Source organism: Paenibacillus sp. FSL H7-0737, assembly GCF_000758545.1.
Classification (GTDB): domain Bacteria; phylum Bacillota; class Bacilli; order Paenibacillales; family Paenibacillaceae; genus Paenibacillus_AQ.
Genome location: NZ_CP009279.1, coordinates 1,903,159 through 1,960,829 on the forward strand (window position 1 = coordinate 1,903,159; position 57,671 = coordinate 1,960,829).

Below are 57,671 nucleotides of genomic sequence, written 5' to 3' on the forward strand. Positions count from 1 at the left end.
ATTTCGATCATTATCTTATGTGTTCTAATTTTCCTGATCGTCGCTTATCCCTTGTACTTTGTTATTATTGCTTCTGTCAGTGACCAGACATTGGTCTCCACAGGCAAGGTTACTCTATTTCCCAGAGGAATCAGTTTCTTTGGCTACGAGCAAATTTTTCAGGATATGCGTATTTGGATAGGCTACAAGAATACCATTATTTATACAGTTTTAGGAACATTGTTTAATTTGCTTCTTACGATCCCTGCAGCGTATACACTATCCAGACCAGAGTTCCGTGCACGCCGGTTTCTAATGTTTTTCTTCGTTTTTACATTATTTTTTAATGGCGGACTAATTCCAACGTATATCCTGATGAAGGATCTATCCTTGACTAATTCGATGTGGGTCTTCATTCTTCCCTTTGCAGTGAATGTGTTTAATCTCATTATTGCACGTACGTTCTTTGAAGCTTCACTACCTAAAGAAATTTATGAATCCGCTGCATTGGATGGATGTACTCATTTTAAATTTTTCTTCTATATTGCGATCCCTTTATCTAAGTCCGTAATATCGGTCATTGCGCTGTATTATCTGGTAGCACATTGGAATGATTTTTTTACTGGGCTTATCTACATTCATTCGAATGACTTGCAGCCGTTACAAATCATTTTGCGTGATATTCTGTTATCCAACCAGGTTTTCTCTCAAGGCGGAGGCTCGGGCGGCAGTGCAGGCGGATATGCTCAGCAATTTGCTGACCAGGTTAAGTATGGAGTTATTATTGTATCTACTTTACCGATTCTCATCGTATATCCGTTTATTCAGAAGTATTTTGAAAAAGGTGTTATGATCGGTTCGATAAAGGGCTAGGAGAACAAACAAACACAATCAGCCGGCGAGATATATTCTCGGCCGGTTATTTTTGTTCTTCAAAACTAAGCACTGCATCGCATGTTTCCGTCTTTATTGAAAACAGTAAATATACTTTCTGAAATTTCCATTGACGCACATTAAGTTTTCAAGGTATATTAAACATTGTTTTAAACAGTGTTTAATTGCATGACGAGTTAAGGAGAGTTCTATGACGAAGGAGAAGATTTTAGACGCAACGCTGCATTTAATTAAGTCCGAAGGGATTGATAGTGTTACCATTCGGAAGATTGCTAGTGAAGCTGGTACTAATGTAGCGCTAATTAATTATTATTTCGGGTCGAAAGAAAAACTTATGCATGAAGCAATGAAGATGATCCTGGAAACATTCCGCTCGGCATTTGATATATTCGATGCTCTGGAATATCAGCCAATCGAACGACTGAAACAATTTATTTTAACGTACGCCTTATTTCTTAAAGATTATCCTGATCTGCTCAAGCGGATTCTTGGTCATGATCCAATGTTTGAATCGGTAGCCGAATATGTACATTTTATGAAGCAACAAGGGTTCGAGAAATTAAGCACAGTCATGACAGAAGTGACGGGTGTAACCGATCGAAAGACCATATTGTTGATGACACAGCATATGTTTGCTGCCATTATGTCACTGTTCACCAAAGTGAATCCTGTTACTAAATGTCAGCCGAACAACTGCATTCAATCGTCTTTACTCGATATTCCTATATCGATTGAGGAAAGTATTGATTTGTTTTTCGAGCATTATTTTCACAAATATTCAGTCAAAATTTAGAAAGCAGAGGTATCACAATGACTTCAAATACTGCAACAAAACCCCTTACGCAGGAAGGGGACACGTTCTCCCTGAAAGCTATTCTGCCACCTTTGCTTGCGATAATCGTCGGTATGATTATGGTTATTCTGGACAGTACAGTTGTTAACAATGCAGTTCCTAAACTAGTGGAATATTTCCATACTGATCTAAAGACAATTCAATGGGCAATAACGGGGTACACATTAGCACTATCCGCAGTAATTCCACTTGCTGGTTGGATGACCGATAAATTTGGATCAAAGCGTATTTTCCTTGTAACGATTGTGCTGTTTACATTAGGGTCTGTTCTATGCGGCTTAGCGCAATCACCTGAACAACTAATTTTATTCCGTATTATTCAAGGTCTAGGCGGAGGTATGGTTGCACCGATCGGGATGGCAATGGTATTCAAATTAGCTCCACCCGAACGTCGAGGCTCAATTATGGGTGTTCTTGGAATCCCAATGTTGATGGCGCCAGCTTTTGGTCCTGTAATATCCGGTTATCTTGTCGATTATGTGAGTTGGCACTGGATCTTTATTATCAATTTGCCTATTGGTGTTGTGGCCTTCATTTTGGGTAAGAAATACTTACCGAAGACTGAACCGCAGAAGTCAACACATCTTGATATTCTCGGGATGTGTCTTGCACCGATTGCGTTCGCTATGCTTGCTTATGGTGTAAGCGAAGGTGGAACAGATTGGTCTTCAACGGGTGCTATTACAGGCTTAACAATCGGTGGTATCGCATTAATACTGTTCATTGTGGTGGAGCTTAGACAGAAGTATCCTTTGCTTGAACTGAAGGTATTTAAATCATCTGATTTCACTCGCGGTATTATTCTTACTTGGATCGTACAGATGGCATTATTCGGAGCTACACTGATGATTCCTTTGTATCTACAGAATATTAAAGGTTATACCGCACTTCATACCGGTTGGATCGTGATGCCGCAAGCGTTATGCGCCGGTCTTATGATGCCGATTAGTGGTAGGTTGTTTGATAAAATTGGAGCTCGTCCATTAGCGTTCTGTGGGTTGAGTGTTATCGCCACCGCGATGTTTATTCTCTCGACGGTAACCGTGGATACACCGATTTGGATGGTTATTGTTGCGGTTTGTGTGATGGGGTTAGGTATGGGGTCAACCATGATGCCTCTTAATACACATGTATTAAATTCAGCACCACGTCATTTGGTTAGCCGTGTGACACCGTTGACTTCAGCGGCTCAACAGGTTGTCGTATCCTTCGCAGTAACAGGTCTTACAGCTTATCTGACTTCTCATACAAATACTCATATGGCAACAATCGGAAAGACAGGAAACCCGCAGACTGCCTTAGTAGCCGGCTTTGGAGATACGTTTCTCCTGACCGCTTGTATCGTATGTGTTGGTATTGTTATGTCCCTCATCCTTCGCAAGCCGAAGCTGCAACAAGCTGAAAATATCGGTGAAGAGGTAGATCCAGCGATGATGATGGGTCACTAGTCTTATATAAGCCCCCAAGAAGGTCACTTTATCTAAAGTGTCTCTCTTGGGGGCTTTTCTTTACAGTGACTTTCTATTTCCTCCAAAGATCCAATTGCTTCTGGATCTCCTTACGTACCTTATCAATACCTGCTTCATGAAGTTCATGGTTGAATTTGGGGAGAATGGCATCAACATCGACACTGCCTGTCATAAGACTTGGATAAAATTTGCGCCAGACAATCTCAATGTTGTCAATTTGCTCATTTAGCTCTGACAGATCGGGAGTAAAGCCCAGTACTTGGGACTCCACAACCTTGGAGTTGTAGATGCGGAATTGCTCCCACTTGTTTAGTGGGTCAGGGTAGATTCCACCTAATGTACTTAAGATAAACCAGTTTCCCTGAGTGTATTGTATGCCAGTGTAGCCACCGTTCGCCTTGGGAAGAGGATTTCCTTGACTGTCTTTTATCGAACTTAGGACAACCTGGTCATTCTGATCCAGTGTATAATGAACGCCTTCAATGCCGTATTGAAATAAGTTACGCAGGTCAGGATCGGTATTCAATAAGTTTAGAAATTTGATGCTCTCCACAGGATGCTTCGTATGTGCATTCACAACCATCATCCCTCCGCGCACAGCTTCAGTAGTTGCCACCTCGGGTGTTACTGGATTGGTTACAATTTTATACCCCAGATCGTTACTCCAGACGCTCTCAGAGAGTGGACCGCCACTACCAGATTCCCAAAATACCTTTACACCATGTTTCAAACTTCCTGGTTCTCGCAAAGCGGCGTCTTGATTAATGAACCCTAATTGATAGTAACGTCTTAACGTATCCAATATATGTTTGGCTTCACGGGTTTCGAAGATATTGACCACAGGAGCAGTAGGATCCAGAGATTGGATCATTAATGGGAGTCTGTTGTCCCCAATATATTCGTAGCCGTACATAGCAAAAAAATTGTGTGAGTCTCGATCAAGCTCCATGGGCAAATAATCGGGTTCATTTTTTTGTATCATGCGAAGCAGCGGTTCGAGCGATTCCAGTGTGTTATATTGGTTAACTTTAATATTGTATTTTTCTACCAGAGAATCAGGATACATCCAATTCTCGCGTACAGCCAATTCTTTGTTGGTGGGGACGCCGTAGATGAACCCGTCATCCATCTCAGCACCCTTCCAAAAGATGGGGTCTATTGCAAGGTACATTTCTTTGGCTAGATTCATCAAATAGTCATCTAACTTCAGCCATACCCCACGTTTGGCATATTTAGCATAATCCGGAGCAAAAGCAATATCAAAAGGGCTGTCAGAGGAGATCATTGTATTCATGCGATCAGCATATTCCTGCCAACCAATTTTATTATAGGTTATGGTAATTCCAATTTTTTTCATCAATATGTCGTTAATTTTGTTGTTAACAAGGGCCAGATCCTTATCAGGATCACCGATTGTATAATAAATCAGATTTACCGTGGGTTCTGCATTAAAGTTCGCAGCGTTCAAGTTCTGCTTGGTGCAGCCAGTTAACAATGTAATGAACAGCAGAATAATGCCACAGATGAAGCAGCTATATCTATTCATGACACGGCCCCCTAAATCACTTTGCAATATACATCCAGCCTTAACTTTTCATCCGTAAACTTGAGGGAGAGGTACCAAAATGATTTTGAAATTGTGTATAAAAATAGTTCAGGTTGTTATAACCAACAGAAAGGGCAATCCAGTGTATTTTCTCATTAGTCGTTTGGATAAGCTCTTGTGCACGATACATCCGATAGCTCATTAGATACTCTGAGAACTTCATACTTGTTTCTTTAATGAAGATTTGTCCAAGATAGGTACTGTTCATTTGAAATCGATCAGCAACGGATTTTAATGAAATATTATGAGCGAATTCTGTTTTAATCATAATTAATATACGATTGACCAGCTTTGAGAAGGCATCGTAATGTATTCCAAGTACAGGATCAATACTCATGGAGTCAGCATTCACATCTCTAATCGTGCCATGTAAGTCTTCGATAATTATTTTTTCAATGACCTCCTGCAGCTTGATTCGATCCACAGGCTTTAATAGGTAATCCTTTACTCCGCAACGAATAGCTTGCTGGGCATATTGAAAGTCACTATAGCCGCTTATAATAATATATTTGGTTGGAAGGCTCACTTCATTTAGCTTTTGGATAGCATCATACCCTAGATTCTTGCCAATACACACATCGATAATAGCAATGTCAGGTATTAAATCTACAGCTTTAAATACAGCATCTTCAGTGGATTCACTTGTTTCTATTTGTTTGAATCCGTAATGCTCCCAATCCAGAATACGTTTCATACCTTCCAAAATCTGAGGTTCATCATCCACAATCAAAAGTTTGTACATATCTAATCACCTCTTTTAGAAATCTGTACAGAGATTTTGACACCAGCTTCGTCATTATTCTCAATGGTAATCGAGAAATCCTCTTGATAGAAAAATTGTAGCCGGGCATAGACATTATATAGTCCGATGCTATTGGTGGCATGGTCATTATTACTTGAAAGGACCCGTCTGATGGCTGTTAGCTGTTCTTCATCAATTCGTACTCCATTGTCAATGAAATCCAGTCTATAGTAGTCTTCATCTTCCCAGCCTGACACGATAAATAAATTAAATTCTTTATTTATATTAAACCCATGGACGAAGAAATTTTCTGCCAAGGGTTGCATCCAGAATTTAACAGTAGAAAGAGCAAGAATAGTATCTTCAACATCAATTTGGTAAAAAAAGTGCTCAGGATATTTAAACTCCATAATTTGCAGGTATTTTCGTAACAGTTCCAGCTCACTACCTATTGAAATAATATTTTCTTTCTTAACAATTTCTCGATACAACGCTCCTAAGGTTGCAATCGCATCTGCGGTAGGCTCATTCTGATGAACCAATGCAGTAGATCGAATAACCTCCAAGGTATTATAAAGAAAATGTGGATTGATTTGATGTTGAAGCGCTTTCATTTCTGCTTCCTGCTGTTTTAATTTAAGCAAGTATTCGTTTCGAATATATTTGTCTAATTGGTGTATCATATCGTCGACTTCTCGAGCAATCATACCATATTCATTCATACGATAACGTGCAGGCTTATTGGGAGTGAAGTCAGCAGTTTTCGCACGTTTGATTGACTGTATAATACGGTGCAGAAACCGCGAATCATCACGAAGGTTGTAGACTACGAGCAGGAGTACACAGATCATAGCGGTAAAGACGATCATAAATATATTGAGCAATACCGTGCTATGCTGACTTATTAGTGCAGCCAAGTCTACTGTACTAATAAATCGATAATTGTATTTGGTAGATGTAAAGGTAACAAAGAAAATGGGAATATATCCTTTATATACGATAAAGCCATGATTTTTATTATTCGCAACCGCTTGTTGGGTGATTTCTTTCATTATGGATTTATTGTTACCAATAATGAATGTCTCCCCGGTAGAAGGGTTGATTACAGCCGCATTACCGAGTTGATAATTATTTACGATACTGAATATTCGCTTGCTACTGATCTGAAAGTGGATTTCCCCTGGTTCTGTAGCACTTTGATTTAGTTTTTTGCGAGAGACGAAGCCCTTCTGTATACTTTCATCGAAGATTTCGTCAGAATTTGGAACGCCAAACTGGAAGCTAGGAATACCAAAACTATTAAAATAGATAATATTTCCGTAGTCCTTGGTATGAACGCTGATTTGAGTAATATCTCCCTGGGCCCAGCTGTAAAGATATGTTTTAGTATCCTCAGGAAAAGAGAGCAGTGATTGTGATGAATAAGGGCTATTCTCCAATCGTTTAGTCAGATATCCTTCAACGGAAGGGCTCATAAAATAACGGACGTCTTTCATCAGATCCTGATTGGAATACAATCTTTGCATGTAAGCTTCAATCCGATCGGCATCATTCTGAAAGTTGTTCTCAATACGGGAAAAGGCATTCGCAGCTTCAATCCGTGTGTTCCCGATCCATTGATTAATAAGAATAACGCTGGTCATAGTGCCCAGTGTTAACCCGATGGTTACAATGAAGATCAGGTAAGCCCAAAATTTATTGCGATATATTTTAATATGAAAAAAAGAACTCCTCCAAAACCTCATTTGTAATGCCCCCTAAGGTCAGACACATAATATAGAGGAATAAGTCTCTCGCTGCTATGGTTGTGAGAGCATGTAATTCACTGTAAATATATATGAAGCGTAGCTTTAGTTCAAATAAATTTTAAAGTACGAAAGGAAAACACATGGTATATCAGCGCTGATATACCATGTGAGTTCGATAAGCTTTACTTAAAGTAATTGTTGATTTGTTCTTGAGCAACTTGCATGATTTTGTCCATTCCAGCATTTTTCAGCTCAGACAGCAATTTAGGGATTACCTTCTCAGGATCAGAAGCGCCTGTAAGCAATTCATATCTATATTTATCATATACAGCTTGGCAGTTAGCAACTTCAGTCTGCAACTCGCCAATATCAAGTGCGAAGCCTAATACGCTAGATGATGCCGCTTGTTCGTTCAATTTTTTCACTTGTTCCCACTGATCTAGAGGAGCTCCCTTCGTAACCGCAAGATTGAAGAAGGTACCTTGGGAGTATGCTGCCAAAGGCCATGTATCACTGATCCGCTCGATTGATTTCTCTCCGTCAATGCTCTTATAGTCGACGCCTAATTCACCAAATGCAAGCATATTTCGTAATTTTGGATCTGTATTCACTAATTGCAAATATTTCATAGCTTCCACTTTGTATTTGGAATTTGCCGAGATTACATTCATCGAGCCTTGAATTGTACTAGTTGTATACAAAGGCCCAAAAATTTGAGTCATGACGTATTTGTCAATACCTGCGGTGATTTGCCAGCCAGCTTCTGCACCAGGGAAGGCTTGTGCGGAGAAGAATGCTCTGTATTTGTCGCCTTCAGTTTTAGTTGGTGCATCCGGGTTAACAATACCATCTTTATACCACTGATGTAGCAGCTTTAAGTTAGTCATAACTTCCGGTTGTTCAAACACGGACACGACTTTCCGGGAAGCATCCTCAACGTTTACTCCAATAGGATTGAAACCTAAAGTCATATCATCATAATTGTTTAAAATGCCTGGGAAGCCTTCGCCTTGGATCAACTGCAACGGGTAGAAGCTTTTGCCTTCACCAGCTTTCATATCATGGAATGGTTTGTCTAAATCTTGCATCGTTTTAATGTTTTGGTAATCGATATTATATTTTTGTACAAGCTTGTCATCGAATACCCAATATTGAGTTAATGAAGAATCCTTATACGTCGGTACAGCGAAAGTTTTTCCACCAATTTTCACACCATCCCATACTTTGGTAGGGATAGACTTGTAAAGTTCAGGGGCCTCACTTTGTACCAGATCCGTAATGTCCGCGAACGCTCCCATAGCGACCTGCTTACTGTACTTTGTGTTGTTGGTAAACATCATATCAAAGGGTTCACCTGTATTCACAATGGTGTTGATTTTTGTGTCCCATTCTCCCCAGCTAGCCACTTTGATGTCCACTTTGACACCGATTTTCTCAGCGGTGTATTCGTTCATTTGCTCAACGGCTTTACTAAAATTCTCAGGAACCTGTCCGCCGATCAGCCACCATACCAATGTAGGGATTTCCTTGGTGGTTGGTGCATCAGTAGCAGTTGTGCCACTCTCGTTTTCATTGGTTGCTGTGGGCGCCGCTGGCTTCGAGCTGCCACATGCAGCAAGCAGGGACAGCATTAATGCGAGAATACACAATGTTGAGGCGAACTTTAGGGTGTTCTTCACTTTAACTCCTCCTAGTGTTGAATGATGAATAGTACCGTAGTAAAAGTACGGTTATATATCATAAACCAAGCTTGGCTTGGCTTATTTCGGGACTAGCCTTTGACTGCGCCAATGGTAAGGCCGGTAATGAAGTATCTCTGGAAGAAGGGATACGCGCAGGCAACAGGCAACACGATGAGAATAGCAACAGCCATACGGGCAGATTCTTTAGGCATTGTTGCGACAAGCTCAGCAAAGCTGATACCCATGCTTATTGAGTTTCGGGCGAGCGCATCGGCATTGGACATTAAGCTGTTAAGTAACGCTTGTAGCGAATAGAGATTCTGATTATCGATATACAGCATCGATTGAAACCAGTCGTTCCAGTAACCGAAGCAGAGGAACAGTCCAATCGTAGCTAGTACAGGCAAGGAGATTGGGAGAATGATTGAGAAGAAGGTGCGAAACTGACTAGCCCCGTCAATTTCAGCAGATTCGATTAAGCCATCAGGGATCGTGCTCCTGAAAAAGGTTTTACAAATAATAACGTTAAAGGAGGATACTGCGAGCGGCAGGATGAGTGCCCAAACGCTGTTCTTTAATCCCAAGAAATTTGTGTTGATAAAGTAACTGGAGACTAGCCCCCCGTTAAATACCATCGGGATGAATACAACCCAGGTGAGGAAGTTCTTGAGCTTGTAAGCCGGACGTGAAATGACATATCCCATTGTTGTGGTGAGCAGCACGCCAAGTACAGTACCTACGATAGTTACAAGTAGGGATACACCTAACGCACGCAGAATCATCGTTCCTTGCTTGGCGATATAAGAGTAAGCATCTCCGGATAGAACGGTTGGGAAAATGCTGTATCCTGTTTCACGAATATAGGATTCATCGGTAAGCGATATGGATAACACGACGATCACAGGCACGACGCAGGCAATTGCCAGCAGAATAAAAATTAGGGTGAACAAAGCATTGATGCCGTTACTTGTGCGGTTGAATTTCTCCAAGCCAGATTGATAGGTGGGTGTCTTTGCCATTGTCTCTCCTCCTAGATCATTGCACTGTCGGAATCGATTTTTTTAACGATCCAGTTAGCACTCAGGATTGTAATACAGCCCAGCATCGATTGGACGAAAGCGGCAGCGGATGCCATTCCTACGGTGGCGGTTTTTAGCTGTTTATAAACTAGGACATCAACTGTTGTGGCCACATTGTAGAGGGAGTTGGAGTCGCGTGTGACCTGATAGAACAGTCCGAAATCCGTGTAGAAAATACGACCTACTGACAGGATGAACATCATGACAATGACCAGCTTTAGCATGGGTAAGGTAATGAAGCGTGTCTGCTGCCAGATTGAAGCTCCATCAATAACTGCAGCCTCATAATAGGTGCTGTCGATTCCCGTGATGGTTGCCAGATAAATAATCATGCCATAACCTATGCTCTTCCAGATGTTTAAAAAGATAAGAATGTAGGGCCAATATTGCGGTTCCATATACCAATTCACAGCATCATGCCCAATACCCACAAGAAATTGATTGAGGATGCCTTTATCAAAGCTGAAGAAGGCCCAGCCTACAGCAGATACGACTACCCATGACAGAAAGTAGGGCAGAAACATCATGGTCTGATAAACCTTGCTTGCTTTGCGGCTATGCAGCAGGCTGATCATAATGGCGAACATTACCGGCAACACGATGCCAAGAATAATGAAAATGATGTTATACCCTATCGTGTTACGAAGAATGATCCAGGCATCATTTGATTTGAATAAGAATTCAAAGTTTTTGAAGCCGACCCAAGAACTATTTATTACGTTGCTAATAAAGTTGCCGCTGATTTTGAAATTTTTAAAAGCAATAATCATACCGAACATCGGTAAGAAAGAAAATAAGATATACCAGATGAATGTCGGCAAGGCGAGCAGGGTTAACTCGGAATCTTGCTTTCGCCAGTGTATGCGCTTTCTAATTTTGCTACGTTCAATTTTAGTGCTCATATCATCCGCTCCTTCATGTGTTTCATACATGCTGCTATTTGTAACCGCTTTCCCTGAATTAATTTTATAAAGTACAGTGAGATGCTTCCAGTTAAGAAACATGATACTTCAGTCAACAAACGTTAGATTCAGGATGAATTCCCTTTAAATGCGCAAAAAAAACATGTGCTATGGAGATTTATACACATTGCCTCTGTGAGGAGCTTTGGTATTGTATTACAACGCAATTATGGGCGAAAAGCGCAAGAATGACACACTTATAGAACATCAACATAGCGGTGAAACGTATATCATCCCGCAGTACAACACGAAATTCTTGATAAGCGAGAATGACATATTTACGATTTGCTCGATTCTATATAGTGTAAATGTAAGCGCTAGCATTAATGCGATTGATAACAATTCGATAGATAATGATGCTCACTCGATGATCAGAATGTTCTCATCATTACCTATAAGGAGGGGATGTCGCGATGCATGAAACAGGAAGCGTACATATGCGAACTGTGAATTCAGCACCGAAAGAAAAGCGTAAGGGCAGAAACGAGACATGGAAGAAGATTTGTCAGAATTGGGAGCTTTACATTTTTATCGCACCCGCATTCTTTTACTTCCTCATTTTCAGCTATGGACCGATGTATGGGATTCAGATTGCTTTTAAGAACTACATTCCGTCAAAAGGCTATTTTGGCAGTGAATGGGTAGGCTTTGATCATTTCATTCGATTTTTTAACTCGTACTATTTCTGGGATTTGCTGTGGAACACGCTCAGTATTAGCTTGTATGAATTAGCCATTGGATTCCCAATCCCAATTATTCTGGCGCTTGCGTTTAACGAAGTGAAGGATGGCTTCTTCAAGCGACTTGTTCAGACCGTTACGTATGCACCTCATTTCATTTCTGTCGTTGTTATGGCGGGGATGATTATTACCTTCTTGTCTCCATCGAACGGAATGATTATTCATGCCATTGAAAGCTTAGGCTTTAGTGCACCGCAGTTTCTGACAAGCCCTGGTTGGTTTAAGACGATGTATGTATTCACAGGCGTGTGGCAGAGTGCGGGGTGGGGGACGATTATTTATTTGGCGGCACTCTCGGGAGTAGACCCAGGCTTGCATGAAGCGGCAATTATTGACGGAGCCTCTCGCTTCCAGCGTGTTCGCCACATCAATATTCCAACGCTTATACCGACCATGACCATTCTATTAATTCTAAATATGGGTGGCTTGTTAAGTGTAGGTTTTGAGAAAATATTACTTCTGCAAAATTCATTGAATATGTCAAGCTCTGACGTGATTTCAACCTTTGTCTATCGATCTGGTCTTGTCGATGCGCAATATAGCTTCTCAACAGCTGTTGGTTTATTTAACTCCATTGTGAATTGCATCCTGCTTATTACGGTGAATCAAATTGTCCGCCGTACGAGCGAGAACAGTCTATGGTAGAAGGAGGTTGGAATTTATGGTATCAGGTATAAAGCTATCTAAGCGAGATCGAATATTTCTAATTTGCACCTATACGTATGTGACAATTGCATTGTTGTTAGTCGCATATCCCATCTTATATATTATTAGCGCATCGATCAGTGATCCGAAGATGGTTGCTTCCGGTGAAATGTGGCTTCTTCCAAAAGGTATTACCTTTAAGGGGTATGAAATTGTATTTCAGAACTCGAAGATTTGGACGGGGTATGGAAATACGATTTTGTATACATTGCTAGGCACAACGATTAACTTGGTCGTTACGATGCCAGCGGCATATGCACTCAGTCGTAAGGACTTTGTAGGCCGTGGGTTTTTCATGGGGATGTTCATGGTAACGATGTTCATTGGAGGGGGTCTCGTCCCTACATACATGTTGGTAAAAGGGCTAGGCATGGTCAACACGATGTGGGCACTAGTACTTCCTGGCGCAGCGTCAATCTGGAATATTATTGTCTCTCGTACCTTCTTCGCGAACTCCATTCCAGCTGAGCTTCAAGATGCGGCTCAAATCGATGGCGCGACGAATATTCGCTTATTCCTGCGGATTGTTCTCCCGTTATCGATGCCAATTATCGCAGTTATGGCCTTATTCTACGGGGTAGGGCATTGGAACAGCTATTTCGGCGCCATGATCTACCTGAATGATGATGCGAAGTATCCATTGCAGCTTGTGCTTCGTCAGATTCTCGTGCTTCAGGAAATGCAATCTCAAGTAGGTGGCATTATCGATGCGACAGCTGCAGCAGCCCAGAACAACAAGGCAGAAATTGCTTCACTTGTGAAGTATGGAGTCATTATCGTATCTACGCTTCCGATTATTGCTGTCTATCCATTCTTGCAACGTTATTTCGTGCAAGGTGTCATGATTGGCTCTGTTAAGGGTTGATCTTAAGATACAAGTAAAAAAGGGGAGGTTTTTGTATGACGAATTATCGTAAAACTGGACTCATGTTGTTATGTCTTTCCATGTCAATTTCTATTATTACTGCATGTGGATCGAGTAACGATAAGGGGACGGCAAGCACAGAAAGCTCAGACACAGCCACAGAGGTTCATAAGACGGGCTTTCCTATCGTGGATAATCCGATTGAGCTTTCTATTATGGCACCGGATGTAGGGCGTCAGGATTGGAACAAGATGCCTGTTATTCAGGAATACGAGAAGATGACGAATATTAAGTTAAAGATTCAAAACGCCCCACAAGACAGCTTTGAGACGAAAAAGAATTTGGTATTTGCAAGCGGTACGCTTCCCGATATTTTCTATGCGGCGGATTTAAAAGGATCGGATCAAGTTACCTACGGAAGTCAAGGATTGTTGCTGCCTTTAGAAAAATACATTGATGAGGGCTACGCACCTAATTTAAAAAAAATTCTCGATGAAAATCCGGATATTCGCAAATCAATGACAACACCAGATGGACATATCTATGCACTACGCAATATTCAGCCATCTGCGGTTTGGTATCGTGGACCGATGTGGTATAACGGGAAGTTCTTGAAGAAGTTCGGCATGGAAAACAAATTACCGCAGACAACAGAAGAGCTATACAACTATTTGAAGAAGGTTAAAGAGGAAGACGCGAACGGAAACGGTAAAGACGATGAGGTTCCTCTATCCTCTGTGAAATTAGATGATTTACGGATGTTCTTCCTCGGATTCTGGGGGATGTATAACGAGGATATCTACGTAGATAAGGAGAACAAAGTACACTTTCCACAAGCTGAACCAGCCTACAAAGAATATTTAACCTTCTTGAATCGCTTATGGAACGAGAATTTGCTGGATCATGAAACATTCTCTCAAACTGATGAGCAGAAGAAAGCAAAAGGGAAAAACAATCAAGTGGCCTTATTCTCCGATTATTTCCCATACTTCACGCTTGGTGGTGAACCGAGTGAAGATAACCCGATGATGCAGCCTGTATCTAGTGATATTGCTGGAACACCTGTATACGGCAAGCATCCTGGTATTAACACCATTGGCGGTTTCGCGATTTCAAACACGAACCCGAACCCGGAAGCAAGTATGCGCTGGATTGATTACCAATTTAGCGAAGAAGGGTATTCCTTCTGGGCGTATGGACCTGAAGGTACGTTATTTAAATACAAAGATAAAGCAACAGGCGAGAAAGAATGGCTGCCAGTTCCAGATGGTACGGATCGTGAAGAATACCGCGGTACAATCACGCCAAACTACGGGATTAATACACCAGGTTCCTATGAGAACAGCTATGTTTTAGGTCTTCGTACTAGCTTTGATGACTGGATTGACAAAGAAACAGCTACAAAGCTTACACCTATTGCAAAGACTCCCTTCCCATCGGTATTCCTGACGGTAGACCAACAGACGGAAATCAAAACACTCCGTTCCGATTTGGATAAATACGTGAAGGAAATGGAAGCGAAATTCGTTACAGGCGCAGAGCCAATATCCAATTGGGACAAATATATCGCTCAAATGAAAAAAATGGGGTATGAGAAGCTCGAATCAACGTATCAACAAGCATACGATACATGGGCTGCTAGTAAATAATTTGTGAAGCTTATACATTCTCATATTTTGAAAAACTTCCCGGTCATCCTAGGCATGACCGGGAAGTTATGATGAACCCTAAGCGAGGAAGGATTATACGGTATCGTTAGGCTCAGTATTGGGATGATTACTATTCATCTGTCGATACTGGCCCGGGGTATAACCGGTTTCCTTTTTGAATTTTCGAATAAAGTTTGGTGTGTCGAGGTAGCCGACGCGCTGGATAATATCTTTTAACGGATCACTTGTTATTACGAGCTGTTCCTTGACCTTATCTAATCGTTTTTGCCAAATATATTGGACGAAGTTGATGCCGACCTTATCCTTGAATGAACGACTGAGATGGGAAGGTGAAATCGTAAACGCAGCAGAAACAGATTCAAGGCTAAGTGAATGATCAACATAGTGCTGGTCGATAAAAGCAACGATATGATCCATGAGTGAATGTTCTTCTTTTTTATGCGTCTGCTCTACCTGTGTACAAATCTGAGTGGCTAAACGGTAGAAATTCTGCTCTATAAGATGGACGGGACCATTCATGAAATGGGGAGAAGCAGACTGCATCATGTTATCCATCTTTAGCTCAACTGCAGTTTTGAGCATGGTATTCAGCAGGTCGAACAATACGCATCGCATCAGCAGGGTAGATCGTTGTTTATTATCAAGGCCATGGATGGCTGTGTGAATAATTTGTTTGGCGACTTCGTAGTTGCCCTGCTTCAAGCTTTGTGCAAGCTTTAATAGCTCGTTACTAGGGAGTAACACCGTTTGATCATGGGCACTGGATAGCTTTTCAAAATACACGGTGGTTCCATGCTCGGTCGATTTACGCAATTCGAAGGCGGAGCAAGCCTCAACAAAGGATTGATTAAGCTGCTGAGGGCTCTCATAACATTTGCCTACACCGATCATCGGGTGGATATCCATTATGCCTAACGTATATTCACGGATCGCATCCACGATGTGAACGATTTGTGCAGCGAGTGCCTCATCATCTTCGAGCTGTAAGCTCACAATGAGTGCGAGCTGATCCAATTGCGGGAGCTCTACACCGTATACTTGTGTAGCAAGCGCTGGAAATTCAATAAACGCAAGCTTGCGATGTACTTCTTGTCGCGCATGAAGATGCTGCTGTTCTAATTCATCCCAGCCCATCATCATGACAAAATGATGACTTTGGTCGAAGTGCAGATGAAAGGTATCGAATATTCCATGCGTCATCATTTGTGCATGTCCATGCTTTAATAGCATGGACAGAACATGGTTGCGTGCATAGGGCTCTTGGAGATCAACCTTGGAGCTATACTGCTGTAATGTTGTTCGTATATACTCGAGCTCATTTCCAGAGGCCGGTGTATCTGTTTTTTTGTTCGTGAAGCGAACGAGCTCAGCAATCGGAAGATATTGCATCCGAGCGAATAATAGAGCGATGGCCGTTCCTACAATGGCGATCACAATGAATAAAATAATGATGAAGCTCCGAACATTAAGTACGCTACTGAAAAACTGATTACTCGCCATTAAAGTCACATATGACCAGCCATTGACATCCGATGTGACGGAAATAACCGAATGATCTTCGTTGTTCATCGATAGATTATGTATGCCGGGTGGAAGCTCTGATAACCGTTGGATATCCTGTTGGCTAGCTGTATCTCCATGGCCACTATAGGATAAAACACGTCCATGATTATCAAAAATATACGTTAATCCTCGATAGTTACCGAGAACGGAATCGATCAGATATGCCAACTCTTTCTCTTTAATGAGGTACATGACAGAAGCATATGGATCTGAGGTGTTGGGAATGATCGGCAGGATATAGGTTAATACAGATTGCTCGAGTGGTGAATTTTGATTCAGCATGTTCGTAAGTCGAATGGATGGAAATTTGGACGAGTTTAAAGCAGTCACAAGTTCATCATTCTTCCAGCTTCCAAACTGATAGGAGCTACGAAATACATCCAGGCTATACATGCCATGGTTGGAATAAATATTAGGGTCATGATGATAGTACAGAAATATATCCTCCACAATGGAATTGGAAGATTTGTAGCTATCTAGTGCCGCTATGGCGTCACGACTTTCATAAGGATCCAGTATGCGATAATGAGCGAGACGAGCGTCGTATGACATCCGTGACGCCATATCTCTTAAATCATTCATGCGTCCATCCACCACCGTTTTAATTTGGGTGAGCTGATTAAAGTGAGCATTTTCAATCTCCTTTTGTAAATTATCGGTAGCATTTCGGTAAATGAAAACGATTACAAATATAAGCGGAATAAGAAGGATAAGTAGATACGAACCGGTGAATTTCAGAAACAATTTCGATTTGAAATAGTTATAGTTCAAATTGTTTTCCCCCTTTTTGTGGAGCATACATGGAGATGTTCCTATCAAGCTATGAATACAGCATGATATAGATCGGCGCTTGAATACTTATTTATATTCAATAATAGGATGTTTATAGCGGATATTTATTTTTATGTCAAATGTTTTTTGAAAATATATCATACTAAATCAATAGAATCGCAGCCTCAGAAGAGCTGCATGGAGGTCGTGCAAATGAATGACGCTAATGTTGTCGAGGAGCAAATTGTTGTTGAAGGAGTTCATAATTACAGCACAGAGGAGGATTACGTTAAGCCGGAGGATTCGCAGCTATTAGATCAGCTGGAATGGTTCAAGGATCAGAAGCTGGGCTTGATGATGCACTGGGGACCTTATTCGCAGCTTGGACTTGTTGAATCGTGGGCGCTTAGTGATAAAGATGGAGATTGGTCACGGGACGATATTGATTGGGGGGTTGATTCGACGGAGCTGAAGCGGCAATACTTCGGGCTGAATAAAACCTTTAATCCGCTCCGTTTTGAGCCTGAGAAGTGGGCAGAGGTTGCTGCAGAAGGTGGCTTCAAATATTTAAATTTCACAACGAAGCATCACGATGGCTTCTGTATGTGGGATACGCAGACAACAGATTATCGCATCACGGGTAAGGATTGTCCTTTCCATGCACATAAGTACGCGGATATTTGTAAGAACGTATTTGATGCTTTTCGGGCCAAGGGACTTGGGATCTCTGCCTACTTCTCCAAAGCGGATTGGCACACACCAACATACTGGGCTCCAGGTATGGAGACGGGGACGTTCATGAATCGAGGTCCTTCGTATCCAACACAAGATTATCCTTGGCTATGGGAGCAATTCGTACAGTACACACATGATCAGATCATGGAATTGATGACGAAATATGGACGGATTGAAATGCTCTGGTTGGATGCGGGGTGGGTGTGTCCACAGAATAAGAATAATCCACAGGATATTCGGTTGGGTGAAGTGGTGGAGAAGGCACGTCAGCATCAGCCATGGCTACTAAGTGCAGACCGTACCGTTGGCGGACCTTATGAGAATGTCGTTACACCAGAGCAAACGTTGCCCGCGCGTCCCCTGCATATCCCATGGGAAAGCTGTATTACGATGGGGACTGCGTTCTCTTATCGGTATGAGGATCATTACAAGACGACACGTCAATTAATTCATTTGCTCGTTGAAGTTGTAGCCAAAGGTGGTAACCTGGCACTTAATGTCGCACCACAACCAGATGGCCGCTTGTCACCAACAGCGATGGATCGGATGAAAGGAATGGGCAGTTGGCTCAAAGTCCATGGTGAGGCGATTTATGGAACACGCATATGTGCGCCATACTCCGTTGGAAATACACATTTCACGAAAAAAGGCGATGTCATCTACGCTATTCATCTGTACTCAAAAGTGCAGGAACTCGTGATTAGTGAGATTTGTATTTCACTCGAGCAGGCTGTGACGCAAATAGATCTTGTTGGCGGACAAGAGAATCTAACATTCGAACGAACAACAACGGGATTGATCGTTCATTTACCAGAGAGCGAGCTTACGGGAATTGCCCCAATTGCACATGTATTTCGCATAAAATAACGAGTTGAACTATGGGAGGAAGAGCAGATGCAACAATGGTTCACTGATGCAAAGCTAGGAATTTTCATTCACTATGGAATTTATGCGGTACAAGGAGTTGCAGAATCATGGTCTTTCTATAACGGGAGAATGTCTTATGAGGACTATATGAAGCAATTGAATGGTTTTACGGCCTCTAAATTTGATGCGAAGTATTGGGCAGATCTGATTGCGAAGTCAGGAGCTAAGTATTCTGTTCTTACAACGAAACATCATGACGGAGTTGCATTATTTGATACGAAATTCAGTGATTTGAGCGTTATGAAGGCGACACCTGCCAAGAGAGATATTATTAAGGAGTGGTCTGAGGCGATTCGAGATCAGGGTCTTCGCGTAGGGATGTATTACTCCCTCATTGACTGGTCTCATCCTGATTATCCTTCAGTCTATGAGAATGGTGTCGTACCAGATGACTTGAGACAGATAAATCGTTATTCAAGTCCGATGGATGGTGTCCAAGATCCAGAGCGATGGGAAAGATTTCTGGCATTTAACCGTAATCAATTAGGAGAAGTGTTAACGGATTATGGTCAGGTTGATCTGTTATGGTTCGATGGAGATTGGGAACGAAGCGCAGAGCAGTGGGGATTACCAGCATTCAAAGATTATTTAAAATCATTTAATCCTGATCTTATTATAAACTCACGTTTGCAAGGGTATGGGGATTATAAGACTCCTGAGCAAGGTCTTCCCATTACGCGTCCGGAAGGTCCGTGGGAATTCTGTACGACGATAAATACGTCATGGGGTTATGTGCATACAGACCACAATTATAAATCATTGAATCAAATGATCCGAATGTTCTGTGACTGTATCAGCATGGGCGGTAATATGCTGTTAGATATTGGGCCCATAGAGGATGGAACGATTGATCCTAGGCAGGAAGCGATCTTGCTCGGATTAGGTGATTGGATACGTACACATGAAGAAGCCATCTATGGAACACAAGAGGGTATTATGACACGCTACTATCTGGGTGGCAGTACATTGTCTCCCGATAAGAAGAACTTGTATCTCTTCGTTTACGATACGCCGAAGGAGAACATTTGCCTCAAAGGGCTGTGTAATCCCATTACCAAGATTACGGTGCTTCACTCAGGCAAGGAGCTCAACCATGAAATTCACGGTGGTGTGCCCTGGTTCCACATACCAGGTACAACTTGGATTCAGATAACACCTGAAGATATGCATGAACAAGTGACAGTACTTAAATTGGAATTCGATGAAGAAATTGAGATGTACGGCGGCTCAGGTGCAGTTGTAACGCACAACTAAAGTACATTAACGGATAAAGGAGCATTCGCATGGTAAATCGAAGTGGAGTAGCAGAGCCACACATTGTTTCATACGCCCCCAAGCATTATCTGTGCAGACGAGCGACGGAGTCGCTTGTCTTGGATGGGAAGCTAGATAAGCCCTTTTGGCAGCATGCAGCATGGACAGAAAAGTTTGTTGATATTGAAGGGGATTTGCGTCCGATGCCAGGAAAGGATACGAGGGTAAAAATGCTATGGGATGATGAGTATTTTTACTTTGGTGCAGAGCTGATGGAAGATCAGATCTGGGGAACGCTGACAGAACGTGATTCCGTTATTTTTTACGATAATGATTTTGAGATTTTTATAGATCCAACAGGAGATTCCCATCAATATTACGAGTTTGAGATTAACGCCTTGAACACGGTATGGGACTTACTCCTTGTGAAACCTTATCGTGACGGAGGTCCTCCAATTAACGGTTGGGATATCCAAGGCTTGAAGACGGCTGTTCATATCGAAGGTGAGTTAAATAACCCGCACGCTGACAATCGGAAATGGACGGTTGAAATTGCAATACCTTGGAATAGTTTAAAAGAATGTGCTACGGATCAACGATTACCTTATGCTGGGGAGTTTTGGCGTGTTAATTTTTCACGTGTTGAATGGCGGACCGAGGTTGTCGATGGCAAGTATCGTAAGCTTCTCAACCCCGACACAGGGAAACCTTATCCTGAGGATAATTGGGTGTGGTCACCACAAGGAGTCATTAATATGCATTATCCAGAACTGTGGGGCTATGTTGTATTCGTGAATGAAGCGGGTCCATATCACTTCGACATCCCTCGCGATGAACATATCAAATGGGAATTACGGAAGCTCTATTATCGTGAGCGGAACTATTACGAAACACATGGCATGTTCACAGCCGATTTTAATGCATTGTGTGAAGAAGATACATGGACCATAGAACCAAACATTGAAACGACGACTAAAGCTTTTATTATATCTGCATCAACATCAGATGAGACGTCCCGTCTTTACATTCGCGAGGACGGGTTTCTCTGGAAGGAGTAATCAGATATGGAACAGATTGAACGTAAGTTTCAGGAGAAAAAGAGTTTGGCCAAGGCACGTGCAACGCAGTTATTTCAAATCTTTGAACAGGACTTGACAGAAGAAGAAATAATTGCACTTAAGTATCTCTATGCGTATATGCCAGTGAATGATTTGGCGGATTACAATGGTGAGCTTTTCTTGAATCATGTGAGAACGACACTAAAGATTCGCCGAAATATGCCATGGCAAGTCCCGGATCATATATTTTTACATTTCGTACTGCCCTACCGTGTTAATACTGAAAATATTGAAGAACACCGCCAAATTCTTCATGAACAATTAGCAGAGCGAACTAGCAAGTTGTCCATGACGGAAGCCATTCTGGAGACAAATTACTGGTGTCATGAGGTGGCAACGTATATTGGGAGTGATTTGCGGACGATTTCACCATTATCGATGATTCGAAATGCACGTGGTCGTTGCGGTGAAGAATCCACACTAGCTGTGGCAGCCCTTCGCAGTATAGGTATACCTGCACGTCAAGTGTATACGCCACGTTGGGCGCATTGTGATGATAACCACGCATGGGTGGAGGCATGGGCAGACGGTGAATGGTATTTTATTGGGGCTTGTGAGCCGGAAGCCCGTCCTAATCAAGGATGGTTTGGACCTCCAGCGCGTAGAGCAATGTTAATTAACACGCGTATTCTCGCTAATTATCAAGGTCCAGAAGATATTACGCTTGCAGATGAGTGGTTCACTGAAATTAATGTGTTGGAAAATTACGCATCCACGCGGACAATTACGATTCATGTGAAAGATGAATTCGGACAGTCTGTGCAGGATGCAGAAGTACAGTTCCAAGTGTATAACATGGCGGAATTTTTCCCGATTGCCATCCTTCCTACCAATGCTCAAGGAGAAGCAACTTTCAAAACAGGTCTCGGTGACCTCATGATTCGTGCGGCAAAGGGTGGTACTTGGGGGGAAGTGAAAATTTCAGTGGCGGACAGTGAATGCGTTGAGCTTGTACTGAATCAAGAAAATCAGCCTGCTGCAGGAACGATGGCCGATTATGATATGGTTCCACCTCCAGCGTGTGAAGGTGAGGTAATAGAGGAACTGTCTGAAATTCGTATCCAGCGACATAATGAACGTTTGGAGGAAGGGATCTCAATCCGTTCGAAATATGAAGCGACATTTGTGACAGAAGAAGCAGCGAGGAAGCTCGGGGAAACACTGGGTCTCCCGGAAGATCGTGTATGGACAGTGCTTCAGAAGGCACGTGGTAACAGTGTAGAGATAGCCGCATTTCTGGAGGCAGCCACATCCGCGTATGGAGAATGGGCTTTACGGTTATTGGAATGTATTAATGAAAAGGATTTAATTGACACATTTATTCCTACCCTTACAGATCATGTAGCTGGTGCGCTTGCTGTACGTGGTGAGCTCACAGAGGAAGTGTTCGTGCCCTACATTTTGCGTCCTCGTGTTCACTACGAGATGATTACACCGTATCGTACATTTTTCCAACAAGCTTTCACTTCGGATGAAGTGGCATTGTTCCGCAAGGACCCAACGAAGCTGGTTCAATTCATAGAAGAAACGTGGGATATATGGACAGACCTTCCGAATCTGAAAGGGAAGGGAACGGCAGTGGGTACCTTTGAATTGCGCGTAGGCGATCGCAGTTCCCTGGATATCATGTTCGTATCCATTTGTCGTAGTTTAGGAATCCCAGCGCGAATTCATCCCATTGAATCCAAGCCGCAATTTATAGTGGATAATATTTTCGTGGATGCTCAATTTACCAAAGGCGTTGTTGGAGGCGGGATAGAATTAGCGAACGGCACGCTCATACTTCATCGTGATCAGGGTGTAGGGACAGTCCAACCAACGGCTTCATACTATGAGAATTTCACATTAGCTCGGCTGGAGAACGGTTTTTATAAAACCTTATGTTATCCGAATGGCGCAAATGACCTATATGATACACCACTTGAGGTTGAGCAGGGAGCATACCGTCTGACGACAGGCGTAAGATTAAAAGATGGCACCGTGCTTATAAAGTTCACTTATTTCCATATTGCAGAAGGGGAAGAGACGAAGTTGGTCATGAAATATCGTCAATCTACATTGGAAATTCCAGTGTACGGCAAGGTGGAACGACTCAAGCAGCTGACCTCATGGGCAGGAGTAGAACAGACTTTCGCAGATCTTATTGGTGGAAAGGGCGCCTATGTCGCTTGGCTGGAGCCGGAACGAGAGCCTTCAAAGCATTTACTTCGTGAACTCGCTGAGTTGAAGCATGAGTTCAATGCGCTAGGTGCTCCCATCATTCTTATTATTGGTGACAAGCAATGTGCAGCTTCGTTTCATCCCGAGGACTATCCAGATCTTCCTGCAAATGCAGTGTTTGTACGTGATTCAACGAATAATCTATTGCCCGAATTATTTGCATCGTCCCAAGCGAGTGAAGCGGGCTTCCCGCATCTTATCATTGTGGACCGTGAAGATCAGATTCGTTACATGTCATCAGGATATAAGATTGCAGCGAGCAAGGAAGCGATTCAAATCTTAAGAAGGTTGTGAAAGGATGGATCAACAGATGATTGTAGCAGGCTACGTGAGTGATTCCAAACTATCTGAGTTATCGGGTGACCACTTGATGAAGTTAACGCATCTCAACGTTGCATTTGGTTATGTGAAAGAAGATCAGATTACAACAGCACATTTGAAATGCACGAACCAGCTACAAGAGATGAAAGCGATGTATCCGAATCTGACACTGCTACTCTCCGTAGGCGGATGGGGGAATGGGGGCTTCTCTGAGGCTGCCTCTACCGAAGAAGGACGTCAGAAATTTGCAGCGTCGGCTGTGCAAGTGGTAACAGATTTCCCGTTCGATGGAATCGATTTGGATTGGGAATATCCTTGTTACAGTGAAGCGGATATTAAATCGTCGCCGGATGATAAATGCAATTTCACACTGCTATTAAAGGCGATTCGAGATGCACTGGATGTGAAAGGTACAGCGGATAGCAGGCATTACCTGCTTACAATTGCGGCAGGTGCTGATCAGTATTACATTGATGGCACCGAGATGGATCAAGTACAGCAATATTTGGATTTTATACAGCTGATGACCTACGATATGCGTGGCGGTTTCCAGATTCTAACGGGACATCATACGAATTTATTTCATACGACAGGAGATTTGTATCGTATCAGTACAGAGGCATCGGTGAATATGTTCATTCAGGCAGGCGTTCCCCGAGAGAAAATCGTCATTGGCGTGGCGTTCTATTCCCGAATGTGGAAGCAGGTGCCGAATAAGACCCATGGATTTCTACAAATGGCGGGCACAACGGGTGGCTATGGTCCAGAATATACAGAGCTGTTTGCTAATTACATCAATCAGAATGGCTACACACGGCATTGGGACGATGAGGCCAAAGCACCATATTTATTTAATGGAGACACGTTTATTTCCTATGATGACGTAGATTCGATCGCACATAAATGTGAGTATGTCAAACGTGAAAAACTTGCGGGTGCCATGTTCTGGGAATATAGCTGTGATAGGACACACACGTTGCTTGATGCACTGTATGCAGGCTTATATGAGAGCGTGAAGTGAGCTACCTGTTCAATTAGTTAAGAAACATGATACTTCAGTCAACAAACGTTAGATTCAGGATAAATTCCCTTTTAATGCGCTTTATTATGATTTAAAGTAGGGGTGCAAGTAGGGTTAGACATACTGAAAACGTAGTTGCAGATCACAATTGTATACATGGAAGGAGTTTATGAAATGAGCAAAATTATTGGTGAAGCACTATCAAATATTCCTTGGCAGGATAAGCCGAGTGGCTATAACGCTCCAGTGTGGCGATATACCCATAATCCGATTATTCAGCGAGATGCACAGTTAAACTCGAACAGTATTTTTAATTCCGCGGTTATTCCTTTTGAAGAGGGATATGCAGGGGTATTCCGTTGTGACTCCAGATCTGTAAGTATGGACATATTCGCTGGCTTCAGTCAGGACGGGCTTCAATGGGAGATTAATGAGAATCCGATCCAATTTGAAGGCGACGAATATGTAACAAAGCGGGAGTATCGTTACGATCCACGCGTCTGCAAAATCGAGGATAAATATTATGTTTCTTGGTGTAATGGATACCATGGTCCTACAATTGGTCTCGCATATACGTATGATTTCAAAACCTTTCACCAATTAGAAAACGCTTTCCTGCCATACAACCGGAATGGTGTATTATTCCCGCGCAAAATAAATGGCAAATATGCGATGTTAAGCCGTCCAAGTGATACGGGGCATACACCATTTGGAGATATCTTTTTTAGTGAGAGCCCTGACCTGACGTATTGGGGAAAGCATCGTTACGTGATGGGTACGATCAATTCGGACGCTTCTGCATGGCAATCGAAGAAAATTGGTCCAGGGCCGATTCCAATTGAAACAGATCGCGGATGGTTGTTGATCTATCATGGCGTAATAAATACGTGTAACGGGTTCGTATATCGGATGGGTGTTGCTTTATTAGATTTGAATGAGCCATGGAAGGTGTTAGCACGTTCACGAAATTATATTCTCGGACCAGAGACATTGTATGAGTGTGTAGGAGATGTGCCAAATGTCACCTTCCCTTGCGCAGCACTTTCGGATGGCGATACAGGCCGAATTGCAATTTACTATGGCTGTGCTGATACCGTAACAGGCGTTGCCTTCACAACTGTGGATGAGTTGTTCGACTATATGGATAAGTATCCGCTCGAGAATTAGTAGAGTAAGCGAAGTGTCATAGCAAGTTAAAATAACTATAGGGAGAGATTGAGATGTCCAGCAAACGACCTTGGAAAATATACGCAATCCATCATTCTCATACAGATATCGGATATACAGAGCGTCAAGAGAAAATTCAGCAGTATCATGTTAATTTCATTCGCCAGGTCTTGCATATTTTACGTGAAAGCAAATCGGGACGTCGTCCGGAATGGCAAGGCTTTAAGTGGGTCTGTGAGACATTTTGGCCGATTGAAACCTTTCTGAAGCAGGCGACAGAGCAAGAGAAGATAGAGTTCGCTGAGGGCGTGAGACAGGGAGCTATCGGGTTGTCGGGGACTTATCTAAATATGACAGAATTAATTGGTAAAGAGCTATTCCAATCGATGATTGCGCGGGTGTGTGATTACGGACAGTCCATTGAAATTCCTGTAACATCGGCAATGACAGCAGATATTAACGGTTTCAGCTGGGGGTATGGTCAGGTATTGCTGGATGCTGGGATCCAGAATCTGTCCACCTGTATTCATACGCATCATGGAATGTTTCCTTGCTGGAAGAAGCAGCAGCCGTTCTGGTGGGAGATGCCTTCAGGGGATCGCCTGTTGACGTGGAGCGGAGAGCATTATGTGTTCGGAAATGATCTGGGGCTTGTACCTGGCATGGGTGGAAAATATACGATTAAAGATGAATTCGATATGAGTAAGGGCGCGGATTTTGAAATAGCTGAACAACGGATCGGGCGTTATATCGATCGTCTGACAGAGGATGGCTATGCATTTGATTTCTTTCCGGCGATGTTCTCAGGCTTGCCTACGGATAATAACCCGCCAAATGCGGCGGCAATAGAGTTTATCCAACAATGGAACACCAAGCATGGGGACCGGATTTTAATTCAAATGGCAACGCTAGATGACTTCTTTGCAGAAGTCCGTGCCCATGCAGCACAGCATCCGGAAGATATTCCTGTTTATCGAGGAGATTGGCCAGATTGGTGGACGGATGGGGTTGGCTCGACACCAAAGCATGTACAAGTATTCCGTGAGGCGCAGCGGGTGTACCAGAAGGTAAGAAGACTAGATCCTAATTATGACATCATTTCCCCGGAAGCTATTAAGGACATGGAATATCAATTAACGATGTTCGCTGAGCACACATGGGGCTATCATTCTTCCATTTCGGAGCCTTGGAACCCGTTTGTTCAGGAGTTGGGCTTGCGTAAGGAGGCATTTGCAGCAAATGCGAGCACCGCTGCACATCGCGCATTGTACGAAATCCTTGAAGCCAAGGGAGATGCACTGCTTGCACCGGGTCGGCCGATGAAGTTCAAAATTTGCAATCCTTACAGCTATGTTCAGGAGGATCATGCTCATCTTATTCTTGAGGGTTGGTATTACGAGCAGATTAAAGAAGGGTTTGAGGTGCGTGATTTCAATACAGGTGAGGTGCTCCCATCTCAACTGCGTCTTGCGCATCGCGGGGTTATTGTAACCATTCCGGTCATGCTGGAGCCTCAGGAAGAAAAAGTGCTTCATATCGTAGCGGTTAAGCCAACAATTAAAACCGCATATATGAACGATTATGTGGCATCGGATCGTGTATTGGATTTGGATGTTACCCATGAAGTAAAGGACTTCCATGTGACATCCACATACGCTGAAACACCATTTGTACGTATTGAATGGAAGAAGGGTGAAGGAATCACCTCTTGGAAGGATAAGGAGACTGGACAGGAGCTGCTACGTGCAGACCGGAATCATCATGCATTCACACCGGTATATGATGTTACGCCAGCCACAAAGGTGGTCGAAATGACGGAGGTTCGTCGTCTTATGGGCCGTAATCGGAAAGGTCCGAATGCGATTGTATCTACAGGTGTGTTGACAAGTGCAGAAATTGTTGGACAGGGAGAGCTTTATAGCATGATTCAATTGACCTATGAAGTCTCCGGTTGTGAGCATTATTCCTTATTCTTAACCGTGTATGCGGATCGTCCTCGTGTCGATGTGTCGGTACGGATGCATAAGGAAAGTGTATGGAAGCCTGAGAATTTGTATATTTCACTTCCGTTTGGCGGCGCATTGACAACCTCTACGCAGGAGCTGTGGGTAGATAAGATGGATGCACTAACTCGTCTGCGCAAGGATCAATTACCAGGCAGCTTGGCCGATTATACGGCTGTTGGCGAAGGTGCTGCATACATTTCAAAGGAACAAGGTATTGTGATTGCGATGCCAGACACTCCGTTGATTCAAGTGGGTGCTTTAGAGCATAAATATCGTCTACTTAATGGCGATGCAAGACTAGAACAGGACCCTGCGCACTTGTACGCCTGGGTGATGAATAACTATTGGGAAACCAACTTTGCAGCTACGCTTGGCGGCTTCTATGAATTCCGCTATTACATTACATGGGGTGAGAAGTTTAACAACCCTGAAGTATCGTTCGACATGTGTCGGGGGATGAATGCAGGAATCCTGGCGTGGAGACAATTCTAGTTCATGTGAACGGGAGGAATTGTAAGCTATGAGATATAAAGATTCATCTTTGCCGATTCATGAGCGTGCTATAGATTTATTGGCTCAAATGACGCTGGAGGAGAAGATCGGGCAGCTCCTCCAGCCCTTCGGCTGGAAGGCGTATGAGAAATCAGAAGGCAAGATTCAATTGACAGAAGTATTTAAGGAAGCAATTGCAAGCGGTGGCGTGGGCTCTTTGTATGGTGTGCTGCGTGCAGATCCTTGGACAGAGGTATCATTGGAAACTGGGTTGTCACCTTTGGAAGGCGCAGAAGTAACGAATCTGATCCAGCAATATGCGATTGAGCATACACGTCTGGGTATTCCGATTCTGCTGGGCGAGGAATGCTCTCATGGTCATATGGCGATTGGCAACACCGTCTTTCCCGTACCGCTTGCTATCGGAAGCACATGGAATAGGGAATTATTCCGGCAGATCTGTCAAGCAGTGGCTGCAGAGACTCGCGCTCAAGGAGGGGCAGCAACCTACTCCCCAGTACTAGATATTGTACGTGATCCGCGCTGGGGGCGAACAGAAGAATGCTTTGGGGAAGATCCATATTTAAATAGTGAAATGGCAGTAGCTGCGGTAATGGGCTTACAAGGTGATTCATTAAATACAGACCATACGATCCTGGCAACATTAAAGCATTTCGTCGCGTATGGCAGCTCGGATGGTGGTCGTAATGCGGACACCGTACGGATGGGAAAACGCGAGTTAATGGAGAAGGATTTGCTGCCATTCCAGAAGGCAATTGAAGCTGGGGCTAAATCTGTTATGACCGCTTACAATGAAATTGACGGTGTTCCGTGTACTTCGAGTAAGGAGTTATTAACAGAGGTACTTCGTGAGCAATGGGGCTTTGATGGCTTCGTCATTACGGATTGTGGTGCGATCAGCCAGCTTAAACACGGTCACCAGATTTGTGAGACCGAAGAAGAGGCGGCGACTCTTGCACTTAAAGCTGGTGTGGATATGGAGATGTCTGGTGAAACATTTGGCAGATATCTAATAAACGCATTACAGCTGCAGTTGATTGACATTTCCGATATTGATCTCGCAGTCGAACGAATTCTGCGTGCGAAGTTTGAATTGGGATTGTTTGAACGTCCCTTTGTTGATCCGACTACAGCACAGCGTGTCGTTGGACAACAGTTGCATTTAGAGATGGCGCGACAAGCTGCACGTGAAGGCATCATTCTTTTGAAGAATCATGATGAGGCTCTGCCGCTTTCTCCGTCACTTGGTAAGATTGCCGTTATTGGGCCGAATGCCAACAATATTTATAATCAATTGGGTGACTATACTTCACCACAGGAGCGTCATCACATCATTACCGTTTTGGACGGGATTCGCGCTAAATGTGCAGGACTCAGCGAAGTGCTGTATGCTCCGGGCTGCCGCGTGAAAGATCCATCGAAAGCAGGCTTTGAGAAGGCAATGGAGGTGGCGTCAGCAGCGGATACCATTATTGCAGTTGTCGGGGGATCAAGTGCACGTGATTTCGGTGAAGGTACGATTGATTTGAAGACAGGGGCTGCCGTCATTACGGATCAATTTAGTCTTAGTGATATGGAATGTGGAGAAGGCTTCGATCGTGCAGAGCTGAACTTATGCGGTGTGCAACTTGATCTGCTGCAGGAGCTGCACAGATTGAACAAAAAACTGATTGTTGTCTATATCAATGGTCGTCCCATTGTCGAGCCTTGGGTAGATGAGCATGCGGATGCCATTCTGGAGGCTTGGTACCCGGGACAGCAGGGCGGGCATGCGATTGCTGATATTTTGTTCGGAGACTATAATCCATCCGGCCGGCTTACACTATCCATTCCAAAGCATCCAGGGCAATTACCGATTTATTACAATAAGAAACGCTCCAGAGGTCATCGCTATCTCGAGGTGGACTTTCATCCGCAATATGTGTTTGGTTATGGCCTAAGCTATACAAGCTATCAATACGAGCATATTCGCTTGGATCAGATACAAATAGAGTTGGATGATTCTTGTACTGTATCCGTGGAGGTCAAGAATATTGGCGATGTAGCTGGACATGAGGTTGTTCAGCTATATATAAAAGATTGCACTAGCACAATCACACGCCCGGAACAAGAATTAAAAGGATTTCAGAAGATTTATATTGAGCCTGGTGAGATGCGTACCGTTCAATTTCATATTACTCCGCGGGAGCTGCAGTTTGTCGGTTCTGATTTGCAGTGGACGGTTGAGCCCGGCAAATTTGAGATCATGATTGGATCGAACGTAGGCAATACCATTTCAACAAGCTTAGAGGTTGTTCAACGTAACTTGAGATCGTAATCACGGGAGGGTTACCAAATTATGAAAGAGCATCGTTTACCTACTATTGAAATTAATAAGTTCCCTCTGCCTCAGGCGGTTCAGCAAGTTATGAAGGACGCTAGTGAACGTCTGGCTCATCGTCCGAAGCTGCGTCAATTATTCCAGAATTGTTTTCCAAATACATTAGAAACAACTACTAAGCTGTTGGATGACGGAACAACATTTGTGTTAACTGGCGATATTCCGGCGATGTGGCTGCGTGACTCTGTTGAGCAGGTTATTCATTATGTTCCTTTTGCCAAGGAAGATGCTGAACTTGGGCGGATTCTAGAAGGCTTAATACGCCGTCATATGTTTTATATTCAAATCGATCCTTATGCGAATGCCTTTAACGAGTCTGCAAATGATTGGCATTGGAATGCAACGGATGAGACAGACAGCTCGCCTTGGGTATGGGAGCGTAAATTTGAGCTGGATTCCATGTGCTTCTCATTCCGCTTGGCATATCTATATTGGAAAGAAACCGGACGCACCGGGATCTTTGATGAAGTTTTCCGAACTTCACTACTGAAGATGTTGAACGTATGGCAGATTGAGCAGGAGCACAAGGAGCAGTCAACCTACCGCTTTCAACGTCACAACGGCATCATGATAGATACATTACGTAAGAACGGTTTGGGGATGCCGGTAAATAATGTTGGACTGATCTGGTCAGGCTTCCGCCCCAGCGACGATGCGTGTGACTTTCACTTCAATATTCCATCGAATATGTTCGCCGCTGTAACGCTTCACCAATTGCAGGAAATTGCTCAATATGTATATAGAGATTCAAATCTCGTAGCCCGAATGTCGGCAATGGAAGAAGAAATCCGGCATGCAATTGAGCTTTATGGAATCATTGACCATTCCAAATACGGCAAGATGTATGCGTTCGAAACGGATGGTTTCGGTAACCATTTATTGATGGACGATGCAGGTACTCCGAGCTTAATGTCAGCACCCTATCTAGGTTACTGTGCGCCAGACGATCCAATATATTTGAATACCCGCAAATTTGCTCTGAGTGAGGATAATCCCTATTTCTTCAAAGGCGAGAAGCTCAGCGGCATTGGCAGTCCGCATACTAGCATGGGATTCGTATGGCATCTTGCTTATACGATGCAGGGCTTAACCGCAGTTGATCCTCAAGAGATGCTCGAGATGATTGAAATCTGTGAGTCGACAGATGCTGGTACTGGATTTATGCATGAGGGATTTAATGTCAATGATTCAACCCAATTTACACGTGAGTGGTTCGCTTGGTCGAATAGCCAGTTTGCGCAGCTTGTGTGGAAGGCATTGGAATCAGGCATATTGCCCTAAAATATATCACTATGAGCGGGATAGAGCTCACTAACTGTATAGGAGTGACAACTATGTTCGAGAAAAGACCTATTAACCCTATTCGGTACACTCAACAAATGAAGCCAGATACAGTTACGCCAAATGCAAAAGCCGGAGTCCAGCGAGGTTTTGAAGCAATACTGTCCCCGCTACAACAAGCTGCAATGAATTCCACTAGTATTATTAATGTAGCTATTGACGGAACGCATGGTGCCCAATATCAGCACGTCCTGGCAAGGATCATAGATGTATTGGAGCAAGAAGGGCATAAGACGGTTCTCATCGGTACCAATAGTTTTGTGAAGACAAGCGAAGAACTTCGTACGTTCTTTGAAGCGAATATTACAGATAATCGTGCATTTGGTTATTTTTCGGATGCTACGATTGCAGATTATTTCGTCCTAGAAGCACAAGACAAGATAGACAACTACAAAAAAAAGATTCAATTACCTGCCCACCAAACAACCTTCATCATCACGTTTGGACCAGGGGCCTATTGGCTCGGGAACGGCAACTACGATATAACCTACTTCTTGGATGTATCTCGTGAGTATCAGCAATTGGAACATAAAGCACATTTATTGAATTTCGGCTTTAGCTGGAACCGAGATGTGGTGGAGAAGTATAAAATCTGTCTATTTGTGGAATGGCCAGTACTGGAAACTTACCGAAAAGAAGTATTGGATTCGATCCACTATTACGTGGATATGAATGAGCCCGAGTGTCCCAAGCTAACGACGGTCTTCACCCTACGCCAGATGATTGCAGATATCGCCAAGTCCCCTATGCGTGTGAAGCCGTTCTTCGCGCCAGGGATATGGGGCGGTCAATATTTGAAGAAATTCGCGGAGCTTCCGAAGGAGTGGGCCAACTGCGCATGGAGCTTTGAACCGATTGCACCGGAGAACTCCATTTTGCTGAAATACAACGACGAAATAATCGAGGTCCCCTTCCTCATAGTCATGCATTATGAGCATCCGGCCATTCTTGGGAATCGTATTGTCGGGCTGTTTGGTGATTATTTTCCGATTCGCTTCGACTACCTTGATACCATCGACGGAGATAGCTTGTCGTGCCAGGTACATCCGAAGCAGGAGTATATTCGTGAGACATTTAATGAATTTATGGCACAGCAAGAATCGTACTATATCATGGAGAATTTAGAGAATACATCTGTGTTCTTGGGACTGACTGAACAATGTACGAAGGAGGAATTCTTTAACGCGGTACACCATGCACAAGAAACTGGTGAACCCATTCAAATCACTGACTTCGTTAATCAATATGAAGCGAATAAGGGGGATTTATTCCTAATTCCTACAGGGACTGTTCATGCCTCTGGAAAGAACAACTTAGTACTCGAAATATCCTCTACGACATGGTGGTTTACGTTCAAAATCTACGATTTCCTTCGTAAAGGAATGGATGGCAAGCCACGTCCTATTAATATTGATCATGCCTTTGACAATATTGATTTCGATAAAAGAACGGCATGGGTAGAGGACAATTTGATTCCTAAGCCAAGCTTGCTGCAAAAGCAGGGGATTAACGAGGAGTATGTTCTTGGACAGCGTGAAGATCTACTGTTTTATGTTCATCGTGTGCACTTACATGATACATGGGTGGACCATACAAATAACGAAATGGTAATGTATAACTTGGTTGAGGGAGAAAAGGTTCGTATAGTATCCTGTGCAGATGAATCTATATATGTGGAGTTACAATACGCGGAATCATATATCCTTCCAGCCGTGTTCAGTGCCTATAAAATTATAAATATCGGAAACAAGCCATGTAAGCTTGTGAAAGCAGGCGTATCCAAGGCATGGGATGTGAGTCTCCTTTGAAGCCTAAAGTCGTGATCGCTTTAGACGTGGGAGGAACCTTTATTAAATCTGGTTTAGTCGTGGATGGAGAATTGCAACAGGCTAGCTGCAAGCAGCATCCTGCACTTGCTGATCAAGATGCCGAAGTGATTATAGAGCAATTTATTTCTATATTCGAAGATCAATATCAGTTTTATACCGTTACACTAGGGAAATCGGCAAACTGTACTTGGAATATCGGTCTCGCCTTTCCTGGGCCCTTTGATTATCAGCAAGGTATCTGTTATATTCAGGGGCTTAGTAAATATGAAGCATTGTATGGTAAGAATGTACGAGAAGTATTATATACCCGGTTTAATACCTTACAACATAAGGAATGGGCGAAGCACCTGCTGCAGGCAGATATTCGCTTTGAGAATGATGCGAAGCTGTTTGCCTTAGGCGTAAGCAGGTTATTTCCAAATGAACGATATATTTCGTTAACTTTAGGGACAGGGTTAGGCTCCGCATTTATTGATCGTGCATCGATTCTGAACGAAGGACCAGGTGTTCCCGAGGACGGTTGGCTTTTTGATAAACCTTTCCTGGAGAGCACCATAGATAACGCCTTCTCACGTCGCGGAATTCTTCGCCTGGCTGAGCAGATGGGAGCTCTAGAAAAAGGAATGGACGTGAAGGAACTCGCAGAACAAGCAAGAAACGGGAATAGCTTGTGCTGCAAGGTGTTTGAAGAATTCGGTGCACGATTGGCTAGGATGCTAAAGTCCTATGTTATAGACTATCAGCCAAACCGCATCGTTATTGGCGGACAGATTGCCAAGAGCATCGATTTATTTAGCCCCGCCCTCCAGAAGGGATTGGCTGATTCATCTATTGGTATATTTACTTCAGAAAATGTGTTCGAACACACGCTTATCGGAATATCGAGATTATTTGACGATTCCTTAGGATTCAATTGATAATTCAAAGATAACCAGTTACCGATCGATGTCGGTGACTGGTTATTTTTATGCTCCATCTTCGGCCAGAAATTGAGCATTTCATTAGGGATTATAAATGAACTTGTCGGTTCATTTATAGTTCATATTCCAGTGATAGGATTCACAGTATAATAATAAGCGTTGGAAGGTCGTGCAACATGACAAAAGTAAAACAAACCGTAGATTATCCTTTGTATAATGGACAGCCGTATTTCATGCCTATTGGCAAATGGGTAGTGATCCTTGCAAGTATCGTTGTAGGCTATTTAACAATGACAGTAGAGATTCCTTTTCTGCCTAATGAAGTGCAGAGCAAGATTGCTCCTTTTCTATTCACGCTGTTTCCGTTAATCGCATTAGTGTGGGCAACCAAAGGGAAGTTGGGAATTCTCTTCAAAAAGCCTGAAGTAAGTCATGTATTATACGGGATTTTATTCTTTATTATTAATTTCATCGTAACGTTGGGGGTAGCTGCGCTGCTTTCATCGATGGGAGCTGTAACAGTAAATGCGGTGCTAGGTCATGGGGATACCCTTTCAACAGGTGAGAAGCTCTGGACATTGTTCTTCTCAGGATTTCAATTAATTGGCGAGGAATTGTTAACGATCTTGCCATTCCTGGCGATTATGCAGCTTTGCTTTATTGGCTTTAAAATGTCACGCAAGGCGTCCGTGTTTATTGCATTAATCGTAACAGCGCTCATTTTTGGTGCACTACACTTAAAAACGTACAATTTTAATTTTGCTCAGGCCATTCTGGGAATCGGAATCGCTCGAATTATTCTAACGCTTGCTTACATGAAAACAAAGAATATCTGGACGTCGATCATTGCACATATTTTAAATGACTGGGCAATATTTGGGACTAGTATGTTAGGTGGCGCAGTAGCAGCACCGTTCCTGATGCATTTCTTGCATTAAGAGCCGGAAATTTCCGTAGACTCACAAAGAGGTTAAGCATATAGTGCGATAGATATTGAGGAGATTTCTGAGGTACAGAAGCACAGCTGATTGGATATCCAATCGGCTTTTTTTGCTATCTAGTTTAAATTCCTATCAATCTCTCTATCATCAGATATCCCTCTGGAGGGATACCCAGCCCCCGTTATTATTGGTATACTTTAACAAATGATTCTACTTATGGAGTGTTTAAGGAGGTTATGATCGATGAGATCGAGCGGTATTCTTCTGATTTTTATAGCGCTTATAGTAACCGGTTGCTTTAACCAGCCATCCAATGGAGAAGACAAATTCACAACTACCATTAATGAACAAGAAGATGTGATAAACAGCCATGGAATGATTGTTAAGAATCTTAAGAAGCTGGATGCTTTTATCAAAAATAAAGCGGGTAAGCAGCGTGTGGTTCATTACACAATTGAGGGTGATCCGATCTTTAATGACTTGAAATATACTGACCAAGGGATTGAAATGCGGCATGATAATTCCGAAGATACGTTTGGTAGTCCCCAAGTAACCACATACACTTGTCAGAACCTTGTTAGAAACGAAACGGATAAACTTCTGTCGTATACCTTAACGGGCTGCGAGGGCGAACAAGCAAAGATCGAGCTGCTACAGATTCCTTTTGACGTAACGAAACAAGATAAGTTTGAGTTTGTTTTAAAGTATGGTGTGAACCAAAAGAACGAAATTAATACGATAGAGAAGAAGTTGGTCAAAGATCTCCAGAATGGGGAAGTAGTCGAGGTTAGTGATTTTGAGTTTTCTGAACAGGAACGTGGACAAATCTATAAAGAAATGGTACTAGCGAATTACTTAGGTGAAAAAGAGTTATCTACCGAGTGTAATCGAAAACCTGCTGTAAGTTACGATTTATCGATTCAGATTAATAGTGGAGAGCGTCATTATCAGTGGACAGAATGCCAGAATACTGTGGATGATGGTCAGATGACTGAACTAGCTCAAGCGATCATTAAGATCGTGCAGGACGGAAGCATTTATAAGCAACTGCCTGAGGTTAAGGGGTATTACGAATAATTACACTATATAAATTGAATTTTGAAACTTTGGAAAAGGGAACGGAGTGACGGAGGGGGATTTTGGAACTGTAGGAGTGATAGCGTCCGCCTGAAAGCTTTCCGTAGGAAAGCTCGCTCCGGAAGCATAGGCTCACCGGATTTCAACCGTGAAACACGGTATATAATCAAGAAATCTGGGGACAACAGCGACCGGAAGTCCAAACATTCACCGCAGTTGCGACTGATCTTTAACTATATCTAGCATTCATATTTATTCTCAGATCATTGGAGGCAGCACTCATGCACCGAATATTGTTAATTGAAGATGACGAAGCAATTAGTGAAATGGTTAGGTCCTATTTAGTAAAAGAGGGCTATGAAGTGGAAACGGCGTTTGATGGTGAAGTAGCGGAAAGGACATTCCGTACTAGTAATCCTTTTGATCTTGTATTATTAGATCTCATGCTGCCCAAGCGCAGCGGTACTGATATTCTCCAGACGATCCGTGCGACAAGTCTAGTTCCGGTGTTGATCATGTCAGCCAAGGACAGCGATGTGGATAAAGCGCTTGGACTTGGCTTTGGGGCGGATGATTATATTACCAAGCCATTTTCAATGATCGAATTAGCTGCAAGAGTGAAGGCTGCGATTCGAAGAGCGGGTTATGCTACCCCCACCATCCAACCGGAAGCTCCAATTCCTGCGAAGCAAAAGATTTCCATTGGTGGCCTGACTGTGGATTTGGATAATTTCTCTGCGCTAAAGAACGGGGAAGAAGTGAAGTTAACGTCTAAGGAATTTCATATTCTTAAGCTGTTCGTTACACATCCGGGCAGGGTCTTCACCAAAGCGCAGATTTATGCTAGCGTATGGGCAGATGATTATTTCGGAGATGAGAACGTTATTAATGTACATATGAGAAGATTACGCGAAAAAATAGAAGATGATCCCTCCCATCCAGAGTTCATCAAGACGTTGTGGGGGATCGGGTATAAGTTGGGAGAGCAGCTATAATGAGCATGGCGCTTAGTGTGGTCATTGTACTCCTGCTCGTCGTCATTGTATGGCAATATCAGCATTCGCGTAAAGCTTCCAGAGACCTGAAATATATTCATGACAAGCTAAGTAGCATCATGGCTGAAGGTTCACACGAAAGACTGCTGTTATTCAGTAGTAATGTGGAGCTGCAAAGTGTGCTGATTGATCTAAATCGGCTGCTCGACATTAATCATAAAGGAAGCATTGAGCGCGTGAAGCTGGAAAAGTCCATGCGTAATATGCTGTCGAACATTTCCCACGATCTTAAGACTCCGCTAACGGTAGTACTCGGTTATATTGAAACGATTCTTCAGGATGAACATATGCCAGCCGAGGAACGGGAACGTATAATGAATACGATTCACCAAAAAGCAAATGAAGTGATCCATCTGATGAACAAGTTCTTTGACTTGGCTAAGCTGGAATCAGGGGATCGGGAAATCAATCTTTCACGTGTTGAGGCAGGCGAGGTGTGCAGACGTAATATTCTCTCTTTCTATGATATCCTTAGCGCCAAGGGCAGTGAGGTGGAGATAGAAATCCCTGATGACTCGCTTTATTTCATGGGAAACGAAGAGGCGCTTGACCGGATATTGACCAATTTGTTATCGAATGCGATTGCTTACGGGGATGCCGGAGGCGTATTAGGCTTGAAACTCTATAGTGATAAGAACAAAGTATACATAGATGTTTGGGACAGGGGAAAAGGCATTAGTGAAGTTCACCAGGATAAAGTATTCGAACGGCTCTATACACTGGAGGATTCGAGAAATCGATCATATCAAGGGAGTGGTCTAGGTCTGACGATCACCAAAAGATTAACGGAGCAGATGAATGGAACCATTACACTGGTTAGTCAACCGTTTGTGAGAACAGTATTTACCCTTTCTTTTCGTAGATTAAGCTTCTAAAGAATGAAATTGTGTACAGCTTAAGATTTTTGTAAGAATCGAGTAATAAAAAAGAAAATTCTGCTGTGTACAATAAGAACTAAGGAAGACGAGACGAAAACAAAGGGGAGCGCGGAAATGACTACAATACTTCGAACAAGAAATTTAACGAAAACCTATCAAGGCAAAGAAGCCGTTAGCAATGTGAATATGAATATTAAACAAGGTGAAATTTATGGCTTTCTTGGACCGAACGGTGCCGGCAAAACAACGGTCATGAAAATGATCACAAACCTCGTTAAGCCGACGAGTGGCGAGATTGAATTTTTTAATGAAAAAATGACAAATCATTCGTATGAAATGCTCAAACGGATGGGCTGCATCATTGAATATCCAGTGTTCTATGATAAACTCACAGCCAAGGAAAACCTGATCCTGCATGGAGAATACATGGGCTATTATGATCCGCAAGCGATTGGTGAAGCGCTGGAGCTGGTAAAGCTTACGGGTATTGATAAAAAGCCGGTGAAGCAATTTTCGCTTGGGATGAAGCAGCGCCTTGGTATTGCCAGAGCCTTTATGACGAAACCGGAGCTACTCATTCTGGATGAGCCGATTAATGGACTAGACCCTGTGGGAATCAAAGAGATGCGTGAAGTGTTCCGGATGCTTAGCCGTGAATATGGAATGACGTTACTTGTATCTAGTCATATTCTGGGGGAAATCGAGCAGATTGCTGATACTATCGGTGTGATCCGGCAGGGTGCTCTGGTAGAAGAGGTGGCGATGGATTCCATTCGCGGTCAAAATACAGAATATATCGAAGTGGTTACGAATGAGATTAACAAAGCAGTGTACGTGTTGGAGCACAAGCTTGGCCTCAATAACTTCAAAGTACTTGATCATATTACAGTAAGAATCTATGACGGCGGAATCTCACAACGTGATCTGAATAAGGCGTTAGTGCTAGCAGACGTGGAGATTGAGAGCATCAGCAAGAAACAACATACGCTGGAAGATTATTTTTTACAATTGATTGGGGGTGAAGGCGTTGCTTAAATTAATATCTTTGGAGATTCGGAAGAATAAGCTAAAGACTCTTCTTACAGGGGCAGCAATCGTCAATCTCGCTATTCTTGGGTTTATGATTATGGTTTTATTCGTTGATCGAAATGAGAATGAACCGTCGTTCGCTTCTTACGCAGATATGTTTGAGGGTGTGTTCGTTTTTGTTAAGGCTGCTTATATTATTTTCGCTTCCGTTATTATTAGCAAGCTGGTGATTGATGAGTATAAGAACAACACAATTACTCTTCTCTTCATGTACCCTATCTCACGTAAAAAGCTAATGACTGCGAAAATATTGATAGTGTTCGCCTTCACATTTGTTGCCATCATCGTGTCAGACATTGTGGTTGGCGCTATCCTAATAGGATTCAATTCTTTTGTAGGGCTTATTCCGGGTGAGTTAAACCTTCCCATGATCACTTCAGAGCTGATCAAGTTAGGTGCAAACGCATTTTACGCAGCGGGTATTGCTTTGATTCCTTTGTACTTTGGAATGAAGAAAAAATCAGTCCCTGCCACCATCGTCTCTGCGGTGTTAGTTACGTCCCTAATTTCTGGTGGATTTGATCAAGCACGCTTAGGTAATTTAGCGGCGGTGTCGATCTCACTTGGCTTGATAGGAGCAGGTATTGCCTATATGGCGATTCGCAATATTGACCATAAAGATATAGCCTAAAATATTTATAGAAATCCCTCTTAAGAATCTCAGTACGATGTGTAAGTCATCGTGGTTGGGTTCTAAAGGGGGATTTAGTGTTTATCTGCGACCGGTTAAAGTATATTTGCTATAATGGTCAAAATAGAAGAATTTAAAATTTGAGATGATTTCCGCTCATTTTAGGGTAATGATAATGGATGAGAGAGCCTGAGGTGAAATGAATTGTGGATAAAGACTGGACGTCCATTCTAACACGATTGCTTTCGGAAGAGAGCGCTTATAAATCGTTATATGACCATCATCCTAATTTGATATTTGTGTTGGATCGGCAAGGTCGCTGCGTAGGAACGAATCGTACGTTCTATCTAGAATCCAGTGCAGAAGCATCGTTCCAAGATATAGGTCTGACAGCACTTAAAAGAATATACCTTGTTGATGTAGCTAGTTTTGAGGCTGCCCTGCAAGGGAATCCCTCTAGCTTTGAATTGCAAGATCTGAACAATCCCAAAGCGGACGTTGTGAAGGGAAACTTTATTCCTATAACGATAGACGAGGGAATTGTCGGGGTATTCGCGATCATACAAGTGGATAACAGCAACTATCATCATTATTCGGAAGGGTTACATGACTGGCTAAACGCATTAGCAGATTCTTTTCATGCTAAATTATCGGATAAGGTAGAACTAGAGTCAAACTTCAAATCTACTTTTGCTGCTGAAGTCGAAGATAAACGAGCGAATCTTATTCTGAACTCCGTCTCAGCTGGAATATTCGTACTAGATAATATAGGGCGAACGCTCTTTATTAACCGTGAGGGAGCAGATATGTTAGGTTACCAGCCTACAGAATTGGTTGGCCTGAAGCTGATGGAATATATTCATCAAATCCAAGGCGATGGCTCACGTTATTCAACCCCTGATTGTCAGATTAGTCTTACAATTGCAGATGGAATTATCCGCAGGAAAGACGATGAGATCTTCTGGCGTAAGGATGGAACCAGCTTTTTTGTCAATTATCGGGTGTCGCCTCTTATGGATGGGGGGATGATCTCAGGAGCAGTTATTGCTTTTAGTGATATCACGAATGCGAAAGAAATCATTCGCGCTAAAGAATCTGCAGAACAGGCGGCGCAAGCCAAATCTGACTTCTTAGCGATGATGAGTCATGAAATTCGGACACCGATGAATGGAATGATAGGGATGTCAGATCTTTTACTTGAAACTGATCTTGGAGAAGAACAGCGGGGGTATGTTGAGATTTTACGAAGCTGTAGTTACACGCTTTTACAGATCTTGAATGACATTCTTGATTTCAGCAAGATGGAAGCGGGTAAAATGCCACTGCAAACCGAATCGTTTGAACTTCGAGAGATGATATCGGACATTATTGATTTATTTACGCCTAAAGCCGAAGAGAAGAAGCTGGCCTTGCGGTGGTGGGCGGATACGAGTGTTCCAACAACGTTACTGGCTGATCCGATCCGTTTGCGACAGATTATTGTCAATCTGGTTGGAAATGCTCTGAAATTCACAGAACATGGGAGCGTTACACTATCGGTTAAGAACATTCCACTTTCGGATTCAAAAGAATATTTATTGGAATTCTCTGTCCGTGATACAGGTGTTGGGATTGCCGATAATAAACTCAATTTATTATTTCAATCCTTCTCACAGCTGCACCCGATCATCAACCGTAAATATGGCGGTACAGGGTTGGGACTCGCTATTTGTAAGCAGCTGGTTGAGCTGATGGGTGGGACAATCTTTGTAGAAAGTGAAGAGAATAAAGGTTCAACGTTCCGGTTTATGTTACCATTCATAAAAAAAGAGGTCGAGTTAAATTCAACTTCAAATCAGGAGGGGTAAACGCACAAATCCCCGGTTCATTGACTTACGAAGCAATGACCGGAGATTTGCGTTAGAATATTAATCTTGAAGCATATACATGAGACCTACAGTATGTGGGCCACAATGGCTACCAATAACACAACCTGCGTTGAGGATAGCGATCTCATTCACTTGAGTTTTCTCTCGTATCGCTGTCTCTAGATAGCGAGCATCTTCTTCCGCTAAGGTATGAACAACGATGAGCAGCTCTTTATCCATCCGCTCGACGTTAACCAAGGCGTTCTGGAGCATTTGTTCCACGGCTTTTTCTTTTTTGCCACGAATTTTACTAGTAGGTACGATGCTGCCGTCTACAAGTCTAAGAACAGGACGAATTTTTAGCAGACTACCGATGAAATTCTGCATACCTGAACAGCGTCCACCCATATATAAGTAATCTAGCGTATCTACCACGAATTCTGTTTCTACAAGATTACGACTCTGCTTCAGCATAGCTGCAATCTCAATGGCACTGTAACCTTTTTCAGCGGCTCTGACAGCTTTCATAACGAGAAGAGCGATGCCTCCACATAAGGTCTGTGAATCAATAACCTGTACACGCCCCTCTGGGAATTCCCCAGCAGCCAAAAGTGCATTCTGATATGTAGAGGATAATGATGAGGAGAGACTGATATATACAATATCATCTCCACGGCTAATTACCGGATGAAAAGCGGCGATAAAGTCAGCTGGCGAAGGCGCGGCCGTCTTTGGCAATACTCCGCTTGCTGCGACACGGCGATACACTTCTTCTGGTGTGATATCTTCACCATCTTTGTAGGTTCCTTCTTCAAACACTACGTAAAGGGGAACGATGCCGATATTAAAAGTATCCTTCCAGCCTTGAGGCAAATCGGAAGTGCTGTCTGAAAATATTTTTACAGTAGACATGAATTTCTCCTTCACCGATAATCGGACGACAATAGTCATTATTGAATCACATAATCTATTTATTATACCAAGATTAAGCCGATTCTCAAAATGAAATCGTAGAAATTCTGAAAGAAAGAAAGACTATCCGGAATTCCGAATAGTCTAAGTAAGTATTAATTTTTTTTCATAACCGGTATCCAGATCTCGCAGCGATAATCCTCTGCATCAGGTCTTCCCGGAAGGTATAACTCAAACTCGGGTCCTCCTGTATGCTCATAGCCTGTTGCAGGGAACCACTCCTGAAAGATCCGTGACCATGCTTGCTGAATAGCATTCGGCATTGGCCCTACTGAGGTGAACACAGCCCAACTCGCAGCTGGTATCGTCGTAGAAGCAAAGCCCTGAGCGTCCGTCTCTGGAGAGGCTTCGACAGCAATCCAATAGGAGAAGGTTTCTTTTTCGTGATTGAAATCTTTACAAATACCAAGGATGTCCTTATCAACACCGATCTCAATCAGCTTATCCGACGTACCATTTTCATTAGCTTCAATCCACAGCTGGGGGATACGGCGTAAATTCTCCCCATCTTTCGTTGTCATTTCCTCTACTAGTCCGATAACATTAAAAGCGTCTCTTGTCTCAATTCTGTAGTCCATTTCTTTATCTCCCTTCAGTGATAGATGGAAGGAGAGTCTAGGGAAGGCTTTGAGCTGTACCCCTGACTCCCGCGCAGCAGAAGGAGTAATTCCATGTGCTTTGCGGAATGCTTTGGCAAACGACTCGGGAGAGTCATATCCGTATTTTAATGAGACATCTAGCACCTTAACTTTAGAAATAGCGAGTTCCTGTGCCGCCAGAGTTAGTTTGCGTTTACGGATATAGTCTTTGACTGATACTCCGGTGAGCATGTAGAACATACGCTGGAAGTGAAAAGGGGAGGAATAAGCAACCTTTGCTATATCTTCTATATTAAAGGTTTCCTCCATTTTGCTCTCCATATAATCTAAAGCTTCTTTCATGCGGATAAGCCATTCCAAGCCTGCCATCTCCCTTTGAGTTCATACTAACATGCCACCATTTGCAAATCCTGTTATTCCTTGCTCTCTAATGACAGGTTGCTGATGGAAGAATAATCTTAACAAAATCATCCTATATAGTATAACTCAGGAAGGTGGAGAGAGTCAGCTTTGTAATCTGTACACTCTTGCTTCGTAAGGACGCAGAATTTCTCGTGTTGGTGATTCATCCAGGTAATTTCCAATGATTAAATCAGTAACGGTGCTCAGCTCAGCGGAGAGATCAACGGTTTGAGGGGCCTCGTTGAAGTTCAGCAGGATCAGCCATTGTTCATCCTCTAAAGTTCTTGTATAAACATAAAGGTTCTCATGATCAGGCAGTAGCAGCTTATATTCTCCATATACCATAATCGGATTTTTTTTGCGTAAAGCAATTAATTCCTGGTAGTAGTAGAAGATTGAATCAGAATCCGCCAATGCTTGCTCCACATTAATTTCCTTGTAAATCGGATTTACTTTGAGCCATGGTTCTCCTTCTGAAAATCCGGCATTAGCAGATGCATCCCATTGCATTGGGGTACGGGCATTGTCTCGGCCTTTGACATGGATAGCGTTCAGAATCGTTTCATGATCTGCGCCACCCTCAGTTACTTTTTCACGGTACATATTCAGAATTTCGATGTCTTTATAATCTTCCAGCGTTGTGAATTTTACATTCGTCATCCCAATTTCTTCACCTTGGTAAATATAAGGGGTGCCTTTAAGTGTATGTAGTAAGGTAGCGAGCATTTTGGCAGATATTACGCGATACTTCCCATCATCACCAAATCGTGAAACCATACGCGGCTGGTCATGATTGTTTAAGTACAGACTATTCCAACCCTTTTCAGCCAAACCGATCTGCCATTTATGAAGTATGCCGCGCAGTTTAGTTAATGTCCATGGGGCTACATCCCATTTGCCTCCTGGGCCGGAATCTACGTCCATATGCTCGAATTGGAATACCATTTGAAGTTCTTCACGATCTTCGTCTGTGTAAAGAACGGCATCCTCTACTGAAGCCCCTGGCGTTTCCCCGACGGTCATAATGTCATAGCTTGAAAGAACTTTTTGGTTCATTTCATGTAAAAACTCATGGACTCGGGGGCCATTCATAAAGTAATCGCCACCCCAAGCAAGTTCCTCTGGCGCCTCGCCCTCGATTTGGAAGGAAGGTAGCCCTTCTGCTTTAGAAATCAAATTAATGACGTCCATCCGCAATCCATCCACACCCTTGTCGAGCCAGAAGGTAATCATCTTGTATAATTCCTCGCGCAGCTTTGGATTGTCCCAGTTGAGATCCGGTTGCTTGCGTGAGAACAGATGTAGATAGTATTCACCGGTAGTCTCATCTAGTTCCCAAGCCGGACCGCTGAATATGGAACTCCAATTGTTTGGACGTTCGCCATTCGGTCCACCTGGACGCCATATGTAGTAATCACGGTATGGATTATCTTTTGACGAACGGGACTCTACGAACCATTGATGTTCATCAGAAGAGTGGTTGATTACAAGATCCATCATTAGCTTAATGCCACGATCATGCAGTCCAGTCAGTAGTTCCTCCCAGTCTTTTAGCGTGCCGAACTCATCCATAATATCTTCGTAATCGCTGATGTCATAACCATTATCATCATTTGGCGATTTATACACTGGTGACAACCACACTACATCGACACCGAGCTTCTGCAAATAATCCAGACGTGAAATGATGCCTTGCAGATCTCCAATACCGTCACCATTACTATCTTGAAAGCTGCGTGGATAAATTTGATAAACGACAGCTTCCTTCCAAAAGGTTCTTTTCATTAATAATCACTCCTTATATAAGTTATCCATTTAGGAAAAAAATAAAGAGACCCTAAAAAGCTATTGGCTTCAAAGGGTCTCTTGTGGTGTCGGTTTATACTGTGACGGAATTGCTGTCAGCAGTGATGCTGCTTAGTCCGTTCACGGTATATTCTTTGTCATAGATAGTAATAGAAGCTGGAATATCAGTTTCATTCGTAACCGTAACCTGTGCGTCCGAAACGCTTACTTTTAGACGGGAGCCGCGGAACATGATTTTGAAAGAGTACGCTGTCCAGTGACCTGGGTTCGATGGGCTTAGAGTCAGTCTGCCATCATGAACACGTAATCCGCCGAAGCCATGTACGATTGACATCCAAGTACCGGCCATACTAGTGCTGTGTAAGCCGTCTTCGGTATCATTGTTATAGTTATCAAGATCCAGTCTTGAAGTACGCAAGTACATTTCATAAGCCTTATCCTTATATCCTAGTTCGCTGGCTAGAATAGAGTGGATACAAGGGGATAGGGAGGACTCATGAACAGTGATCGGCTCGTAAAAGTCGAAATTCCGTTTTTTGGTATCCAGATCGTAGCGGTCCCCTAGGAAATATAATCCCTGCAGAACGTCTGCTTGTTTAATGAAGCAAGAACGAAGGATACGATCCCAAGACCATTTTTGATTTAGCGGCAGGTTCTCAGCTGCCAGATCCTTGACTTGAATAATCTCTTTATCTAGGAAGCCATCTTGTTGCAAGAAAATACCCAGTTCTTCATCTGCAGGATAATACATTTTGGCAATGATATCATTCCATTTTGCAGTTTCGCTCTCTTGGAGTCCTAGTTTATCAACTAGTTCTGCATAGCGTGTGGATTCGTTCTTTTTCAGATAATCCAGAGCTTCTAAGGTATATTCCATAGTCCAGGAAGCCATCCGGTTGGTGTACCAGTTATTATTTACGTTATTTTCATATTCATTAGGTCCCGTTACGCCAAGCATCACGTATTTGTCTTTACGATTTGCATAGTGAACACGTTCTTCCCAGAAGCGGGAGATTTCCACCAGAACTTCAAGGCCATATTGACCAAGATAAGCTTTGTCTCCTGTGTAGTTTACATAGTTGTAAATCGCATAAGCAATAGCACCGTTACGGTGAATTTCTTCAAATGTAATTTCCCACTCATTGTGGCACTCTTCGCCATTCATTGTAACCATTGGGTACAATGCGCCTTTTGCGAAACCAAGCTTACGAGCATTTTCCTTAGCCTTTTCCAAATGCTTGTAACGGTAGATCAACAGGTTGCGAGCAATAGAGGAGTCTGCTGTACTGAGATAGAAGGGAACGCAATACGCCTCTGTATCCCAGTAAGTGCTGCCGCCGTATTTTTCACCTGTAAAGCCTTTAGGGCCGATGTTCAGACGGTCATCTTCACCATTGTAGGTTTGGTTTAACTGGAAAATATTGAAACGAATCGCTTGCTGTGCCGAAACGTCACCTTCAATAATGATGTCGCTTTCTTTCCATTTCTCTCTCCAAGCTTCTATTTGTTCTGTCAGAAGGGTTACAAAACCAGCTTCCTTAGCAGCTTGTAAAGCAGTTTGAGCAGCATCGACCAATTGTCCAAGACCGTGATTACGTGAGGTTACGTTAGCAACATATTTATAAATGACGACTTGATCGCCAGATTGTACGGATACATTCATTTTGCTGGCTACATATTTCTCTTGTTCAATAGCTCCAGCATCAGCGTTGACTTTCTCACCATTGACAAGGATATCAAAAGCCATAGCAGAGGTTACATGGAAATCGAGTTTTTTAGTCTTAAGGGTGAGGTGTCCACCTTCAGTGCCTGCTTGCTTCTCAACTTCATTCCAGAATTTCTCGTCGTAGTTGGAATCCTTGTTCTTCACGTCACCGTCGAGATAAGGAGTGATCGTAATCTTGCCTGAGAAATTCACAGGAATGATGGAGTAACGAATAGCACCGATTTCTTGACGAGTCATGCTGACGAATCGGATACTCTCAACTTTAACTTCCTTACCATCTTCGAGTGTGGCAGTGAAACAACGGGAAAGCGTACCTTCCTTCATGTTAAGAACACGACGGAAATCGGAAACCGTACATTTTGCCAGGTCTAAAGGAGTTCCTTCAATGTCGATGTTAATACCGATCCAGTTTGTGCTGTTCAGTACTTTAGCAAAATATTCAGGATAGCCGTTCTTCCACCAGCCGACCCGTGTTTTGTCAGGATAGTACACGCCAGCCATGTAGCTGCCTTGTAGGCTACTTCCACTATATTTCTCTTCAAAATTAGCTCGACCACCCATAAATCCGTTGCCAAGGCTAAATACACTTTCAGAGATTTCTTGTGTCTGTGGATCAAAGGATTCTTCAATAATGGACCATTCATCAATTGTTAAATATTGTTTCACGATAACCGGCTCCTTTAAATATGTTGTGGGGATATATAATGAACTATATCTCTACTTTGGTGCTTGTGAGTCGCTCCGCTGGCGAAAGGTTGTTCCGATCGCTAGCGCTTCTACACAATCCTTTCGCCATCTCCACTTCAAGCGTACCTCTAGATATACATATTTCATTTATAAGTGGAATGCAGCAGGGCGAATCACATTAACACTTTCAGTTGATTAATGTTCGTTAGACTTTAAGCAAAAGATTTTTTGAGTTGTGACACACTCATATGAGCGAGCGATGGAACAACGATATTCGCCGCATTGAGCGTTTCCGGTGAACCAATACCAACGCTGAACATTCCAGCACGCGACGCAGCTTCAATTCCTGCTTCTGCATCTTCGAAGACAACACAGTGTTTAGGATCAGCGCCAAGTGCTTTAGCTCCTAAAAGAAAAACTTCCGGATCAGGTTTAGCAGCACTTGTGTGTGTGCCATCGATGATTGCATCAAAGTAAGGGGTCAATCCGGTATTATTTAATATCGTCATTGCGTTCTTACTAGCAGACCCGAGGGCAACTTTGATGCCATTCTCACGGCACTCTTTCAGAAAATCAAGCGCACCTGGCAAAATCTCTGAGCTGTCCATTTTCGCAATATATTCGACATATCGATTATTCTTCTGTTCCGCAAGCTTAGCTTTCTCTTCTTCATCGATAGTTAGTCCGCCGATTTCCAGCAAAATATTTAGCGAGGCAGTTCTGCTAACTCCTTTAAGGCGTTCGTTATCTTGTTCTGTGAAGAGAAACCCTAATCCATCTGCAAGCTCTTTCCATGCGATATAATGGTATTTGGCAGTATCAACGATAACACCATCCAAATCGAACAAGCAGGCTTTAATTTCCGTCATTGTAGTACCTCCTAAAATTTGTGACAGTATCGTGATCCATTGGGTTATCGTATCTGAATTTGCTTTCAATTCGTATAAGCTTTGCTAAAGATGTTAAGTTTATCTTAACCTCAGATTCGAATATTCACCCTGAAAAGAACTGGATCAAGAAGTTTTAGTAATTTAGCGCAAACGTTTGTACAGATTTTCAAAAAATAAATGAAGCGTTGATCGCTTCACTTATTCATTCGGTTTTGTTCTTAGCATGTGAGTACATGGATGACTCTCTCACGATCAAGCGATGTGGAATAACAAATCGGTTTGTATAACCAGCATCGTGATTCGGACTCTTGATATTCTGAATAAGTACCTGAGATGCAGTGTAGCCAAGATGATAAATTCCAATATCAATACTACTGATCGGAGGGCTGGATAATTCAGATAATGGAATATTGTTAAAGCTCACAATAGCGAGATCGTCAGGCACTTTGTATTTCAGCTCATTCAATCCACGTAAAATTCCGAACGATACCATATCATCCACTGCAACTAGAGCAGTAGGCCGATTAGGCAAATTCATGAAAAAAGACATCGCTCTATATCCGCTATCCTGTAGAAATTCACCTTCTACAATCCATTCATCACGCATTTCAAGACCGCTATTCAGCAGTGCTTTACGGTATCCTGCGAGACGATCGCGAGAAACAATTAGATTAGGCGGTCCACTTACGAAGCCAATACGTTCATGACCCATTGAAATGAGGTGGTTTGTAGCATCATATGCTGCCATCACATTATCGTTATCGACAGATAAAATATTCTCATATCGATCACTTCGGCCTACCAGTACGAATGGATAATCGTTACTCTCTAGAAAATCAATAACAGCATCATCTGTACGAGAGTAAAGCAGAATAACACCATCTACTCGACGACCCTTTAGAAGTCTTGAAACGGCTTCCAATTCTTCCTTCTCGTTTGCTCCGGAGCTAATTAACACGTCGTAGCCGGAACGGCTAGCTTGTGTAACGATCCCTCGGATTAATTCCATAAAAAATAGATTTGAGAACAGCTCTTCAGCTGGTTTAGGAAGACTGAAGCATATGCTGTTTGTAGTTTTCGACACTAGACTCTTAGCCATCATGTTAGGTGTATAGCCCATATCTTCCATAATAGCTTTGACCTTGCGGGAAGTTTCCAGGCTGATTCTGGGGTGATTGGACAATACCCGGGATACCGTGGAGGGAGATACTCCCGCTTTCTTGGCCACATCCTTAATGGTAACTGTCATAGAAACCTCCTTATGGAACCGTTTGCTTTACACAGTAATATTAATCTAAGAGTTCTAAATTGTAAATAGATAAAGTCATTTGGAAGGGCAATATTGCTACTTTTGGAAAGAGTATTAGAAATTTATGTGTAAAATTGTTTGTTTTCACCAAAAAAGTATGAATGATTTAGCAAGATTGACCTTAATATGTATAAAAGATATCCAATTTCTTCGAGAGGAGCATTTCGTAAATGCAAACGTGTGGCTTAAATTTTTTGGAACAATTTGATTCGAGGAATGGAATTAGAGTGACAGTCAAAAAAAACGGATAAATCCTAAATGGGATTATCAGGTTCACTTTTCTTTATTTTTACTTTTATGATAATTTGAGTTCGTTAAACACATAAAAATACTGGTTGACAATACCATAAATACAGCATTAGTATGTAAATCAAAATATAGCAAGCGTTTACATTGGGTGATTTTGGATCGATATCAGTTGTGTTAAGGAATGAATTTTATGTACTTAGGTTTGTGCACGACTATTTGCAAACGTTTGCACTAAATTCATGGTTTTGGTGTTGATCTTTAACTTTGATGGGAGGATGATGCTGTTAATCCGGTTTGACGAGCCGCACACATAGACCTTCTCCAACCACAGAAGGAAGACGCATGATTTCATAACCCCAGAATAATTGGCGGGGTTCGAGAAATTATGTATCCGCTTGCACAAAGGGAATTCATAATTATGGGAGGTTTTACAAAAATGAAAATAACTTTATGGGGCAAGAGGACGTTCGCGATCTTCATGATCGTTGCTCTTGTGTTCTCCAGTCTCGGCTTACACCCAGTTAAGGTTTCAGCAGAAACGACAAAGGTAGTTTTGGTCGGTGATTTGCAATCACAGTTTATTTCTACTGGGGCGGAAAATCCCGGCAAAGATTGGGATGAGGCATCAGTAGTCACCCAAATGACTTACTCAGACAATGGGTTGTATTCTTTTACTGGGACTCTGCCAGCAGGAGAATATAATTATAAGGTTGCTCTGAACGATAGTTGGGATGAGAACTATGGATTTGCAAAGTATACAAACCCTCAAGGGAAAAATGATGGAGAGAATATCCACATCAAGCTAGAAACAGAAACGATTGTAACCTTTTATTATAATGACATCACTCATAAAATAGCTGATTCTACGTATTACACGCCAATTACGCCTAAATTGACAGGAAACCTGCCAGCAGAGGCGTTATCCACATTAACAGATCCGGATTTTGATGGTGTGTACAGTACAGTTGTTACTGTGCCGCAGGGAGATTACACATATAAGGTTTCTGTTCCAGGAGCCACAGAAGCAGAGGATATGTCTTATCCAGAAAGCGATCTAGCGTTGAGCCTACCGTTAGATCTTAAGGTAACCTTCAAGTACAATACTGCAGATCACAGTGTGACCGCAGAATATAAAATCCCTACTGAACCTGTAGAGGTTACACCTGTTCCAGCAGGGCACATTCGTGTTCACTACAAAGCTAGTGATTACACCGATAAGGGATTGTGGTTATGGGGTGATGTTGTAAGCCCTTCTGTTGATTGGGCTATGGGTGCGACCCCTTTTCCTGATGGACAAATGGATTCCTATGGTGCATATGTTGATGTGCCGATTAAGGATGGGGCTAAGAAAATCTCATTCATCGCGCTTCAGCGTGCAAGTGGTGCTAAAGATGGAGGAGATAAGAACTTCTCGATTAATACTCCACAAACTAATGAAGTATGGATCACAGAAGGCTCTGATGTAGTTACGCCTTATGAACCGGTTAAGCTTCCGGCAAATACCGTTCGGATCCATTATATGAGATCAGATTCCAATCAAAGTCAATATGGATTATGGTTGTGGGATGATGTTGCAGTTTCACTTAAGGAATGGCCTAAAGATGCAGTTCCATTCCAAGCCGATCAAGTAGGTCGCTTTGGTGCTTATATTGATATTCCATTGAAAGAAGCTGCAAAAAAAATTGGGTTTCTCGTAGTGAACCCGTTGAATGGCGATAATAAAGACGGCGGTGACAAAGGATTTACTCTACTGGATCGTTACAACCAGCTGTGGATAAAAGAAGGAGACAACAATGTATATGTTTCACCATTTGGTGAAACACCTATCGGTTTAGTATCTGCTGAAGTGTTGTCGACGAGCAAAATCCTTCTTGGTTTCACGTTAACTGACGGCTTGGATGCAGCAGCATTGAAGAATGAGATTACCGTTAAAGATAAAGACGGTGTTGCTATTCCTGTATCGGCTGTAACCATTACTAGCAAAACTTCAATTGAAGTTGATACAAAAGCCTTTGATCTGGATAAAGTTCCGCTTAGCGTTACTTATTCAGGCAAAACGGTCTCTGCGGCTAGTGGTTGGAGAATGCTTGATGAAATGTACAATTATACAGGAGATGATCTAGGGGCTACGTACAACGCTGACAAAACAGCCACGTTAAAATTGTGGGCTCCTAAAGCTAGCTCGGTTGTCGTAAATGTGTACGATAAGAATGACTCCAACGTGTTCGTGGGTAGTGTGGACTTAACGAGCGGTGAGCAAGGAGTCTGGTCGGTGGACTTAAAGCCGACTGATTTGACAGGCACGACTACAAACGATGTAAGAGGATTCTTTTATCAATATGAAGTGACGAATGACGGTGTAACCAATAAGGTCCTTGATCCTTATGCTAAATCAATGGCGGTATTTACTGTGGATACCACAGGTGCTGCTGGTGCTGGCGGGGATACAGTCGGTAAAGCGGCTATCGTTGATTTAAGCCAGACGAACCCAGATACCTTTGGTTATGCTGATATTAAAGGCTACGAAAAACGCGAAGACGCAATCATTTATGAAGTTCACGTCAGAGACTTTACATCCGATGTATCGATTGAAGATAGTCTGAGTGGCGAAAGATGGGGCTCTTATAGCGCTTTTGAAAAGAAGCTCGATTATATTAAATCTCTCGGTGTAACTCATATTCAATTACTTCCTGTGATGGCTTGGTATTACGGGGATGAGACGAAGATGGGGACTAGAGAAACAGAATATTCCGCTAAAAACAATGAATACAACTGGGGATATGATCCTCACAACTACTTCTCTCCAGATGGTGCTTATTCGCAGAAACCTGCTGATCCTGAGGAGCGGATTAAAGAATTAAAAGGATTGATTGACGCCATACATGAAGCTGGAATGGGTGTCATTCTGGATGTAGTGTACACACATATGGCTAAAAAAGAATTCTTAAACGACATCGTTCCTAATTATTACGCGTTCCAAGATGCAAATGGCAACTTTATCGGAGGTTTCGGAAACAATCTGGCCACTAACCATAAAATGGCTGAGAAGTTGATGGTTGATTCCGTGAAATACTGGTTTGAAGAGTACAAGATTGATGGAATGCGCTGGGATATGATGGGCGATGCGACAGCGGAGGCTGTTCAGAATGCTTATGATGCCGCGGCAGAAATTAATCCGAAGGCACTTTTTATCGGTGAAGGCTGGAGAACATTCGGTGGTGCCGCAGCCGATCCTTCCCTTGCTGGAAAAGGGGCAGATCAGGATTGGATGGATAAAACGGATAATGTCGGTGTTTTCTCTGATGAATTCCGTAATGAATTGAAGTCTGGTTATGGTTCCGAAGGTCAACCTAGATTTATTACGGGCGGTGCGCGTCCAATAGCGACAATCTTTAACAATATTAAGGCGGAGCCCTCAAATACGCCTGCTGATGATCCAGGTGATATCGTTCCGTACATCGAAGCGCATGATAACCTGACGCTGCACGATGTTATTGCACAAACGATCAAGAAAGATCCTGCCATTGAGAAGAATGAGCTTGAAATCCAGAAACGGATTAGACTCGGAAACATGCTTGTTCTAACCTCCCAAGGCACTGCCTTCATTCATGCAGGCCAGGAATATGGGCGTACCAAGCAATGGAATAGCACTTCGGTTCCTCAGGATAAGTACACTGAAATGTTTGATAGTGAAGGCAAATCCTTTGGTTATTTTATTCATGATTCGTATGATTCTTCGGATGCTGTCAACATGTTTGATTGGACCAAAGCAACGGATGAATCACAATTCCCAGTACAGAATACAACAAGAAAATACACGTCAGGTCTGATGGAATTGAGAAAGTCTACCGATGCATTCCGATTGGGCGACAAGGATCTGGTTGATTCCAATGTTAAACTAATTCCTGCACCAGAAATGAAGACTGATGATCTTGTCATTGGCTATTCAAACAAAGCTACTGATGGCACAGGTATCTATTATGTTTTCATGAATGGCGATAGCACAGAAAGAACTCTTACTTTATCAGAGGATTTGACGAGTGGTCAGGTGCTTGTTGACAATGATGAAGCTGGTGTTACTGCAGTTAGTCAACAGAGTGGTTTCATTTTAACTGCTAATTCAATCAAGCTAGATCCTTTGACTGCAGTGATTATCAAAATGGAAGCTGAAGCCGCTACGCTTACTTCTATAGAGACCGATAGTGCAAGCTACACGCTGGCAGCAGGCAATACGCATCAAACAGCTGTTTTTGCGAAGTACGACGACAACAGCAGAAGAAATGTTACGCAATTGGCTACTTACACTTCCAATAAGCCTGAAGTGGCTACAGTAACCAGTAAAGGTCAAGTGAAGGCAATTGGTAATGGAACAGCTGTAATTACCATCACTTATGGCGGTATTTCTACAACTGTTACCGTAAAGGTTACTGATAAGAGATATGTCCAATTTACCTATAATCGTAGTGATAAGGATTATAAGGATTGGAACATCTGGGTCTGGAATACAGGAGTTAAAAATGATCAGATTGATTTTACAACCTTTAAGAATGGCACAGCGAGTGTTTTGATTGAGGTTGCTGAGAATGCGACAAGTGTAGGGTTCGTCCTTCGTAAAGGTACCGATTGGTCGATTAAGGACCCTTACGGGGATGACCGTATCATTCCGCTGACGCCTGGTGAATTATTCACTAAAGTGAATGTAACTAGTGGGGTGAAGGAGTTTGATATCAAACCAAGTATTAGCGGTCCTATCCTTAAGGATGGAACGATTACTTTTAGATATCGCGATGATGCATTGTTCCGCAGTGGGAATATGGAAGCGATCACAGCTGCTAAAGTAAAAGTGAATGGAAAAACATATCCAATGGTTTATGATTCCGCTAACGAGTGGTTCACTTACACGTTGACTGATTTAGTAGAAGGTACGTATAAGTACACGTTCTTGATCACGAAAAACGGAATCACTACTGAATTTACAGATCCTAAGAATACAGTGAATGATGAATCTATTGTTGTGTATCATATTCCTGACGTTAAGATTACGACATCCGTGAATCCGGAAGCAGTTGCATCTAATCAGAATGCGGTTGTAACCATCAATGTAGTGACTTCAGAAGAGGTAACATATTCAGAGGGATACATGGATTTAACCAATCTTGGAGGACCAAGCAAAGTTAAGCTGGATACGGAGCTGATGAAGCAGACAGTTGCTGTGAAGGACACGGTGTCAGCGGGGATCAAAAATATTCCGATTACGCTCGTGGACCAGTACGGAAATTCACATAAAGAAAATGCTAAACTCGAGGTAAAAGCGAGAACCTACACAGGTGATAAGCTGGATTTTGATTGGGATGAGGCTCGTATATACTTCGCGCTTACAGACCGCTTCAAAGACGGAGATCCAACAAATAATGAGAATGTAGATAAAGATCAACTGGAAGCATACCACGGTGGTGATTTCCGAGGAATGATCGACAATCTCGATTATTTGCAAGAACTTGGTATTAACACGCTTTGGATTACGCCAATTGTAGATAATATTGATTTTAATAAAGGTCATGGCTTCAAACAATACGGATATCATGGCTATTGGGCCAAGGATTTTACAAAGCTCGACGAGCATCTTGGTGATATGGAGACCTTCAAGGAATTGATCGAAAAGGCACATGACAAGGGCATCAAGATCATGGTCGACGTTGTACTCAATCATACGGGCTACGGTTTAAAGGCTGAGGATAAAGAGCCGACGATTACAGCTGAGGATAAAGCACGTTTTGAAGGAATGCTTCGTACGGATGGTGTATCCGCGGATACAGATCCAATCAAAGGCGAGCTTGCAGGATTGCCGGATTTCAAAACGGAAGATCCAGCCGTTCGTGAAAAAATTATCGCTTGGCAAACAGGGTGGTTAGATAACGCTCGGACGGAACGTGGAGATACGATTGACTATTTCCGTGTGGATACAGTCAAACATGTAGAAGATACAACTTGGAAAGCATTTAAAAATGCACTGACTTCAATTGATCCAAACTTCAAAATGACCGGTGAATACTTCGGCGGAACCATTGATAGCAATGGTGGAATGCTCGAAACAGGCCAGATGGACGGACTGCTTGATTTTGGATTTAATGATGCTGCGAAAGACTTTACTGATGGTAAAGTTAACAGTGTTGATTCCTATTTGCAGGAACGAGAGTTAAAGATTGATAACACGAAGATGATGGCTCAATTCCTGAGTAGTCATGATGAGGATGGCTTCTTGTCTAATTATGTGGATGGAGATAAAGGCAAGCTGAAAATCGCAGCCGCTCTGCAAATCACAGCCAAGGGACAGCCAGTCATTTACTACGGAGAAGAACTGGGGAAATCGGGTAAAAATGCAGGAGACATGTCTAAAGGTGAGTTCAGTGAGAACCGTAAAGATATGCCTTGG

General features: G+C 42.7%; 39 protein-coding genes (2 of these 39 only partly in view). 26 read left to right on the top strand and 13 right to left on the bottom strand.

Features of this window, described 5'->3' with window-relative positions; translation table 11 throughout:
• The 3 genes from H70737_RS08225 to H70737_RS08235 form a co-directional block, all read left to right on the top strand.
• Positions 1-852 carry the 3' portion of a carbohydrate ABC transporter permease gene (locus H70737_RS08225; RefSeq protein ID WP_156113080.1) on the top strand. 51 nt of this gene lie to the left of the window's left edge, so only the last 852 of its 903 coding nucleotides appear in the window; its start codon lies beyond the left edge, outside the window; its stop codon occupies positions 850-852.
• A gap of 211 nt (positions 853-1,063) precedes the next feature.
• The gene (locus H70737_RS08230; protein WP_042186259.1) at positions 1,064-1,666 is read left to right on the top strand and encodes a TetR/AcrR family transcriptional regulator; all 603 of its coding nucleotides are present in this window, start codon (positions 1,064-1,066) and stop codon (positions 1,664-1,666) included.
• A 17-nt stretch (positions 1,667-1,683) separates the two neighbouring features.
• Positions 1,684-3,174 (top strand): MDR family MFS transporter, encoded by a 1,491-nt coding sequence (locus H70737_RS08235; RefSeq protein ID WP_042186261.1) that lies wholly within the window; start codon positions 1,684-1,686, stop codon positions 3,172-3,174.
• A 73-nt stretch (positions 3,175-3,247) separates the two neighbouring features.
• On the opposite strand, the gene H70737_RS08240 is transcribed toward H70737_RS08235, so the two are convergent.
• The 6 genes from H70737_RS08240 to H70737_RS08265 all read right to left on the bottom strand — a co-directional run bounded on the left by H70737_RS08240 (position 3,248) and on the right by H70737_RS08265 (position 10,954).
• Positions 3,248-4,741: an ABC transporter substrate-binding protein gene (locus tag H70737_RS08240; RefSeq protein WP_042186263.1), complete on the bottom strand. Its 1,494-nt coding sequence runs from the start codon at positions 4,739-4,741 to the stop codon at positions 3,248-3,250.
• A 40-nt stretch (positions 4,742-4,781) separates the two neighbouring features.
• The gene (locus H70737_RS08245) at positions 4,782-5,543 is read right to left on the bottom strand and encodes a response regulator transcription factor (protein ID WP_042186265.1); all 762 of its coding nucleotides are present in this window, start codon (positions 5,541-5,543) and stop codon (positions 4,782-4,784) included.
• 2 nt (positions 5,544-5,545) lie between these two features.
• Positions 5,546-7,288, bottom strand: coding sequence for a sensor histidine kinase (locus H70737_RS08250; protein ID WP_156113081.1), 1,743 nt, complete (start codon positions 7,286-7,288; stop codon positions 5,546-5,548).
• 185 nt (positions 7,289-7,473) lie between these two features.
• Positions 7,474-8,970 (bottom strand): ABC transporter substrate-binding protein, encoded by a 1,497-nt coding sequence (locus H70737_RS08255; protein WP_042186267.1) that lies wholly within the window; start codon positions 8,968-8,970, stop codon positions 7,474-7,476.
• Positions 8,971-9,062: 92 nt separating this feature from the next.
• A complete protein-coding gene (locus tag H70737_RS08260) occupies positions 9,063-9,992 on the bottom strand; it encodes a carbohydrate ABC transporter permease (RefSeq protein ID WP_042186269.1) in 930 nt (309 codons plus the stop codon).
• 11 nt (positions 9,993-10,003) lie between these two features.
• Positions 10,004-10,954: an ABC transporter permease gene (locus tag H70737_RS08265; protein ID WP_042193514.1), complete on the bottom strand. Its 951-nt coding sequence runs from the start codon at positions 10,952-10,954 to the stop codon at positions 10,004-10,006.
• Between the two features lie 211 nt (positions 10,955-11,165).
• On the opposite strand from H70737_RS08265, the gene H70737_RS08270 reads away from it, so the two are divergent.
• The 4 genes from H70737_RS08270 to H70737_RS08285 are packed head-to-tail and all read left to right on the top strand — an operon-like array spanning position 11,166 to position 14,973.
• The gene (locus tag H70737_RS08270) at positions 11,166-11,435 is read left to right on the top strand and encodes a hypothetical protein (protein WP_042186271.1); all 270 of its coding nucleotides are present in this window, start codon (positions 11,166-11,168) and stop codon (positions 11,433-11,435) included.
• 16 nt (positions 11,436-11,451) lie between these two features.
• Complete coding sequence (locus tag H70737_RS08275; RefSeq protein ID WP_156113214.1) at positions 11,452-12,399, top strand: ABC transporter permease; 948 nt, start codon at positions 11,452-11,454, stop codon at positions 12,397-12,399.
• A gap of 16 nt (positions 12,400-12,415) precedes the next feature.
• A complete protein-coding gene (locus H70737_RS08280; protein ID WP_042186276.1) occupies positions 12,416-13,324 on the top strand; it encodes a carbohydrate ABC transporter permease in 909 nt (302 codons plus the stop codon).
• Positions 13,325-13,359: 35 nt separating this feature from the next.
• Complete coding sequence (locus H70737_RS08285; protein ID WP_042186278.1) at positions 13,360-14,973, top strand: extracellular solute-binding protein; 1,614 nt, start codon at positions 13,360-13,362, stop codon at positions 14,971-14,973.
• A gap of 93 nt (positions 14,974-15,066) precedes the next feature.
• Here the strand turns inward: H70737_RS08285 and H70737_RS08290 are convergent, their stop codons facing one another.
• Positions 15,067-17,328, bottom strand: a complete 2,262-nt coding sequence (locus H70737_RS08290; protein WP_156113082.1) for a helix-turn-helix domain-containing protein — start codon at positions 17,326-17,328, stop codon at positions 15,067-15,069.
• Between the two features lie 213 nt (positions 17,329-17,541).
• Between H70737_RS08290 and H70737_RS08295 the strand changes: the two genes are divergently transcribed.
• The 18 genes from H70737_RS08295 (at position 17,542) to H70737_RS08380 (ending at position 42,598) form a co-directional block, all read left to right on the top strand.
• A complete protein-coding gene (locus H70737_RS08295; protein ID WP_042186282.1) occupies positions 17,542-18,930 on the top strand; it encodes an alpha-L-fucosidase in 1,389 nt (462 codons plus the stop codon).
• 27 nt (positions 18,931-18,957) lie between these two features.
• Positions 18,958-20,244, top strand: a complete 1,287-nt coding sequence (locus tag H70737_RS08300; protein WP_042186284.1) for an alpha-L-fucosidase — start codon at positions 18,958-18,960, stop codon at positions 20,242-20,244.
• Between the two features lie 29 nt (positions 20,245-20,273).
• Positions 20,274-21,302: a carbohydrate-binding family 9-like protein gene (locus H70737_RS08305; protein ID WP_042186285.1), complete on the top strand. Its 1,029-nt coding sequence runs from the start codon at positions 20,274-20,276 to the stop codon at positions 21,300-21,302.
• A gap of 6 nt (positions 21,303-21,308) precedes the next feature.
• Positions 21,309-23,876 carry a transglutaminase domain-containing protein gene (locus H70737_RS08310; RefSeq protein ID WP_042186287.1) on the top strand — a complete coding sequence of 856 codons (2,568 nt, stop codon included), beginning with the start codon at positions 21,309-21,311 and terminating at the stop codon, positions 23,874-23,876.
• A gap of 4 nt (positions 23,877-23,880) precedes the next feature.
• The gene (locus H70737_RS08315; RefSeq protein ID WP_042186289.1) at positions 23,881-24,924 is read left to right on the top strand and encodes a glycoside hydrolase family 18 protein; all 1,044 of its coding nucleotides are present in this window, start codon (positions 23,881-23,883) and stop codon (positions 24,922-24,924) included.
• A 174-nt stretch (positions 24,925-25,098) separates the two neighbouring features.
• Entirely contained in the window at positions 25,099-26,091 is a 993-nt protein-coding gene (locus H70737_RS08320; RefSeq protein WP_042186291.1) for a glycoside hydrolase family 130 protein, read from the top strand.
• A 53-nt stretch (positions 26,092-26,144) separates the two neighbouring features.
• Positions 26,145-28,589, top strand: a complete 2,445-nt coding sequence (locus tag H70737_RS08325; RefSeq protein ID WP_042186293.1) for a glycoside hydrolase family 38 N-terminal domain-containing protein — start codon at positions 26,145-26,147, stop codon at positions 28,587-28,589.
• Between the two features lie 28 nt (positions 28,590-28,617).
• Positions 28,618-30,927, top strand: a complete 2,310-nt coding sequence (locus tag H70737_RS08330) for a glycoside hydrolase family 3 N-terminal domain-containing protein (protein WP_042186295.1) — start codon at positions 28,618-28,620, stop codon at positions 30,925-30,927.
• Between the two features lie 21 nt (positions 30,928-30,948).
• Positions 30,949-32,271, top strand: a complete 1,323-nt coding sequence (locus tag H70737_RS08335) for a glycoside hydrolase family 125 protein (RefSeq protein WP_042186297.1) — start codon at positions 30,949-30,951, stop codon at positions 32,269-32,271.
• A gap of 53 nt (positions 32,272-32,324) precedes the next feature.
• Positions 32,325-34,139, top strand: coding sequence for a class I mannose-6-phosphate isomerase (locus H70737_RS08340; RefSeq protein ID WP_042186299.1), 1,815 nt, complete (start codon positions 32,325-32,327; stop codon positions 34,137-34,139).
• Positions 34,136-35,077, top strand: a complete 942-nt coding sequence (locus H70737_RS08345) for an ROK family protein (RefSeq protein WP_052404207.1) — start codon at positions 34,136-34,138, stop codon at positions 35,075-35,077. Before H70737_RS08340 ends, H70737_RS08345 begins: the two co-directional genes overlap by 4 nt.
• A gap of 179 nt (positions 35,078-35,256) precedes the next feature.
• Positions 35,257-36,018 carry a CPBP family intramembrane glutamic endopeptidase gene (locus H70737_RS08350; protein WP_042186303.1) on the top strand — a complete coding sequence of 254 codons (762 nt, stop codon included), beginning with the start codon at positions 35,257-35,259 and terminating at the stop codon, positions 36,016-36,018.
• A 246-nt stretch (positions 36,019-36,264) separates the two neighbouring features.
• Positions 36,265-37,098, top strand: coding sequence for a DUF4362 domain-containing protein (locus H70737_RS29710; RefSeq protein ID WP_052404208.1), 834 nt, complete (start codon positions 36,265-36,267; stop codon positions 37,096-37,098).
• A 281-nt stretch (positions 37,099-37,379) separates the two neighbouring features.
• On the top strand, positions 37,380-38,093 hold the full coding sequence (locus H70737_RS08360; RefSeq protein ID WP_042186305.1) for a response regulator transcription factor: 714 nt from the start codon (positions 37,380-37,382) through the stop codon (positions 38,091-38,093).
• Entirely contained in the window at positions 38,093-39,028 is a 936-nt protein-coding gene (locus H70737_RS08365; protein ID WP_042186307.1) for a sensor histidine kinase, read from the top strand. Before H70737_RS08360 ends, H70737_RS08365 begins: the two co-directional genes overlap by 1 nt.
• A 117-nt stretch (positions 39,029-39,145) precedes the next feature.
• Positions 39,146-40,066 (top strand): ABC transporter ATP-binding protein, encoded by a 921-nt coding sequence (locus H70737_RS08370; protein WP_042186309.1) that lies wholly within the window; start codon positions 39,146-39,148, stop codon positions 40,064-40,066.
• Positions 40,050-40,751, top strand: a complete 702-nt coding sequence (locus tag H70737_RS08375) for an ABC transporter permease (protein ID WP_231573408.1) — start codon at positions 40,050-40,052, stop codon at positions 40,749-40,751. Before H70737_RS08370 ends, H70737_RS08375 begins: the two co-directional genes overlap by 17 nt.
• 206 nt (positions 40,752-40,957) lie before the next feature.
• Positions 40,958-42,598: a PAS domain-containing sensor histidine kinase gene (locus H70737_RS08380; RefSeq protein ID WP_052404209.1), complete on the top strand. Its 1,641-nt coding sequence runs from the start codon at positions 40,958-40,960 to the stop codon at positions 42,596-42,598.
• A gap of 60 nt (positions 42,599-42,658) precedes the next feature.
• Here H70737_RS08380 and H70737_RS08385 read toward each other — a convergent pair whose 3' ends face one another.
• The 6 genes from H70737_RS08385 to H70737_RS08410 form a co-directional block, all read right to left on the bottom strand.
• Positions 42,659-43,510: a DegV family protein gene (locus H70737_RS08385; RefSeq protein ID WP_042186314.1), complete on the bottom strand. Its 852-nt coding sequence runs from the start codon at positions 43,508-43,510 to the stop codon at positions 42,659-42,661.
• Positions 43,511-43,665: 155 nt separating this feature from the next.
• On the bottom strand, positions 43,666-44,529 hold the full coding sequence (locus H70737_RS08390; RefSeq protein WP_188114583.1) for an AraC family transcriptional regulator: 864 nt from the start codon (positions 44,527-44,529) through the stop codon (positions 43,666-43,668).
• A 144-nt stretch (positions 44,530-44,673) separates the two neighbouring features.
• Positions 44,674-46,356, bottom strand: coding sequence for a glycoside hydrolase family 13 protein (locus H70737_RS08395; protein WP_042186317.1), 1,683 nt, complete (start codon positions 46,354-46,356; stop codon positions 44,674-44,676).
• Between the two features lie 94 nt (positions 46,357-46,450).
• Positions 46,451-48,769, bottom strand: coding sequence for a glycoside hydrolase family 65 protein (locus tag H70737_RS08400; protein ID WP_042186319.1), 2,319 nt, complete (start codon positions 48,767-48,769; stop codon positions 46,451-46,453).
• 233 nt (positions 48,770-49,002) lie between these two features.
• On the bottom strand, positions 49,003-49,659 hold the full coding sequence (pgmB, locus tag H70737_RS08405) for a beta-phosphoglucomutase (protein ID WP_042186321.1): 657 nt from the start codon (positions 49,657-49,659) through the stop codon (positions 49,003-49,005).
• 223 nt (positions 49,660-49,882) lie between these two features.
• Positions 49,883-50,929, bottom strand: a complete 1,047-nt coding sequence (locus tag H70737_RS08410) for a LacI family DNA-binding transcriptional regulator (RefSeq protein WP_042186323.1) — start codon at positions 50,927-50,929, stop codon at positions 49,883-49,885.
• 745 nt (positions 50,930-51,674) lie between these two features.
• Between H70737_RS08410 and H70737_RS08415 the strand changes: the two genes are divergently transcribed.
• A protein-coding gene (locus H70737_RS08415) for a pullulanase (RefSeq protein ID WP_042186325.1) crosses the window boundary here: on the top strand, positions 51,675-57,671 show its 5' portion. Its footprint extends 1,509 nt past the window's final position; only the first 5,997 of its 7,506 coding nucleotides appear in the window; it begins with the start codon at positions 51,675-51,677; the stop codon falls past the right edge of the window.

What these genes read in the sequence shown, in the direction of transcription:
- H70737_RS08265 (WP_042193514.1), bottom strand. Translation starts at nt 10,954, where the DNA reads ATGAGCACTAAAATTGAACGTAGCAAAATTAGAAAGCGCATACACTGG.
- H70737_RS08250 (WP_156113081.1), bottom strand. Translation starts at nt 7,288, where the DNA reads ATGAGGTTTTGGAGGAGTTCTTTTTTTCATATTAAAATATATCGCAAT.
- H70737_RS08235 (WP_042186261.1), top strand. Translation starts at nt 1,684, where the DNA reads ATGACTTCAAATACTGCAACAAAACCCCTTACGCAGGAAGGGGACACG.
- H70737_RS08310 (WP_042186287.1), top strand. Translation starts at nt 21,309, where the DNA reads ATGGAACAGATTGAACGTAAGTTTCAGGAGAAAAAGAGTTTGGCCAAG.
- H70737_RS08330 (WP_042186295.1), top strand. Translation starts at nt 28,618, where the DNA reads ATGAGATATAAAGATTCATCTTTGCCGATTCATGAGCGTGCTATAGAT.
- H70737_RS08410 (WP_042186323.1), bottom strand. Translation starts at nt 50,929, where the DNA reads ATGACAGTTACCATTAAGGATGTGGCCAAGAAAGCGGGAGTATCTCCC.
- H70737_RS08245 (WP_042186265.1), bottom strand. Translation starts at nt 5,543, where the DNA reads ATGTACAAACTTTTGATTGTGGATGATGAACCTCAGATTTTGGAAGGT.
- H70737_RS08230 (WP_042186259.1), top strand. Translation starts at nt 1,064, where the DNA reads ATGACGAAGGAGAAGATTTTAGACGCAACGCTGCATTTAATTAAGTCC.
- pgmB (WP_042186321.1), bottom strand. Translation starts at nt 49,659, where the DNA reads ATGACGGAAATTAAAGCCTGCTTGTTCGATTTGGATGGTGTTATCGTT.
- H70737_RS08240 (WP_042186263.1), bottom strand. Translation starts at nt 4,741, where the DNA reads ATGAATAGATATAGCTGCTTCATCTGTGGCATTATTCTGCTGTTCATT.
- H70737_RS29710 (WP_052404208.1), top strand. Translation starts at nt 36,265, where the DNA reads ATGAGATCGAGCGGTATTCTTCTGATTTTTATAGCGCTTATAGTAACC.
- H70737_RS08350 (WP_042186303.1), top strand. Translation starts at nt 35,257, where the DNA reads ATGACAAAAGTAAAACAAACCGTAGATTATCCTTTGTATAATGGACAG.
- H70737_RS08305 (WP_042186285.1), top strand. Translation starts at nt 20,274, where the DNA reads ATGGTAAATCGAAGTGGAGTAGCAGAGCCACACATTGTTTCATACGCC.
- H70737_RS08320 (WP_042186291.1), top strand. Translation starts at nt 25,099, where the DNA reads ATGAGCAAAATTATTGGTGAAGCACTATCAAATATTCCTTGGCAGGAT.
- H70737_RS08275 (WP_156113214.1), top strand. Translation starts at nt 11,452, where the DNA reads ATGCGAACTGTGAATTCAGCACCGAAAGAAAAGCGTAAGGGCAGAAAC.
- H70737_RS08285 (WP_042186278.1), top strand. Translation starts at nt 13,360, where the DNA reads ATGACGAATTATCGTAAAACTGGACTCATGTTGTTATGTCTTTCCATG.
- H70737_RS08365 (WP_042186307.1), top strand. Translation starts at nt 38,093, where the DNA reads ATGAGCATGGCGCTTAGTGTGGTCATTGTACTCCTGCTCGTCGTCATT.
- H70737_RS08325 (WP_042186293.1), top strand. Translation starts at nt 26,145, where the DNA reads ATGTCCAGCAAACGACCTTGGAAAATATACGCAATCCATCATTCTCAT.
- H70737_RS08340 (WP_042186299.1), top strand. Translation starts at nt 32,325, where the DNA reads ATGTTCGAGAAAAGACCTATTAACCCTATTCGGTACACTCAACAAATG.
- H70737_RS08360 (WP_042186305.1), top strand. Translation starts at nt 37,380, where the DNA reads ATGCACCGAATATTGTTAATTGAAGATGACGAAGCAATTAGTGAAATG.
- H70737_RS08295 (WP_042186282.1), top strand. Translation starts at nt 17,542, where the DNA reads ATGAATGACGCTAATGTTGTCGAGGAGCAAATTGTTGTTGAAGGAGTT.
- H70737_RS08385 (WP_042186314.1), bottom strand. Translation starts at nt 43,510, where the DNA reads ATGTCTACTGTAAAAATATTTTCAGACAGCACTTCCGATTTGCCTCAA.
- H70737_RS08260 (WP_042186269.1), bottom strand. Translation starts at nt 9,992, where the DNA reads ATGGCAAAGACACCCACCTATCAATCTGGCTTGGAGAAATTCAACCGC.
- H70737_RS08280 (WP_042186276.1), top strand. Translation starts at nt 12,416, where the DNA reads ATGGTATCAGGTATAAAGCTATCTAAGCGAGATCGAATATTTCTAATT.
- H70737_RS08335 (WP_042186297.1), top strand. Translation starts at nt 30,949, where the DNA reads ATGAAAGAGCATCGTTTACCTACTATTGAAATTAATAAGTTCCCTCTG.
- H70737_RS08395 (WP_042186317.1), bottom strand. Translation starts at nt 46,356, where the DNA reads ATGAAAAGAACCTTTTGGAAGGAAGCTGTCGTTTATCAAATTTATCCA.
- H70737_RS08315 (WP_042186289.1), top strand. Translation starts at nt 23,881, where the DNA reads ATGGATCAACAGATGATTGTAGCAGGCTACGTGAGTGATTCCAAACTA.
- H70737_RS08370 (WP_042186309.1), top strand. Translation starts at nt 39,146, where the DNA reads ATGACTACAATACTTCGAACAAGAAATTTAACGAAAACCTATCAAGGC.
- H70737_RS08300 (WP_042186284.1), top strand. Translation starts at nt 18,958, where the DNA reads ATGCAACAATGGTTCACTGATGCAAAGCTAGGAATTTTCATTCACTAT.